This window comes from Mobilicoccus pelagius NBRC 104925, assembly GCF_000247995.1.
GTDB classification, from domain to species: Bacteria; Actinomycetota; Actinomycetes; order Actinomycetales; family Dermatophilaceae; genus Mobilicoccus; species Mobilicoccus pelagius.
Genome location: NZ_BAFE01000061.1, coordinates 1 through 57,671, shown reverse-complemented (window position 1 = coordinate 57,671; position 57,671 = coordinate 1). Strand labels below are relative to the sequence as shown.

The window sequence follows — 57,671 nt, the reverse complement described above, 5'->3', positions numbered from 1 at the left end:
TCGCCGGGGCTCCTGCCTCGCCCATCGCGACGATCTCCTCGACACTGCGGACCGAGAGTCCTTCGGCGACGATGCGCTGCGCGAGCCGCTCCATCGCCGCGGGGTCCTCCAGCCCGAGCAAGGCCCGGGCGTGACCCGCCGTAAGCACACCTGCCGCGACGCGGCGACCGACAAGGGGCGGCAGCCGGAGGAGGCGGAGAGTGTTCGTGATCTGCGGACGCGACCGGGCGAGCCTCGTGGCTAGCTCCTCGTGCGTACATTCGAAGTCCTCGAGGAGCTGCTGGTAGGCCGCAGCCTCCTCGAGGGGGTTGAGCTGGCTCCGATGCAGGTTCTCGAGGAGCGCATCGCGCAGCATGTCCGTGTCGTTCGTCGACCGGATGATCGCCGGGACGACGTCGAGACCGGCCTCGCGGCTCGCCCGCCAACGCCGCTCACCCATGACGAGTTCGTACTGCGGTTCGCTCGACGACGCGTCGTCGGTGGTGGGTCGCACGACGATCGGCTGGAGGACGCCGATCTCGCGGATGGAATCGACGAGTTCTGCGAGGTCGTCCTCGTCGAAGACCTCGCGGGGCTGCCGGGAGTTCGGGACGATCCGCTCGAGGGGCACGTGGGCGAACTGCGCCCCGGGCACCGGTGTGAGTCCCGTCGGGAGTGACAGCTCCTCGGTGACAGACGCCGCGCGGCGCGCCTCCCCGTCGGGCGAGCCGAACGTGGACCCCGATGATTCACGTGAAACAGTCTCCGCGAAGAACATGTCGTGCGGACGATCGGTGCGTGTCGGCCCGTCGGGGATGAGCGCACCCAGACCTCGGCCGAGTCCTCGCCTACGTTCCGTCATTCTGCGTTCCTCCCATGGGTTGCCTCCGAATGGCGGGTGGCGAGTTCCGCCGCCGCGCGACAGTAGGCGAGGGCTCCCGTACTCGCCGGGTCGTACGAGATCACCGTCTGGCCGTGACTGGGAGCCTCCGACACGCGCACCGAGCGCGGCACGGTCGCACGCAGCACCTCGTTCGGGAAGTGATTCCGCACCTCGTCGGCCACCTGGGACGACAGACGGGTCCGGCCGTCGTACATCGTCAGCAGGATCGTCGAGAGACGCAGCTCAGGGTTGAGGTGTCGACGGATCATGTCGATGTTGCGCAGCAGCATCGACAGCCCCTCGAGGGCGTAGTACTCGCACTGAATCGGAATGAGGACCTCATGGCCCGCGACGAACGCGTTGATGGTCAGCAGTCCGAGGCTCGGAGGGCAGTCGATGAGGATGTAGTCCGGAGGATCGTCGACATCCGCCAGGTACGCGTCGACGGCGCGCCGGAGGCGCATCTCCCGGGCGACGAACGAAACAAGTTCGATCTCCGCACCCGCGAGGTCGATCGTCGCGGGGACACAGGTGAGGCCCGGGATGTCCGGACACTGGTGCACCACCTCGGCGACGGGGGCGTCCTCGACGAGCACGTCGTAGACGCTCGCGACCCCGGCGCGGTGATCGACGCCGAGAGCGGTGCTCGCATTGCCCTGCGGGTCGGTGTCGATGACGAGGACCCTGGACCCGCCGGCAGCGAGGGCCGCGGCGAGGTTGACGGCAGTCGTCGTCTTTCCCACGCCCCCCTTCTGGTTGGCGATGGTGAAGACGCGCGTTTGCTCAGGTCGCGGGAAGGGCGCGCCGGGAGGTGTGGGGAGCCGGGGCGCACCGGTGTCCTTCACTTCGGCCTTTCGGGCCGTCTCGGCAGCGACGGCCGATCCTCCTGCCGGGTCGGACCGGGGAGTCTCGGTCTCACGCGACACCCCCGTGTCGTCGGCGGCGCCGGTCGAGCCGACGGACGTCCTTTCTCCCGTTCCGTCGTCGGAGTCCTGTTCCCGAGAGGTCGGCGCGATCGGGGTGGGGACGTCCTCCTCCGGCCCCGGTCGGTCCTGCCTGTCATCGGTCACCCGTCCCGACTCGGGCATCACCGCCGTGGCGCGTGCGGTGTCCTCGGTCGACGCCGTCACCGAGAGGGGCGACCCGGAGACCAGGGCCGAGGCATCGTCGGGGTCGCCTACACCGCCGTCGGGTCCACCCACGGCGTCCATGGCACGTGCATCACCAAGAGGGACGTCGTGTGATGTCGTTTCACGTGGAACATGGCGTACCGGAAGCGCATCCTCCGCACCGGCGACGGGCCACCCGAGGGCTGAGGTCGGACGCACGTGGTCACGTCCGGGCCATCCGAGGGCATTCATTCCGTGGGGCACCCGTCATCCTTTCGGCTCGTCGACTGACGTCCCACGGTAGTCGCTCGACCGTCCGTCCGAGACATCGGTCCACGAGCGGGGTGTTGCCCGTCTCGGCGCACGCGGGGCCACGCCCTGGCCGCTCCGGTGGCGCCGCTGCAGCCGGGGTCGGCATATCACCCGGTGGTGACGATCGCCCCGCACATGCCGCGCACGCACGGGCTCGCGGATGCACGGCAAGGGCAGGGGTCTTCGCAGGGCGTGCCGAGCAACGAGGCAATCCGCTCCCGAGAGCTCGGCCGACCAGCGCCCAGCAGCCGGAAGGCAGGAGAAGGGGCACTACGGATGCGTCCGATACTCCTGGGTGCGCAGGGGGGAGGGCATCACCCGGCCGTGAGATTCGCACACCGGGAGAGCTCCCTGCGGCGGGTAGAGGTCGTACCGCCGCACGTGAACGCTTCGGGCATCCTCATTCCTCCGGCGGTGGTCGGGAGCGGCATCGGACACCCGGCGCGGCCACGACCGCGATGGCCTACTCTCCAGCCACCGGATTCCCGCGTCGGGGAGGGCATCGCCGGCGAGATGGACACAGGCCTCGGACGGTCACGACGGTGACTCCTGCGGCACCGCGGTTCACCACCACACGATGGGATCACCCATGCCGCCGGGATGACCGGGGCGCGGTCCGCGTCACCCGTGAGGGAGGGGTGGCGTCTCGTTCTCCGCGCACGGTCCGTGGCACGTCGTCACCCATCACGGACGACCGCCGGGCGGCAGCCGCAGGTACACCCTGCACCGACGCCCTGTATCGGCGACGAACGTCTCGATCTCGCCGCCCAGGCCCATCTCGACGGGGTCGTCCGCGACGATGAGATGGCGAGCACCGTCAGTTCAGAAGAGCGCTGGACGAAACCCCGCCGATCCACGCACCAAGGACCGCGCCACACGCAGGAGAGCAAAGCGCGTCACCCCGACATCACACTGTGAGGAGCGGTACCGCGCTGACCTGGACGCCCCCCGATCACAGCCTCGCTCGCGAGGCGCGGACGGCGTCGCGTCTGCGCCGGGCGGGCGGGTCAGCGGCGGGACCGCTTGCCGCGGCCCCGTCGCGGCGAGGTACGGGTTCCGCGGATCACGGTCGTGGGGGTGTCGAGGAACTCGCCACCGACGTGGACGACCTCGAGGCCGCCCCAGCCGGCGTTACCGGCGGCGGCACGGTCACGCGCGAGCTCGTCCGCGGCGGACGAGCCCTTGAGAGCGAGCATGAGGCCACCTTCGTGGGCGAGGGGAGCCATCCATGGGGCGAGGGTGGCGAGTTTCGAGACGGCTCGTGCCGTGACGACGTCACCCACGACGTCGACCTCCTCCGCGCGGCCGCGGTGCACCTCGACACCGGTGAGGCCGAGTTCGTCGACCGCGACGGAGAGCCAGTCGCTCCGGCGCGCCATCGGCTCGACGAGATGGATCCGGAGGTCCGGCCTCGCGGCGGCGATGGCGAGACCGGGGAGTCCCGCACCGGACCCCACGTCGACGACCGTCGCCCCGGCGGGTACGAGTTCGGCGACGACGGCACAGTTGAGGACGTGCCTCTCCCAGAGCCTCGGCACCTCGCGCGGGCCGATGAGGCCGTGGGAGACGCCGGTGTGGGCGAGGAGCTCGACGTAGCGCGTCGCGACGTGGAGCCGGTCCCCGAAGACCGTTCGCGCGGAGGCCGGCGCCTCGGGGACATCCCTGGCGGAGCCGCCCCCGGCGGGCACGGCACGGTCGTCCTCGCGACCGTCCTGTTCCGCCGCGTGCCCGGTCGGCGGGGTTCCCGACGTCACCATCGACAAGTGCCTCAGGCCGGGTGGACGACGACGTGACGACGCGGCTCGACGCCGTCGGACTCCGAATGCAGACCGAGGCGGAGGACCTCGTCGTGGGCGACCTTGCGTTCGAACGCCGACATCGGCTCGAGGGGCTGCGGTTCGCCGGACTCCTTGCAGGCGGCGACGGCCTCGCGAGCGATCTCGACGACCGCGCGGCGGCGCTCGGCGCGGTGGCCGGCGACGTCGAGCATGAGGCGGGAGTGCTCCCCCGTCGCCGTCTGCACGGCGAGGCGGGTGACCTCCTGGAGCGCCTCGAGGACTCGGCCCTCGGGACCGACGAGCCGACGGGGCACGCGTCCCTCCTCGGAGTCGACGATGGCGACGACCGCGCGGTCACCGTCGATGTCGACGTCGAGGTCGCCGTCGAGGTCGGCGATGTCGAGCAGACGCTCGAGGAAGTCGGCGGCGACCTCGCCCTCACGCTCCAGCTGGGCGGTACGCGAGGGGCGGGCCTTGGCCGCGGGCGCGTTCTCGGTGGAGGCGTCCGCCTCGGCTCGGGACGTCTCGTCGGGGGTGGTCTCGGGGGCGACGGCGTCGTCGGTCATGTCGGGCTCCTGTGGGGGACGGGGAACGAGGCGGAGGGGCGCTCAGCGCTTGCGGCGGCGCTTCTGGGGCTGCTGTCGCTGGCCCGAGCGGCGGACCGGCGTGGTCGTGGGCGCGCCGTTCGTGCGGACGGGGCCGTCGCCGACCGCCGTGGCACCGGAACCGGTGGTCTCGGACGCGTCGGACTCACCGTCCGCGTGGTGCAGACCGGGAACGGTGAAGGCGCGGTGCTCCTTGCCGCGGCGGCGGCGGCGCTCCTCGAGGGCCTTCTCGGCGGGCGATCCCGGGGCGGGCATGCGGCTGATGACGTAGAACTGCTGCCCCATCGTCCAGAGGTTGGTGATGAGCCAGTAGATGAGGACACCGATCGGGAAGTTCACACCAGAGACGGCGAAGATGATCGGGAACATGTACAGCATGATCTTCTGCTGCTGCGCGAACGGGTTGTCCAGCGCGGACTCCGGCATGTTGCGCCGCATGAGCTGATGCTGCGTCGTGAACGTCGTCACCGACATGAGGGCGATGAGGACGATCGTGAGGATCTTCGTGTTCAGATCCCCCGAGGTCATGAACGTCGCCGACAGGGGGGCACCGAAGAGCGTGGAGCTGTTGGCCTGGTGGGCGATCTCCCGGCCGAGGGGGCCGGCGGGCTCGAGCTGACCGGAGGCGACCTTGCCGAGCCCGTTGAGCACCTTGAAGAGGGCGAAGAAGATCGGCATCTGGATGAGGATCGGCATGCACGAACTGAACGGGTTGGTGCCCGTCCGCTTGTACAGGTCCATCGTCTCGGCCGTCATGGCCTGCTGGGACTCGGGATCCTTCTTGCCCTTGTACTTCTTCTGGATCTTCTGCAGCTCCGGCTGGATGAGCTGCATCCGCCGGGAGGACTGGATCTGCTTGACGAACAGCGGGATGAGCAGGATCCGCACGACGACGACGAGACCCGCGATGGCGAGGGCCCAGTTCCAGCCGGAGGCCGCGGGCATCCCGAGGGCCGTGTTCAGGCTGTGGAATCCGACGAGGACCCACTCGACCGCCCATTCGAGCGGCCACAGCAGGGTGCCCCAGAAACCTCGTTCCATGTCTTCCTTCCTCAGGCGCGTGAGCGCCGCGGACGAACGGTCAGTGCCCGCTCGTGTCGTCGGTGCGCGGTTCGTGGCCGCTGCCGGTGGCCGGTGTGCTGCGGACGTACGTGTGCATCTCCGCATGGTCGGCGGCCCCATTGTTCCGCACGGGGCGACCGTCCTCGCCCCGCTGGGGAACGAGGTCGACGCCTCCGGGGTTCCAGGGGTGGCAGCGGAGCAGCCGTCGGCCGCCGAGCCAGATGCCGCGGATCGGGCCGAAGCGTTCGATGGCGGTGAAGGTGTAGGCCGAGCAGCTCGGGTAGAACCGGCAGCTCGGAGGAGTCAGCGGGGAGATGAACACCTGGTAGAACCGCACGGCGGCAAGGAACGGTGCTCTCACCCACCGTCGGCCGTCCTGGCCGTCATGGCCGTCACGGGCGGCGGGGCGGCCGGGGGTGTCCTGCTCAGTCATCTCGCCCCGCAGCGCCGCTCACGGCGGCGCCGACGGCCTTGTCCACGAGACGCGTGAGATCCCCCTCGAGGGCGGCATAGCTCGCATCGGCCGCCGCCGGGTTGGCGCGCACGACGAGGTCGTGGCCCTCCGGCAGGCGGGGGAGGAGGTCGGCGGTGATGGCGCGGAGCCGGCGCTTCACGCGGTTGCGCGTGACGGCGTTGCCGACGGCCTTGGACACGACGAAGCCCACCCTGCACTGGGGCACGGTGGGCTGCGAGGCGCGCACGTGGACGACGACGAGCCTGCTGCCGCTCCGGCGGCCGCGGACGGCGCGTGCGAACTCCTCGCGACGCCGAAGGCGGTGTGGGGCCGGCAGCATCGCCGACGTCAGGCCGTGAGCTTCTTGCGGCCCTTGAGACGACGCGAAGCGATGATGGAACGCCCGGCGCGCGTCGACATGCGCAGGCGGAAGCCGTGCGTCTTGGCGCGGCGACGGTTGTTCGGCTGGAAGGTGCGCTTGCTCACGATGCTCTCCGTTACTGCGCGAGGGCTCGCGCGGTGGGCGGGAAGGTCGACGCCCGGGACGCGCCCCGGATCGGATCCGGAACGGCGAGCGACGAGAAACGGACGGGACCCCCTCGCACAGCTCCGCGCGCACGCGGGGGCATGAGGAAGGGCCCGTGGACGGGCCAGAGGTCAACGGTACGCAGCGGCGGGCGCCGGGGTCAAACCGGGGTGCGCCCCGGACGAGGGCGCGCCGGCCGGACGACGTACCCGCGCAGCGGCGGTGGGGACCGGAAAGGGGCGAAGGCACGCCGCAGGGCAGGACGAACGGTTCGCGCCACTCGGATCGGTCGACCGGCGCCGTCCGTGGGGCGCATGGGTCCATGGGTCCCACGCGCCCCCTGGGTCCGTGGAGGGGAGCCGACGACGCCGCCGAGGTGCCTGCGTCGGTGGTCTCACGGCCGGGTTCACCCGTCGGACACCCGTCGGACACCCGTCGACGTGCTGGCCGGATCAGGCATGTCGGGACGGATCCCCCTATATCGCAACACTCTTCCCGACGCGCTTGCGGCGCGCCGAACGCGGTTGTTACGGTGTCGACATCTCCTCGTCGACTGTTCGTCCAGTGCGCTCGTCCCGGGCGCACGTGCAGGCAAGCCTCGACCGAGACGTATCGACAGAGGTTCGATCCCGGTTTCCACGGGCGTGAGACACGCCGCGTGACGTACCGGGATATGTCCACATCCTGTGCATATCTCTGTGGACAAGTATCGTCCCGGGCGGGTTCCTCATCCTGGCGAGTGCGTAGTCTGGGGCCCATGTCCGTCTCCGGAGAGTCCTCCACCACCCCCTCCGAACCGGGTCGCATCTGGGGTGCGACCCTCCGGGCGCTCGACCAGGCCGGCATCCCCGCGCCGCAGCGCGCGTTCCTCCGCCAGGCCACCCTCGTGGGGGTCCTTGACACCACGGCACTCATCGCCGTGCCCGACGACTTCACCAAGGAGATCGTCGAGTCCCGCGCCCGCGATCGACTCGTGCGGGCGCTCACCGACCAGGTGGGTCACGAGGTGCGTCTCGCGGTCACCGTCGATGCCTCGCTCCGCGAGCAGTTCGCGGCCGCCGAGCAGCCCGTTCTCGAGGGGTACCCGGACATCGACCGCGCCAAGGCCGATGAGGGGCACGGTGAGGCCGCGCCCGCCGCGGAGCCGGCACCGCCGGCCGCGGCGCCGGTGGGCGAGCGTCTGCCCCGGCCCGCTCCCACGGGTCGGCGCGAGGAGTCCTCCCAGCTCAACCCCAAATACACGTTCGACACGTTCGTCATCGGGGCGAGCAACCGGTTCGCGCACGCCGCGGCCGTCGCCGTCGCCGAGGCCCCCGCGAAGGCGTACAACCCGCTGTTCGTCTATGGCGACTCCGGCCTGGGCAAGACGCACCTGCTCCACGCGATCGGCCATTACGCCCGCAACCTGTATCCGCATGTCAAGGTCAAGTACGTGAACTCGGAAGAGTTCACGAACGACTTCATCAACAGCATCCGCGACGACAAGGCGGCGAGCTTCCAGCGTCGTTACCGCGAGATGGACGTCCTCCTCATCGACGACATCCAGTTCCTGCAGGGCAAGATGCAGACGCAGGAGGAGTTCTTCCACACGTTCAACACCCTGCACAACAGCAACAAGCAGGTCGTCATCACCTCCGACGTCCCGCCGAAGCAGTTGTCGGGCTTCGAGGAGCGGATGCGGAGCCGGTTCGAGTGGGGCCTTCTCACCGACGTGCAGCCGCCGGACCTCGAGACGCGCATCGCGATCCTCCGCAAGAAGGCCGTGCAGGAGCACCTCTCTCTCCCGGACGAGGTGATGGAGTTCATCGCGAGCCGCATCTCGACGAACATTCGCGAGCTCGAGGGTGCGCTCATCCGTGTCACGGCGTTCGCCAACCTCAACCGGCAGCCCGTCGAGTTGAGCCTCGCCGAGATCGTCCTCAAGGACCTCATCCCCGACAAGGAGAGCAGTCAGATCACGGCGAGCATGATCATGGGGCAGACGGCCGCGTACTTCGGACTGTCGATCGACGACCTCTGCGGGTCGTCGCGCTCTCGCGGACTCGTCACGGCACGTCAGATCGCGATGTACCTGTGTCGTGAGCTCACGGAGCTGTCGCTGCCGAAGATCGGGCAGCAGTTCGGCGGCCGCGACCACACGACGGTGATGCACGCCGACCGCAAGATCCGGCAGCTCATGGCCGAACGACGCTCCGTCTACAACCAGGTCACCGAGCTCACGACACGGATCCGCTCGCAGGCCTCCTGACCCGTCGGCGTCCACGCACGCCGCGCCGTCGTCTCTCGGTCACCGCACCGGCGAGGTGCTCGTCGGTGCGGTCGTCATGCCCTGCCCCCGGCGGTCGACGCCCAGGAACGGCACCACCTCGACGTCGCCTTCGGGGCGGCGGCTCGTCCCTCGTTCACGTGAGGCAGTGGGCGCCGTGCGACCGGGTCGTGGCGGGGGGACACGAGAAGAGCGACGGAATGTAGTGGGACGTCCACCCCGTCTCGCCCCCGTCTCGCCCCCGTCGACGTCTCCACCGGCGCCTCGTCCGGGCGTCTTTCCTGGGGAGAACTCTCGGCTCGACGGGGCCGCACGCGCCCTCTTCGCGTCCCCGCGGAGCGGCGTCCGCAGCGGCTCGCCCGCGTCTCGTCGGGGGTGCCTCCCCGGGGGCCCACACGGCTCCACCCGGGCGATCAGGAGTTCGGCTCGATCTCAAAGAGATTCAGGACATCTGTCCACATCGCCGTCCACAGCTGTGGAGAAAGGTCGTCCGACTCGGACGATGGACCAGGAACGAGCCACTGACGTGCAGCGATGCCTCCACAGCTGGGGATAACCCTGTGGAGAACCGTTGTCCACAGGCCCTTGTGGGTGACGGCGGGCCGTCCTGCGGAAACGTCCCGCTCGTTCCTGTGGACTACCGGTGGAGAACCCGGCCCTCATGTGGACGAGGGATCTCCGTCCACAGAGAGGTCGATTCGTCCACCGGCACCGTCCACGACGTCTCCACATCGAGAAAAGCCGTCTGACCAGCACGAACGAGGACAATCCACAGGATCCACACCACCGACGGCCACGACGAGAACATCTGTCCCGGTCCATTCCGCCCCACGTACGGTGTGGATCCACAAGGCAGGGATCCTCGCGCCCCTCATCGGCCGGGAGAGCCCCGACCTGAGTCGTTGACGGCATCAATCCCGTTGAGGCCCAAGAGAAGTCCTTGTCGGAAACCCGACATCGAGGAGGTTGCAGCGGTCTCGGCGCTCGAGGCTCCTCGGGACCCTCTGCCGATCGCTGCCGAAGCCCGTCGGGCGGGTTCACGCAACGAGGGCACGCCCCCACCGACGCTTTCCGGCCCGCCGGCCGCCCCTGCCTCGAAGGCCCCGTTCGGAAGACGTCGTCGGGTCGGCCCGCACGCCCCCCGGCGCGCCCTCACGCACCCGCGTGTCGACGGAGCGCGGATTGGCCCGTCGGTGCCGGGCGACTAGAGTCGGCCTCGACTGTCTGCGTGATCGACTCCGCCACCCGGGTGGGCTCCACGGCAGGGATGCACGACGTCCCGCGCGTGTCACGACCGACGGTCGTCGACAGACCACGAGGGTGCCCGCAGGGGTCCACCCCGACGACAAGGCGGTGGGGCGTTGAAGTTCCGAGTCGATCGCGACGTGCTGGCCGAGGCCGTGACGTGGACGGCCCGCGGTCTTCCCGCGCGTCCGCCCGTCCCGGTGCTCGCCGGTGTCCTCCTCGAGGCCGACGAGGCCGGCACCCTCACGCTGTCGGCCTTCGACTACGAGGTGTCCGCCCGCATCACCGTGGCGGCCGACGTCACCGAGGGGGGCCGTGTGCTCGTCCTCGGACGTCTCCTCGCGGACATCTCCCGCAACCTGCCCAACCGGCCCATCGACGTGACGACCGAGGGCAACAAGGTCCAGCTCACGTGCGGCTCCAGCCGGTTCAGCCTCCTGCAGATGCCCGGGGAGGAGTACCCGACGCTGCCGACGTCGCCGGAGCCGAGCGGCACGATCGCCGGGGACGTCTTCACCCAGGCCGTCGCGCAGGTGAGTGTCGCGGCCGATCGCAGCGACACCCTCCCGATCCTCACCGGTGTCCGCATGGAGGTCTCCGGCGAGAAGATCTCCCTCCTCGCCACCGACCGCTACCGGCTCGCCATGCGGGACCTCACGTGGAACCCGACGGATCCCTCCATCGAGACCGTCGTCCTCGTCCCGGCACGCACGCTCTCCGACACGGCGAGGGCGCTCGGCGCCTCCGCGTCCGTCGAGGTCGCCCTCGGCGGCGCCGCCGGCGGCGACGGCCTCATCGGCTTCGAGGCCGGTCAGCGCCGTACGACGACACGTCTCCTCGACGGGGAGTACCCCAAGGTCTCCTCGATTCCGCCGAGCTCGGTGGACTCCGAGGCGGTCGTCGACACGGCCGCGCTCGTCGAGGCCGTCAAGCGCGTCTCGCTCGTCGCCGAGCGCAACACGCCCGTGCGACTGCGGTTCATCGACGGTCAGGTCGCGATCGACGCCGGCACCGGTGACGACGCCCAGGCGAGCGAGGCCGTCGAGTGCCGCCTCACGGGCCCGGAGCTCGAGATCGCGTTCAACCCGCACTACCTCCTCGACGGCCTCCACGCGCTCGGGACGACGTTCGCGCGTCTCGCGTTCACGCAGAGCAGTCGCCCGGCGGTCATCTCGGGGCAGGCGGAGCTCGACGGCGAGGCCGACCTGTCCTACCGCTACGTGCTCATGCCGGTCCGGCTTCCCAGCTGATCCGGCGCCGAACGACGCGTCACGGCTCGCCCGTGGCGTGGGAGGTCCTGCGTGTACCTGCGTCATCTCAGCCTCGGTGACTTCCGCAGCTACCCCTCCGCGGAGGTGGCGCTGGAGCCGGGCGTGAGCACGCTCGTCGGCCTCAACGGGGTCGGCAAGACGAACCTCGTGGAGGCGGTGGGATACCTCGCCTCCCTCTCGTCCCACCGAGTCGCGCAGGACGCGCCGCTCGTGCGGCACGGGGCCGAGCGGGCGATCGTGCGCGGTGCCGTCGTCCGCGACGGCCGGGAGACCCTCGTCGAGCTCGAGATCGTGCCCGGTCGGGCGAACCGGGCACGACTCAACCGGACGGCCCTGCGCCCGCGTGAGGTGCTCGGCACGCTGCGCACGGTGCTCTTCGCGCCGGAGGACCTCGCCCTCGTCAAGGGCGATCCCGGTGACCGTCGGCGGTTCCTCGACGACCTCCTCGTCTCCCGGCAGCCGCGATGGGCGGGCGTCCGCAGCGACTACGACAAGATCCTCAGGCAGCGCAACGCCCTGCTCCGCGCGGCCTCGCCCGCCCGCGGGTCGAGGCGACGCGGTCACGAACCCGCACCCACCCCCGAGACGCTCGAGGTGTGGGACGACCACCTCGCGCTCGTCGGCGGGCAGCTCCTCTACGCCCGGCTCCGCCTGCTGCGCGACCTGCGTCCGCTCCTTCGGGAGGCGTACCAGGAGGTGAGCGCCGCGGTCGGTGAGGCCCGCACGACTTACCGCTCCTCCCTCGAGGGGGAGGCGGCCGCGGCCGTCGAGGACGGTGAGGTGTTCACCCCCGAGGAGCTGCGCGACCTCCTCCTCGCGGCGATGCACGCCCGCCGGGGCAACGAACTCGACCGCGGGGTGAGTCTCGTCGGCCCCCACCGCGACGACCTCGTCCTCTCCCTCGGCGACCTCCCGGCGAAGGGGTACGCCTCCCACGGGGAGTCGTGGTCGTTCGCGCTCGCGCTCAAGCTCGCCGCCTACCACCTCCTGCGGCACGACCTCGGCGACGACCCGGTGCTCATCCTCGACGACGTCTTCGCCGAGCTCGACGCCCGCCGTCGCACCCGCCTCGCCGGGCTCGTCGCCGACGGCGAACAGGTGCTCATCACGGCGGCCGTCGGCGACGACGTCCCCGAGGCCCTCCGCGGCGCCCGGTTCGGCGTCCGTCCCGGGCACGTCGAGGTCGGACTCTCCTCCGTGCCCGGCCTCGATGGCCACCCGTCCCTCGACCTCGACGCGTTCGACCGGGACGAGGAGAGGCCCGCGGCTCCCCCGGCCGACTCACTCGTCGGCCCACGGACCGAGGCGTCGACCGACGTGTCGACGGGCGAACCGACAGGCGAACCGGAGGATGTGACGGCGGGCGGTGGCGACCCGACGGTCGGCACCGGTGCGGTGGGACGGGACGTCGCGGACGATGCGTCGACCACGGGGGCCGCACATCGCGAAGGGCACGAGGACCACGAACACCGCCCAGACGACGAGGACGCGCGATGAGGCGCAGGCCGGGTTCGGGGAGGTCCACGCCGGCGTCGGACGTGCCCGCCGGGGAGGGGGCGGACACGGACGTCCCGGGCGTGGACGAGGCCGCCCCGTCGGCCGCGACGCGGCGTCCTGCGGGCCGCGCGCACCTGCGTGTCATGCCCGGCCGGACCGCCGAGGCCACGGATGAGGTGGCGGGTCGCGGGGCTTCTGCGGTCGACGCATCGGTCCGGGACTCGACACCCACCGCGGAGCACGGGGGCGACCCCGGGGCGGAGCTCGACGAGGACGTCCTCGCCCAGGCCGCCGCAGCGGCGCTGGCGCGGGCGCGGGAGGCGGCGCGGGCGAAGGGTCTGCGGCCCGGTTCCCGGCCGGCGCCTCGGCGCCGTCGACGTACGGGGGCCGTGTTCAGCGGCACCTCGAACGACGCGCGTGACCCGCAACCGCTCGGGGACCAGCTCGACCACCTGCTCCTCGACCGGGGCTGGAAGATCGACGTCGCCGCCGGGTCGGTCATGGGGCGGTGGGACGTCATCGTCGGTCTCGACATCGCCCGTCACTGCCGGCCGGTGACGTTCGAGGACGGGGTCCTCACCGTGCGGGCCGACTCGACCGCGTGGGCGACGCAGTTGCGACTCATGGTCCCGGCGATCCTCGCCCGCTGTGCGACGGAGGCGGGGCCGGGTGTCGTCTCCGAACTCCGTATCACCGGACCTGCGGCTCCGTCGTGGAGTCGGGGGCCGCGGCGGGCCCGTGGGCAGGGGCCTCGCGACACGTACGGGTGACACCGCCGGTGCCCGTTCCTCTCCGGCCCGCAGGCGTGTGGTCGGGTGCGGGCACGTACCCGGTCACCCGAACCAGGGGTTCGCGGCTCTCGCCGGCGCCTCGGTGGCCTACTGGGCGTGTCACACCCCACGAGACGGTAGACTGAACCGTCAATCCCACCAGTTCGCGCCGTGACGATCCCCACCTGCCCGGCATCACCGCCGGTTCGCCCCCGGGGGCAGTGCGGTCCGGCCGACCACCGGCGACGAGGAGAAGCGTGTCGACACCGCCTTCGAACGAGGATGCTCACGTGCCCGGGCAGGAGGCTCCCGACTCGACCTCCCCCGAGACGAGCGTGACGCCCAGCCCGGCGACGACAGAGGCACCGGTCTACGACGCCACCGCGATCCAGGTCCTCGAGGGCCTCGAGGCGGTGCGCAAGCGGCCGGGCATGTACATCGGCTCGACCGGTGAGCGCGGCCTGCATCACCTGGTGTGGGAGATCGTCGACAACTCCGTCGACGAGGCCCTCGCCGGCTACGCGACCCACGTCAAGGTGACCCTCCTCGCAGACGGCGGGGTGCGTGTCAGCGACAACGGCCGCGGCATCCCGACCGGCATGAACGAGCACTACGGCATGAGCACCGTCGAACTCGTCCTCACCCAGCTGCACGCGGGCGGCAAGTTCGGTGGCGGCGGCTACAAGGTGTCCGGCGGTCTCCACGGCGTCGGTTCGTCCGTCGTCAACGCCCTCTCGACGCGACTCGTCGCCGAGATCCGGCAGCTCGGCCACGCGTGGCGGATGGAGTTCGACCACGGCAACGCCGTCGCTCCCCTCGAGCGCATGGAGGAGGCCGACGAGACGGGCACGACGATCACGTTCTGGGCCGACCCGGAGATCTTCGAGTCGGTCACGTACGACTTCGAGACGATCCGCGCCCGGTTCCAGCAGATGGCGTTCCTCAACAAGGGACTGACGATCTCCCTCACGGACGAGCGCGAGCCGGCCGTCGCGCACGCCGAGGACGAGCTGGAGGACAACGCCGAGGCCGACGCCGCCAAGGCCGTCGGCACCGGTATCGGCGCCGAGACGGCCGGTGACGACGCGGCGGTCTCCGACGCCGAGGCCGCGGCCGACGAGGCCCGCATCGGCAAGGTCGCCACCGACGACGAGGGCAGGGCCAAGGGGCGCCAGGTCGTCTACCGCTACGACGGCGGCCTCGTCGACTACGTCGCGCACCTCAACGCGAGCAAGCGCAACGACACGGTGCACGAGGAGATCATCGACTTCGAGCTCGAGGACGCGAAGCGTGCGCTGTCGCTCGAGATCGCGATGCAGTGGACGACGGCGTACTCCGAGTCGGTCCACACGTACGCGAACACGATCAACACCCACGAGGGCGGCACCCACGAGGAGGGCTTCCGTGCGGCGCTCACCCGGTTGATCAACGAGTTCGCCCGCAAGCAGAACCTCCTCAAGGAGAAGGACGAGAACCTCACGGGCGACGACATCCGCGAGGGTCTCACCGCCGTCGTCTCGGTCAAGCTCGGCGAGCCCCAGTTCGAGGGGCAGACGAAGACGAAGCTCGGCAACTCCGAGGTCAAGGGGTTCGTGCAGGGCGCCGTCACCGAGGAGCTCGGCGACTGGTTCGACGCCCACCCGGTGCAGGGCAAGGAGATCGTCCGCAAGGCGATCAACGCCGCCGCCGCCCGCATGGCGGCCCGCAAGGCCCGTGAGGCGACGCGCCGCAAGGGCCTCATGGAGTCCGGTGGCCTGCCCGGCAAGCTTCGCGACTGCCAGTCCAAGGACCCGAGCGTCAGCGAGATCTACATCGTCGAGGGCGACTCGGCCGGTGGTTCCGCGAAGGACGGCCGCAACCCGTTCAACCAGGCGATCCTCCCGATCCGCGGCAAGATCCTCAACGTCGAGAAGGCCCGCATCGACAAGGTGCTCGCCAACCTCGAGGTCCAGGCCCTCATCAGCGGCTTCGGTACCGGCGTGGGCGAGGACTTCGACATCGACAAGGCCCGGTACCACAAGATCATCCTCATGGCCGACGCCGACGTCGACGGCATGCACATCCGCACGCTGCTGCTCACGCTGCTGTTCCGGTTCATGCGGCCGCTCATCGAGGCGGGATATGTCTATCTCGCCCAGCCGCCGCTCTACCGCATCAAGTGGAGCAACCACGACCACGAGTTCGTGTTCTCCGACCGGGAGCGGGACGAGAGGCTCGCGGCCGGTCAGGCGCAGGGCTGGCGACTGCCGAAGGACGGCGGCATCCAGCGGTACAAGGGTCTGGGCGAGATGAACGCCCACGAGCTGTGGGAGACGACGATGGACCCCGACCACCGGATCCTCCTCCAGGTCACCCTCGACGACGCCGCGGCCGCCGACGAGATCTTCTCCGTGCTCATGGGTGAGGACGTCGAGTCGCGACGGTCGTTCATCCAGCGGAACGCCCGGGATGTGCGCTTCCTCGATGCCTGATCGCCGCGCCCGCCTCCCGCACCCCCTCCTCCTCGACGAAGGACGCCTTTCGTGACCGACATGACCCCGATGACCGACCGGATCGAGCCGGTCGACCTCAACGCGGAGATGCAGCGCAGCTACATCGAGTACGCGATGAGCGTCATCGTGAGCCGGGCGCTGCCCGACGTGCGCGACGGCCTCAAGCCGGTGCACCGGCGCATCGTGTACGCGATGTACGACGGCGGCTTCCGCCCGGAGCGCGGCTACAACAAGTGCGCCCGCGTCGTCGGTGACGTCATGGCGCAGTACCACCCGCACGGCGACTCGGCGATCTACGACGCCCTCGTGCGTCTCGTCCAGCCGTGGAACATGCGGTACCCCCTCATCGACGGACAGGGCAACTTCGGCAACGCCGGCGACGACGGTGCGGCGGCGAGCCGGTACACCGAGTGCCGCATGATGCCGCTCGCCATGGAGATGGTGCGCGACATCCGCGAGGGCACCGTCGACATGAAGGACAACTACGACGGCAAGAACCTCGAGCCCGTCGTGCTGCCCTCCCGGTTCCCGAACCTCCTCGTCAACGGGTCGGCCGGTATCGCCGTCGGCATGGCGACGCAGATCCCGCCGCACAACCTGCGGGAGGTCGCCGAGGCGGCCCAGTGGATGCTCGCCAACCCGGACGCGTCCCGCGAGGAGCGTCTCGAGGCGTGCCTGCGGATCATCAAGGGCCCCGACTTCCCCACCGCCGGTCTCATCATGGGCCGCAAGGGCATCGAGGAGGCGTACCGCACCGGGCGTGGCTCGATCGTCATGCGGGCGCGGGTCGAGGTCGAGGAGCTCAAGGGCCGCACCTGTCTCGTCGTCACGGAGCTGCCCTACCAGGTCAACCCGGACACCCTCGCGCGCAAGATCGCCGAGCTCGCCAAGGAGGGGCGTCTCGCCGGCATCGCCGACATCAACGACGAGACCTCCGGCCGCACCGGCCAACGGCTCGTCATCGTCCTCAAGCGCGACGCCGTCGCGAAGGTCGTCCTCAACAACCTCTACAAGCACACGGCGCTCCAGACGAGCTACGGCGCGAACATGATCGCCCTCGTCGACGACGTGCCGCGCACCCTGCCGATCAGCGCGTTCGTGCGGTACTGGGTCGACCACCAGATCGAGGTCATCCGCCGCCGCACCGAGTTCCGTCTCGCGAAGGCCGAGAAGGAGATCCACATCCTGCGGGGTCTGCTCAAGGCCCTCGACGCGCTCGACGAGGTCATTGCTCTCATCCGCCGTAGCCCGTCGGCCGAGCAGGCACGCAGCGGCCTCATGGAGCTCCTCGGTGTCGACGAGATCCAGGCGACGGCGATCCTCGACATGCAGCTGCGTCGTCTCGCCGCGCTCGAGCGGCAGCGCATCATCGACGACCACGACGCCCTCGAGGCGCAGATCCTCGACTACCAGGACATCCTCGCCAAGCCCGAGCGTCAGCGCGCGATCGTCAGCGAGGAGCTCACCGACATCGTCGACCGGTACGGCGACGAGCGTCGTACCGAGGTCGTCCCCTACGACGGCGAGGTCGCGATGGAGGATCTCATCCCCAAGGAGCCCGTCGTCGTCACGATCACCCGTGGCGGATACGCCAAGCGCACCCGCGTGGAGGAGTATCGCTCCCAGCGTCGCGGCGGCAAGGGTGTGCGTGGGGCCTCGCTGCGCGGCGACGACATCGTCGAGCAGTTCTTCGTCACGACGACGCACCACTGGTTGTTGTTCTTCACCAACCTCGGTCGCGTCTACCGCGCGAAGGGATACGAGCTGCCCGAGGGCGGACGCGACAGCCGCGGCCAGCACGTCGCGAATCTCATGGCGTTCCAGCCCGACGAACACATCGCGGGCGTCCTCGCCATCGAGGACTACGACGCCGCGCCTTACCTCGTCCTCGGCACGCGTGGCGGTCTCGTCAAGAAGACCCGCCTCGCCGAGTTCGACTCCCCCCGCAGCGGCGGCCTCATCGCGATCAACCTCCGCGACGGTGACGAGCTCGTCGCCGCCCGCATCTGCTCGGCCGAGGACGACCTGCTCCTCGTCTCCCGCAAGGGGCAGTCGGCCCGGTTCCACGCGAGCGACGACATCCTCCGCCCGATGGGGCGCGCCACGAGCGGTGTCACCGGCATGAAGTTCCGTGACGGCGACGACCTGTTGTCGATGTGCCTCGTCCGCGACGGACACGACCCCGACATCTTCGTCGTCTTCGAGAACGGCCTCGCCAAGCGCACGCCCGCCTCGGACTACCCCGTCAAGGGTCGTGCCGGTCTCGGTGTGCGGGTCGCCGCCCTGAGCGACCGCGGCGGCGATCTCGTCGGCGCGCTCGCCGTCGAGGAGAACGACGAGGTCATGGTCGTCATGGAGAAGGGCAAGGTCGTCCGCTCCCGCGTCGACGAGGTGCGTCGTACCGGCCGCAACACGATGGGCGTGCAGTTCGCCAAGCCCGACCGCGGCGACGCCATCGTGCGGGTTGCCCGCAACCCCGAGCCGGCCGACGAGGAGGAGATCGACCCGGAGATGGACGCCGAGGCGGTGGCCTCCGTCGCCGACGCGACCGACGGCGCCCCCCTCGAGGCGCCGGACGGCACGACCTCGACCCAGGTGTCCGACGCGGCGGACACCCGCGACGCCGGCGCCGTCGAGGCCGCTCCGGCCGGGGACGATGAAGTACCGTCGTCCACGCAGGGTTCCGGTGACCGGGACGGGTCGAACGAGGAGGGTCAGCAGTGAGCACCTCAGGAGGTCGCCCCATAGGGTCGGGCGCATCGCGTCCGTCGTCCTCGGGGCAGACGCCCGCCTCCTTCGCCGGCCGCACCCGGCCCTCCACCCCCTCGACCGCGCGGTCCGCGGACTCGTCGAAGGGGACGCCGCCCACGAAGGGCACGCCGGCTTCGAGGGGCACGTCGGCGAAGACGTCGGTGCCGGCGGGCGGTACGGCGGCGCGTCCGGCCGGGGCCACAGCCCCGAGCGGCACCGCCACGGCGACGCAGACACGTCCCGCCTCACATCCCACCGTCACCCGCGGCGACGAACCGCGCAAGGTGCGGCTCACCCTGTCGCGCATCGACCCGTTCTCGGTCATGAAGATCTCGTTCCTGCTCTCCGTGGCGGTCGCGATCGCCGGGGTCGTCGTCGTCGCGGCGCTGTGGATGATGCTGCAGGGCATGGGCGTGTTCTCGACGATCAACACGACGCTCAACGAGCTTGCCCAGTCGGCCAACCAGGGCAGCTCGATCAACGTCCTCGAGATCCTCAGCTTCGGCCGGGTGCTCTCCCTCGCGATCGTGCTCGGCGTCGCGAACGTCATCCTCATGACGGCGATCGCCACCCTCTCGGCCGTCATCTACAACATCTGTGCGGCGCTCGTCGGGGGCTTCTCCTCGACCTTCACCGACATCTGAGACGCTCACCGGCGGTCGTGTCGACGTCGTTTTGTCGGCGCCCGCCCGGTGCGCTAATGTGGGGAGCCGCCACACCGATCCGTTCGACGGGGCGACGCCCAGCGGGCCTATAGCTCAGACGGTTAGAGCGCTTCCCTGATAAGGAAGAGGCCACAGGTTCAAGTCCTGTTAGGCCCACTGCGACGCAAGGCCGGTCCTCCTCGGAGGGCCGGCCTTCTGCGCGTCCGGGGCGCCCCGTCGAGGGTGAGCGGCGCGAGTGTCGTGGTGGCTCAGGGTGGTTCGGCCCGCTCCGGGCAGCCGCTATCATCGAAGATGTCGCCGTCCGGTGACGCAGTCGGTCGTTGGGAGTCCGGTCATGAAGCGGGTCGTCGCTTTCGTCGTCGCCGCGGCAGGTGCCGCGGTGGCCGGTCGACGGTGGCAGGCACGTCGGGCCGAGCAGGCGTTGTGGTCGCAGATCACCGACCCGGCACCGCCCGACACCGACGAGCGACGCACCGTCGGAGTGTTCTGACGACGTTCCGGCGGCACCGCGGGTGGTCCTCACCCGCACGGGGCCTTGGCGCAATTGGTAGCGCACCTGCTTTGCAAGCAGGGGGTTAGGGGTTCGAGTCCCCTAGGCTCCACCGACCATCTGGGGTCGATCCTCCTCGCGAGGGTCGGCCCCTGAGTCGTGTCCGCACCGGAACGACCCCGGGTGGAGTGTGTGCGAGGTGTCCTCCCGCCCGTGGTGTCCGCGACGTGGCATCGTCGTGAGGGCTCGTAGCGAGGAAGAGGGGTGCGGCGGTGGGAAGCACGGCGAACACGTGGCCGGCGACGGGGCCGTGGGCGGCGTCCTACCGGATACTCTTCACTCTCCTCGCGGTGTGGGCGGCGATCGTCGTCCCCGCCTGGTACGTCTTCGGACTCGCCGGCACCACCCTGGGGTGGCACGTCCACGAGATGGTGTTCGGTATCGGAGGTGGCGCCCTCGCCGGGTACCTGCCCACGGCCTGCACGAGCTGGACGGGCCGGGCGCCGGTGTCGGGCCGACCCGTCGTCGTCCTCGCCGCCCTGTGGGTCCTCGCCCGGGTCCTCATGGTGCTTCCGGCGGGCACGGTGCCCGTGTGGCTCCTCGCGTCCGGCGTCGGTGCGGTGTTCTGGTGGATCGCGTTCCTCACCGGCCGTGAGATGCACCTCTCCGGTCGGGCGCGCTCGCAGGTCGGGGGTTATCCGCCCTCGCTCGTCGTGTTCTGCGTCGTCGCGGGCGTTGCCTCGGGATGGCTCGCGGCCGCGGCCGCGGTCGCGACGCGGGAGCCGTTCGTAGCGCTCTCCGATGCGGTCGTCCTCCTCTTCACGATGCTCCTCACGGGGGTCGGGGGACGGATGGTCCCGGCGTTCCTCAACACCGCCGCCGACCGGGCGGGGCGGCCGCAGGTGCACGTGTCCGCGGTCCTGCGGCGGGTCGTCCTCGTCCTCGTCGGTGTCGCGATCGTCACCACGCCGTGGCGGGAGGTCTCGGCGGTCGCCGCACTCGCCGCCGCGGTCGTGCTCCTCGCCCACATGGCGCGGTGGCCGCTGCGCGCGATCCGTCTGGACGCGCTCGCGACGATGACCCTCGTCGCGTTCTCGTGGATCCCCGTCGGGCTGATCTGCTGGAGCCTCTCGCGCCTGCGCGTGATCGAGCTGTCCGCCGCGACCGTGTCGCACACCCTGACGATCGGTGCGCTCTCGGGGCTCGTCGTCGCCGTCGCGTCCCGGGCGCCGGCGCGGCGGGGGCAGGGACGCCTCCACGTGCGGCTCGCGGCGCTCGCGGGGTTCTGCGCCCTCATGGTGAGCGCCGTGTTGCGCCTCGTCGACCTCACGACGGCCTCCGCGTGGTGCTGGTCGCTCGGATGGCTGCTCTACCTCGTCGGTCATCTCCACGCGTTCGCCGACCCCATGCCCCGGCCGATCTTCAGTGCCCGGCGGCTCCCGCGGGCGTGAGGGGCGAAGTGGCACGGAAGACCCGCTAGGAAAAATGTAAGGACAATATATTGACAGGAGGCCATCCTCCTGGTGGGATGGCTGTGACGTGGACCGACCCCTCGACGTGGAGGATCCGATGACCGACAGCCGCCCGCTCAACACGATGGTCGAGAACACTCCGACCGTGCTCTGGAACGACTCCAGCGACCCCGAGGAGCTCAGGGAGTCCATCTCCTACGGTGCGGTGGGGGCGACGTGCAACCCCGTCATCGCCCTCGCCGCGATCAAGGCCGATCTTCCCCGCTGGAGCGCCCGCATCGCCGAACTCGCGCAGGAGATGCCCACCGCCGGCGAGTCCGAGATCGGCTGGAAGGTCGTCGAGGAGGTCTCCATCGACGCCGCCAAGCTCCTCATGCCCGCCTTCGAGAAGTACAAGGGCGTCAACGGTCGCCTCTCGATGCAGACCGACCCGCGCTTCCACCGCGACGCCAAGGCCCTCGCCGACCAGGCCGAGCACTTCTCCGGCCTCGCGCCGAACATCATCGTCAAGATCCCCGCGACCGCCACCGGCATCGAGGCGATCGAGGACGCGACCTACCGCGGCGTGAGCATCAACGTCACGGTCTCCTTCACCGTCGCCCAGGCCGTCGCCGCGGGCGAGGCCATCGAGCGTGGCCTCAAGCGTCGGGAGGCCGAGGGCCTGCCCATCGACGAGATGGGCCCCGTCGTCACCATCATGTGCGGACGCCTCGACGACTGGATGAAGGTCTGCTACAACGCCGGTGGCTTCTGCTTCGACCCCGGCTACCTCGAGTGGGCCGGCGTCGCCGCGTTCAAGGAGGCCTACCGCATCTTCGGTGAGCGTGGCCTGCGTGCGCGTCTCCTCTCCGCCGCCTACCGCAACGCCCTCCAGTGGACCGAGTTCGTCGGTGGCAAGGTCGTCCTCTCCCCGCCGTTCGCGTGGCAGAAGCGCTTCCAGGACAGCGGCATCGAGCCGACCCCGCGCATGGACGTCCCCGTCGACCCGGAGATCCTCGAGGCCCTCGAGACGATCCCCGAGTTCCATCAGGCCTACGACGTCGACGGCATGACGCCGGAGGAGTTCATCGACTTCGGCGCCACCCGCAAGACCCTGCGCCAGTTCCTCCAGGCGGATGCCGACCTCGACGCCCTCGTGCGTGACACTCTCGTCCCGGCTCCCTGACGCGCGGCACCAGTACACGGAGGCGATCATGAATTCGCAGACGTCCGAACGTGCGACGGTGCGTCTCACCGTCGGGCAGGCCCTCGTGGCCTTCCTCTCCCGCCAGTTCTCCGAGCGTGACGGCGTCGAGCGCCGTCTCGTCCCCGGCATGTACGGCATCTTCGGGCACGGCAACGTGGCCGGCGTGGGTCAGGCCCTGCTCCAGTCGGAGCTCGGGGAGCTGGCCGTGCCGGACACCTCCGGTGCGGCGGACGGGGGCACCTCGGCCTCACACGTCGACATGCCGTACTACCTCGTCCGCAACGAGCAGGGTGGGGCCAACGCGGCCGCGGCCTTCGCGCGGACGACGGAGCGGCTCCAGACGATGGCCGTGACGACGTCGATCGGGCCGGGAGCGACGAACCTCGTCACCGGCGCCGCGCTCGCGACGACCAACCGGGTGCCGGTGCTCCTCCTCCCCTCCGACGTGTTCGCGACGCGGGCGCCCGACCCGGTGCTCCAACAGCTGGAGGACCCCCGCAGCCTCGACGTGTCCGTCAACGACGCGTTGCGGCCCGTGTCCCGGTTCTGGGACCGCATCAACCGGCCAGAGCAGCTCATCCCCTCGGCGCTGGCGGCGATGCGGGTCCTCACCGACCCGGCCGAGACGGGTGCCGTGACGATCTGCCTGCCGCAGGACGTCCAGGCCGAGGCCTTCGACTGGCCGGCCGAGTTCTTCCGCAAGCGGGTGTGGCACGTCGCCCGCCCGGAGCCCGAGGGTGCCGTCCTCGACCGCGCCGTCGAGGTGATCAGGTCCGCGAAGGCGCCGCTCGTCGTCGCCGGTGGTGGAGTCGTCTACTCCGGCGCGAGCGCGGCGCTCCGCGCGTTCGCCACGGCGACGGGCATCCCCGTCGCCGACACCCAGGCAGGCAAGGGCGCCATCGACGCGGACCACCCGTCCTCGGTCGGCGGCGTCGGTTCCACGGGAAACACCGCGGCCAACACCCTCGCCCGCGAGGCCGACCTCGTCATCGGCATCGGCACCCGTTACTCCGACTTCACGACGGCGAGCCATACGATCTTCGCCAACCCGGACGTGCGGTTCGTCAACGTCAACGTGCTCGCGATGGATGCGGCCAAGCATTCGGCGATCTCCGTGGTCGCCGACGCGCGTGCGGCGCTCACCGCGCTCACCGCGCGCCTGGAGGGCTGGAGCATGCCGGACTCCTACCGGCAGCGCGTCGCCGACCTCGACGCCGAATGGCAGAAGGTCACCGAGGAGTGCTACCACCGCGACCATGGACCCCTGCCCGCCCAGACCGAGGTGTTCGGTGCCCTCAACGAACTCATGGGCGAGAAGGACGTCGTCATCAACGCCGCGGGATCGATGCCGGGCGACCTCCAGGCGCTGTGGCGTGCGCAGACCCCGGAGCAGTACCACGTCGAGTACGCCTACTCATGCATGGGATACGAGATCCCTGCGGCGATGGGCGTGCGCATGGCTCTCGCCGAGCAGGGCCACGACGACCGCGCCGTCGTCGCGATCGTCGGGGACGGCACCTACCAGATGATGCCGATGGAGATCGCGACGATGGTCTCCGAGGGCATGCGGGTCGTCATCGTGCTCCTGCAGAACCACGGGTTCGCCTCGATCGGGGCGCTCTCGGAGTCCCGCGGCTCCCAGCGGTTCGGCACGAAGTACCGGATGCGCAACTCGCAGACGGGGATGCTCGACGGTGACGAGGTGCCGTTCGACCTCGCCGCCAACGCCGAGAGCTGGGGCGCGAGGCTCCTGCGTTGCGACGGCATCGCCGCGTTCCGCGAGAACTACGCGAAGGCCGTCGAGAACGAGGGCGTCACCGTCCTCTACATCGAGACCGACCTCTTGGGTCCCAACCCGCCGGCGTCGGCGTGGTGGGACGTGCCCGTCGGGCAGGTCTCCGAACTGGAGAGCACGCAGAAGGCCTACGAGGAGTACACGGCCGAGAAGGCCGCGCAGCGTCACTATCTCTGAGTCGTCCGGCGCGGGAGCCTCCTCGCGCATCGCATCGGGGTCCGTCGTCCGCGACGGGCCCCGATGCCGTCTCCTCATCGTCTGCCCGCCGTCACCGTCACCGTCGTCCGTCACCGCTCGGGACCCGGCCGTGCCGCACCGGCGTCCCGTCTGTGTCCCACCCCGTCGTGCAGGAGGCCCAGTGGACGTCGATCTCGCCGGTTGGCTCGTCCTCGCGGTGGGGGCTCTGCTCGTCGGGTTCGGCAAGACGGCGATCGGTGGGGCGGTCACCGTGTCGGTCGTCGCCTTCGCCGCGGTGCTGCCCACGCGGGAGTCGACGGGGGTGCTGCTGCTCCTCCTGCTGCTCGGCGACGCGATCGCGGTGTGGACCTACCGTCGCGACGCCGACCTGCCCCTGCTCACCCGGCTCATCGCGCCGGTGCTCGTCGGGGTGCTCGCCGGCGCGGCGTTCCTGCAGTGGGCGCCGAGCAGGTGGATCGCTCCGCTCATCGGCGGCATCGTCGTCGTCATGTCGCTCATGGAGATCGGGCAGCGACTCGCGCGGGTCCTGGCCCGACGGGGTCGCGCTCGCTCTGCCGGCGACTCGGAGGGTCCCGCCGCCGTTCCCGGCTCGACCGACGCGCACTCGCGCACCGCCGGTCGCGCGTTCGGGAGCCTCGCCGGGTTCACGACGATGGTCGCCAACGCCGGCGGCCCGGTGATGAGCCTCTACCTCGTGCGGGCGGGTCTGCCGGTCCGCGGTTTCGTCGGGACGTTCGCGTGGTTCTTCGCCGCGGTCAACCTCGTCAAGCTGCCGTTCTCCGTCGGTCTGGGTCTCGTGCGTCCGGAGCGGGCCCCGCTCGTGCTCTCGCTCGTGCCGTGCGTCGTCCTCGGGGCGGTCGTGGGGCGGTGGATGATCACCCGGATCCGGCGGGACGTCTTCGAACGGGTCGTCCTCGCCGTCGCGCTCGCCTCGGGGATCGCCCTGCTCCTGCGGTAGCGGCCGCGACCGGTCGGGGACACGGATGCTGCGACCGGGATCCGTGTACGTCACCCCATGCCCGGGGGAAGCGGACGGCTCGGGACCTTCCCCCGAACCGAAAGAACATGTCAGAATGTCAGTACACATTTGCCGCCGCATGACACGCATCGTGCGCGGCCAACAGCGACGTCGAGGAGCGAACATGAGGATCGGGATCGCCGGCACCGGCCGGATCGGGGCCTACCACGCGAACACCCTGAGGAATCTGGATGTGGTCGACGAGGTCGTCCTCGCCGACGCGTTCCCCGAGACCGCCCAGCGCGTCGCCGGCGAGCTCGGCCTCCAGGCGGTCGAGAGCGTCGACGCCCTGTTGGACTCCGGCCTCGACGGCCTCGTCGTCGCCAGCCCCACGACGACCCACGAGTCGCTCATCCGCGCCGGCGTCGCCGCGGGCATCCCCACGTTCTGCGAGAAGCCCGTCGCCGCGAGTCTCGACTCCGCGCTCGCGCTCGCGGAGGTCGAGCGGGCGAGCACCGTGCCGATCCACATCGGCTTCCAGCGCCGTTTCGACGCCGGGTACATGCGGGCGCACGAGGCCGTCGCGAACGGTGAGCTCGGCTTCGTCCACACCGTGCGGGCCATGACCCTCGACACCGCGCCCCCGCCGAAGGAGTACGTCGAGGTGTCCGGCGGCATCTTCCGCGACTGCTCCATCCACGACTTCGACATCATCCGGTTCGTCACCGGCCGGGAGGTCAGCTCGGTGTGCGCGTTCGGCGCGAACAAGGGTGCCCCGTACATCAAGACCGCGGGCGACGTCGACACCGGCTCGGGCGTGTTCATGCTCGACGACGACACGATCGTGTCGTTCTCGTGCAGCCGTCACAACGCGTTCGGCCACGACGTCCGCATGGAGGTCCACGGCTCCACCGGCGACATCGCCGTCGGACTCGACGACACCCTCGCCCTCACCTCGGCCGAACCCGATGCGACGTTCCCCGCCGGACCCCGGGTCATGAGCTTCATGGACCGGTTCCTGCCGGCGTACGTCCGTGAGCTCACGGCCTTCGTCGAGGTCGTGCAGGGCACCCGCCCGAGCCCGTGCACCGTCCACGACGGCGTGCAGGCCCAGCGCATGGCCGAGGCCTGCGACCTCTCCCGCCGCGAGGGTCGCGTGGTGCAGATGTCGGAGATCCCCGACGTCGCCGACGACGTCCAGGCCGAGGCCAGCGGCTCCGCCGTGTGACGTCCCCGCGGTGGTGCCGACGGCCCACCGCGCCCCGTTCGAGGCCCACCTCCGCACGGAGGTGGGCCTCGACGTGTGTCGCGCGCAATGGTCGCTGTGGGCCCCGCCCACCCTGTCCGGTCCTGCCTCGCCCCGAGACCCATCGGCACCGACCTGATGATCGAGACCTCGGACCCCCGTCCACGGCCCCATGGCCCGTGCCGGCCGAGAGCGCTCGGCGAACGCCCCGGTCGGCGGTCGCCACGGGTGGCCGGACGCCGCGTCACCTCGATGTGCCGTTCGTCGGCGGTGGCGTCGAGGCGCCGCGTCGGGCGCTGGGTCGGGGGTGGGCGAGGAGACGCGACGAGGAGGGGCCTCCGTCTCCGTGCGGGAACGTGCGAACGGCTCCTCGGCGCGCGAACGGCCCCCCGGCGGGTGCCGAGGGGCCGTTCGCGACGTGGAGGCGGGTCAGCGCATCTCGCCCCGGGAGAAGGCCTCCTCGAGGTCCTCGAGGGACCGGCCGGAGGTGTTGGGGAGGAACTTGAGGAGGACGAGGACCACGACGATGCCGAGGACGAAGAACAGTCCGAACATCGCCTGAAGCCCGGCCATCTCGGTGATGACGGGGAAGAGGAACGTGAGGGTGGCGTTCATGAGCCACATGCACAGGATGCTGATGCCCATGCCGAGTCCACGGACGTGGAGCGGGAACAGCTCCGACAGGCACACCCACACGGGGGCGTTGAGGGCCATCTGCATGAAGAACACGAACGTCACGCAGAGGATGAGGACGATGTAGGCGCGGGTCTGCCCGGCGGGGAGGATCGCGGCGGCCGCCATGATGAGGCCGTGGCAGATCGTCGTCGCGCAGAACCCGAAGATGATGAGGGACCGGCGGGGGAAGCGGTCGATGACCCAGAAGAGACAGATGACGGTGCCGACGACGGCGAGCACGCCGTTGGCGACGTTCGCGACGATGGCGGCGTCGGCGGAGAAGCCGGCCTCGGTGAGCAGCTGGGTGCCGTAGTACATGACGGAGTTGATGCCGGTGACCTGCTGGGCCATCGCGAGGAAACAGCCGATGAGGATGAGGCGGCGGATCCACGGCACGGCGAGGTCGGCGAGGCTGCCGGAGTGGGTGGCCTTCTCCTCCTGGGCGAGGAGTTCGACCTCGCGCATCTCGGCGCGGGCACGGTCCTCGGAGCGGACCTGCATGAGGACCTCGAGGGCGTCGTCGTAGCGGTTGCGGGCGATGAGCCAGCGGGGCGACTCGGGCATCTGCAGCATGCCGACGAAGAGGCAGACGGCGGGGACGGCGGCGACGGCGAGCATGTACCGCCACACGCCGTCGTGGTCGCCCCAGAGGTTGGCGATGATCGCGTTGATGATGAACGCGAGCATCTGCCCGATGACGATCGCGAGTTCGTTGCGACCCGAGAGGGTGCCGCGACGCTCGGTGGGGGCGAGTTCGGCGAGGTAGACCGGGACGGTGACGGAGGCGGCACCGACCGCCCAGCCGAGGACGAACCGGGAGACGAGGAGGACGACGAGCTCGGGGGCGAAGACGCAGCCCAGCGTGCCGACGAAGAAGACGACGGCGATGTCGGTGAGGGCCTTCTTGCGGCCGACGCGGTCGTTGAGTCCTCCGCCGGTGAGTCCGCCGAGTGCGGCGCCGACGAGGAGGGTGGCGGTGACGAGCCCCTCGGTGACGGCGGTGAGGCCGAAGTCGGCCTTGAGGGGTTCGAGGGCGCCGTTGATGACGCCGGTGTCGTACCCGAAGAGCAGGCCGCCGAACGTCGCGACCACGGCGATGAGGTCGAGGCGTCGGGTGTGGGGTCCAGGGGTGTCGGGCGGAAGTGTCACCGACGCGGGAGAGGATGGGCTACCACCGTGTGTCACCGGGTGCTCCTTTGCACGGGCTTCTGATGTGGTGACAGTCAACCCTCCGTGCCTCCGACAGTCAATAGATTGTCAGAACAAAGTTGAGCGGGTGTCGAGGTGGCCCGTGTGCGAGCCGGGTTGAGACCGATGGGTGACTTGTCCTATACTGGATATGTCCGAACAAAGGGGTGTGGGTTCCACACCCCTCACGTATGCACGACGGCCGTGCGGGGCGCGCCGTCGTGGTTCGCCTCGTCGGTCGCAACACGAGGAGAACCCATGAGCCTGCTCACCGTCCTGCCCCCCACCGTCGACGACCGCAAGCCCGTCTTCGACCACGCGTCCACCGACCGCTCGCCCGCCGCCCTCGCGCTCGCCGTCGCGTTCGTCACCCTGCTGTGCGTCGTCGCATCGATGGTCGCCACGACCACCGTGCCGCTGATGATCGCCGCGTTCGCCGTCGTCGCCGGCCTCGCCGTGGGCCTCGTCCGCCCGACCCGTCGCTGATCGGGGAGGCGCTCGATGAGGAGCGAGCCTCACCACGAACCCAGAAGGCCCCTACCGTGAACGGCAGGGGCCTTCCTCGTGTCCGGGGGCGTGTACGTGCGGGTCAGGCGCCGAGTTCCGCCTCGATGCGCTCACGCATGCGGACGTGGATCGCGTCGGCGTCCTCCTCCCACCCGAAGACGCAGACACTCACCGGCCCGTCGTAGTCCGTCTCGCGCAGGTACCCGAAGACGTCGTCCCAGGGGATCTCGCCGTTGCCGATCTCGTTGTGCTGATGGATGCGGGCGTCGACGCCGGGCGGGTTGACGATGTACCGGTTGCCGACGTTGGCGGTGTGGTCGAACACGTCGGCGATGTGGACGTGCCGCAGGCGGGGCCCCGCGTAGGCCATCATGGCGTGCACGTCGCGGTCGCCCTGGCCGAGGTGGAACGCGTGGGGGCAGCAGAACTCGTAGTTGAGCCAGTCCTTGTCGACGCCGCGGACGATCTGGACCGCGCGGGAGTTCTCCTCGACGAAGTCGTAGGGGTGGGCCTCGATCGTGCACTCGATGCCGTACCGCTCGAAGTCGGGGACGAGCTCCTCCATCGACCGGTAGAACGCGGCCTCGCTCTCGAGCGGCCGGTTGGGGTCGCCGGAGAACTCCGTCGCGATGAGCGGCACCTCGAGTTCGTTCGCGATCTGCAGGAGCCGCCGCAGGCACCGCACCGCGTGCTCACGCATGAGGGGATCGGGCGAGGACCAGTTGTAGACGGGGTTGAAGCTCCAGATCTTCACGCCGGAGTCGGACATGCCCGCCTTCGTCTCGGCGAGGAGCGCCCGGTCGACCTTGGGGTAGTGGTGCCACTCGTGGAAGTCGGCACGCGGGGACAGCTCGAGGTAGGAGTAGCCGAGGTCGGCGGCCTTGCGGCACTCGTCGGCGACCGACAGGTGCGGGTGGTACATCGAGGGGTCGAGCAGGATCTTCACGGCCATGGGGGTCTCCGGGGCGTAAGGGCGGATGGGGTCCGGGGAATCAGTCGCCGGGGAGGGCGGCGCCACCGACGGAGGAGCCGATCGTCGTCGGCCCCTCGACGGCGGGCACGTCGTGCCAGACACCGTCGGCGGCGGAGGCGACGCAGGCCTCGTCGCACTCGGCGGCGGCCCACGCGTCGGCGGCCGACGGGACGAGTTGCTCACCGGTGAGGACGGACTCGACGAAGAGGGCGGCCTCGATGGACTTCATGTCGTCGAAGCTCATGAGCTGCCCCGGCCCGGGCTGGTACCGGCCGAAGTGGCCGTGCGTCGCATCCGACATCACGCGCGTGTAGCCGTGGTGGTGGGCGTTGTCGGCGTCGATGAGGACGTCGAGGTGCATCTGGTTCTCGTAGTTCCACCGCAGGCTGCCCTCGGTGCCGTACACCTCGACGACGTACTCGGCGCGGGGGCCGTGGGCGACACGGCTCGACTCGAACGTCGCGAGCGCACCTCCGTCGAAGCGGGCGAGGACGGCGGCGTAGTCCTCGTTGCCGACGGGGTACTTCTCCTCGGTGACGGCGACGGCGCCGTGGCCGATGGCCTGGCCGAGCGCCTTGGGGCGTTCGGTGACGAACGTGCCCGACATCGCGCAGACGGCGTCGATGCGGTCGGAAAGGACGTACTGGGCGAGGTCGAACCCGTGGCTGAGGAGGTCGCCGAAGACGCCGGAGCCGGCCTGTTCCTTGGAGTAGCGCCAGGTGAGGGGCCCGTCGGGGGAGCTCGCGTAGTCGGCGATGAACCAGCAGCGGACGTTGGTGATGCGGCCGAGGCGGCCCGCCGCGACGAGGGATCGGGCGTGCTCGATCGCGGGGGTGTGCCGGTAGTTGAACCCGACGGCCGTCATGAGGCCGGCCTCCTGCGCGGCGCGGGCGATCTGCTCACTCTGCGCGGCGCTCACGCCCATCGGCTTCTCGATCCAGAACGGCTTGCCGGCGCGGACCGCGGCGAGCGCCATGTCGCGGTGAAGGTAGTTGGGACCGCAGATGGAGACGACGTCGACCTCGGGGTCGTCGAGGAGCTCCTGGTAGTCCGCGTAGGCGCGCTCGAACCCGAGCGTCCCCACCGCCTCCTCCCGGAACGACTCGACGGGGTCGGCCGCCGCGACGAGTCGCGGGGTGACGTCGAGCTCGGGGTAGCGCTCGCGGAGCTGCTTGTAGGCGCGCGTGTGGAGGCGGCCCATCCAGCCCAGGCTGATGACGCCGATGCCGATCTCACGTGTCATGTCGTCCTCGAATCGTCGAAGGGTGGGATGTGCCGCGGGCGTAGAAGTCGGATGGCAGGGACGCCCGCGTGCGTCAGGCGTAGAAGTCGGGCTTGTCGATCATCTCGACGGGCACCCACGTGTCGGACTCGAGGGCGCGGACGCCGGCGTCGCACACACACGCGGCGGCGTAGCCGTCCCACGAGGTCGAGCCGGTGTGCTCGCCGCAGGCGACGGCGCTGATCCACTGCTGCACCTCGGTGACGAACGCACCACCGAACCGCTGGTTGTGGTCCATCGTGAGGACGTTGTGGCGGCCGAGGACGCCCGTGCGCTCGACGGCGTGCTGGTCGGAGAGCCGGATCGTGCCGAGCTCGGCGACTGCTTCGCACTGGATGTCGTAGGAATGCTGGTTGTTGACGAAGATCTCGTCGTCCATCCAGATGCCCGAGGTGGTCTCCATGATGAGGATGAGCGGGTCCTGGAGGTGCTCGAAGCGGCGCGTCGTCTTCTTCGGCTTGTCGACGCGCACCCGCACGATCTCCTCGCCGGTGAGCCACCGCATCGTGTCGATCTCGTGGATGCCGGTGTCGTTGATCGCCATGTCCCACGTGTACCGCTCGGGGACACCCGGGTTGCGGTGCCGGTTGTGGATGACGAGGGTCTCGCCGACCTCGCCGGAGTCGAGGATCGCCTTCATCTCGCTGTAGGAACGGTCGAAGCGGCGCATGAACCCGACGGTGACGAGCCGGCGTCCGGCCTTCTGCTCGGCCTCCATGATCCGCAGGGAACCGGCGGCGTCGGGCGTGAGGGGCTTCTCGCAGAACACGGGCTTGCCGGCCTCGATGCAGGCGATGACATCGGCCTCGTGGGCGGGGCCGTAGCTGCAGATCATCACCGCGTCGACGTCCGGGGAGGCGATGAGCTCGGCGCTGCTGTCGAACCCGCGCACCCCGTACTTCTCGCAGACGGTGCGGACGTTGTCGGGCGCGATGTCGGAGACGCCGGTGATCTCGGCGCCCGCGATGACGGTGCGGATGCGGTCGAGGTGGGCCTGCCCCATGCCGCCGGGGCCGATCATGCCGATGCGGACGGTCATGTCAGTTCTCCTGTTCGTGTGCGTGCGGGGCGGTGGTCATGCGACGCCGAGGCCGCAGGAGGCGAGGTACTCGCGTGTCCTGATGGCGTTGGGCAGGGGGAAGCTCGGGTCGCAGGGGTACATGTCCTGCTCGCAGATGACGTAGAGCTCCTTGTCGAGGTCGGCGAGCGCCTCGATGAGCCCGGGCATCTGGGGTTCGCCCGCGGGCGGGGCGACGGAACAGCCCTTGGCGACGGCCTGGCCGAACGGCCAGTCGTCCTCGTGCGCCTGGGCGACGAGGTCGGGGTCCATCGCCTTGATGTGGACGTAGTCGATGCGCTCGGGGTAGGCCCGGATGATGTCGACGGGGTCGGACTGGCCGTAGACGATGTGGCCGGTGTCGAGGCAGAAACCGACGTACTCGGGGTCGGTGGCCGAGAAGATCCGGTCGATGTCCTCGCGGGTCTCGATGTGGCTGTCGCCGTGGGGGTGGAGGACCATCTTGAGTCCGTAGTCGTCCTTCATCATGCGGCCGAGACGGTCGGCGTTGGCGATGTAGAGATCCCACGCCTCCGGGGAGAGCACGCGGTCGTCGGTGAACTCCCACGTCTTGTCGTCGCGGAACAGCGGGGGCAGGTGCACGACGTACTCGGCGCCGACCGCGGCGTGGGTCTCGCCGATCGCGCGGAAGGTCTTCTCGGTCTCGGCCCAGGCCTCCTCCTTGTGGAGGATGCCCCAGCCGGTGCCGGCGACGACCTGGAAGCCGTGGTCGTCCATGACCCGCTTCAGCTCCGCCGGGTCGGTGGGGAAGTACCCGAAGGGCCCGGTCTCCATGATCGAGAAGCCGGCCTGCTGCATCTCGGCGAGGGCCGTCTGCCAGGGGATCTGCTTGGGGTCGGAGGGGAACCACACCCCCCACTGGTCGGGGCAGACCCCGATCGCGAGCTTGGCGTAGCGGGGGTCGGGGTTGCGGGACCTGTCCTGCGGCGAGGTGGACATCGTCGTCCTTTCGTGGCCTCCGGAGGAGCCGATACGGCGACCGTAGCGGGGGTGATATGTACTGTCAATAGGTCATTTTCTCGTTGCCGACCCTTCCCCACTCCTCGTCGCCGTGCCATGATGACCGCAGCGCATGTCAGGACATGAAGACATCACACCCCGAGGTCGTTCGACGAAGGAGTCCGATCGATGAAGATCGCCACCGCCCCCTGCAACTGGAACAACGGGGACATCCCCGACTTCCGCCCGTACACCGAGGCCGGGCAGATGATGGACGAGATGGTCGAGGCCGGGTACTCCGCCACCGAGTGGGGCCCGGGCATGCCGGACGACCCCGACGTCGTCCGCGCCGAGATGAGCAAGCGCGACCTCGACATGGTCGGCGCGTTCGTCCGTCTCGGCTACCGCGACCGCGAGGCGTGGGACGAGGCCGACGAGGCCGCGCTCTCCGTCGCCCGCCGCGTCAAGGCCGCCGGCGGCGACATCCTCGTCGCGGCCGAGCTCGGTGACGACCGCCGCGACGCCGAGGGCGGCCACGTCGACGAATCCCGCGGACTCACCGACGAGCAGTGGACCAACCTCGCCGAGGGTCTCTCCCACCTCGCCGACCTGCTCGAGCCCATGGGGATGCGCGTCGTCCTCCACAACCACGTCGGCACCTACGTCGAGACGGCCGCCGAGACGAAGCGGTTCCTCGACGAGACCGACCCGGCCAAGGTGGGCTGGTGTCTCGACGTGGGCCACCTCAAGTACGGCGGCGGCGACGCGATGGACTTCCTCCCCACCTACGGCGACCGCGTCGAGCACGTCCACCTCAAGGACGTCGACCCCCAGGTGCTCCAGCGGGCGAAGGACGAGAACTGGTCGTTCTCCAAGGCCCTCTACGAGATCATCTTCCCCGAGCTCGGCCAGGGCCTCGTCGACATCCCCGAGATCGTCCGCTGGCTCGAGAAGAACGGGTACGACGGCTGGTACGTCCTCGAGCAGGACACCACCCACAAGCACCCCAAGGACGCCGCCCGCATCAACCGCGAGTACATCGAGAGCATCGACCTCACCTGACGCCTGACCCGGCACGATGAACGGGACAGCACCGTCGAGGTGGCCGCCCCGTTCGTCGTGCCGTCGAGGGGGAGGGGTGGGTGGGACGCGTCAGCCGACGCGCTCGGCGGCGGAGAGGAGCGTCCGTGCGGCGTGGCCGAGACCGTCGAGGGTGCTCATCGCGGCGTCCTCGTGCTCGATGTTGACGACCATGTCGGCGCCCACCTCCCGCAGGGCGCTGAGCACCTCGACCCAGTAGTCCTCGTCGTGACCGACGCCGACGGCGACGAACCGCCACGCCGGATCCTCCGGCCACGCGTTGCACCAGTAGCCGTAGGCGACCGGGGTCTTGCCCTCCGCGTCCGCGGGAACCTTCGTGAAGTCGACGTCGAGGACGCCCTTGGTCTTCACCCCGTCGAAGAGGGCGACGTCCTTGGCCGCGGCGAAGAACACCTTGTCGCCGAGGGCGCGGATCACCGCGGGGACGTCCATCTGTTGCCACATGAGGTGGCTCGTGTCCATCTCGACGCCGATGTGGGTCGCGCCCGTCTCCGCGAGGAGCCGCTGGAACGTCGGCACGTTGAAGACGAGGTTGCGCGGGTGGAGCTCGATCGCCACCCGGATGTCCCAGCGGCGGGCGAGTTCGTCGATCTCCTTCCAGAACGGCACGGCGACGCTCCACTGGTGGTCGAGGATCTCCATGTCGATCCCGTTCCACGCGTTGACGACCCACGTCGGGTACTTCGCCGTGGGGTCGGTGCCGGGCAGGCCGGACATCGTGATGACGTGACGCACCCCGAGCCTTCCCGCCGCCTCGATGGAGCGCCGCAGGTCGTCGGCGTGCTTGAGGCCCTCGTTCGGCAACGGTGACAGCGGGTTGCCGTTGCAGTTGAGTGCGGTGAGCTCGACCCCGGCCTCCTCGAAGATCCGCAGGTAGTCGCGCCGCGCGGACTCCGACGCGAGGATCGCGTCGACGGGGCAGTGCGGTGCGGGGATGAAGCCGCCGGAGTTCACCTCCGCCGACGTGAGGCCGAGTCCGGCGAGGATCTCCAGCGCCTCGGGAAGGGAACGGTCGGACAGGCAGGCGGTATAGGCGCCGAACTTCATCGGGACTCCTCGGGGCGGGGCGGGGCGGGGTGCAGGTGCTGGTGGGTGGGGGCGGTGAGGGTTGCCGCGGCGGGCCGTCAGGCGGCCACGTCGACGGCGTCGCCCCCGGCGGCGTGGGAGTGGACGACGGCATCGACGACCTCGAGGGTGTGGAGTCCGTCGGCGAACGTCGCGCACGGCTCGACCTCGCCTCTGATCCCGGCGACCTGGTCGAGGAACGCCCGGGCCTGGTAGGCGAAGGACTCGGCATTGCCCGCCCCGTTGCCCGGGGCCTGCATCGGGTAGCCGCCGGCGAAGTACGGGTCGGCCGGGCCGACGACGACCTGCCGCCGACCGGCGGGAGCGTCACCGGAGGGGCCGTCGTAGATGTACTCGGCCGGCCGGTGCCAGTCGAACGCCGCGCTGCCGCCGGTGCCGTGGAGCGCGAACGAGAGGCCGTTCGGCATCCCGAACGCGGTGCGCGAGCAGGAGAGGGTCGCGGCCGTGCCGTCGTCGAACCGGGCGACGAAGGAGGCGGTGTCCTCATTCGTCACCTCCCCGCGTTCCTCGCTCACCGCGGCCCGGCCGTGACCGACGACCGTGCCGAGCGGCAGGGGCCGCGTCGGGACGGCGGTGACGAGACTGCCGCCGCTCACGGAGACGATCCGCGAGCCGGTGACGTGCTCGACGAGGTCGATGAGGTGGATGCCGAGATCGGCGAGGGCGCCCGAACCGGGTGCACCGAGGTATCGCCAGGTGAGCGGACCCTCGGGGTCGCACGAGTAGTCGCACCAGTAGCGGCCGTCGACGACGGAGAGTGGGCCGAGCGAACCCGATGCGAGGCGTGCGCGGATCGCGGCGACGGCGGCGACGCGACGGTACGTGTACCCGATCGCCGTGACCCGGTCGGTGTGGCGCTCGAGCTCGGCCATCGCCCGGGCGTCCTCGAGGCTGCCCGCGAGGGGCTTCTCGCAGAGAACGTGCTTGCCGGCGGCGACGAGCGCCTCGGCGAACGGCCGGTGGAGGTCGTTGCCGACGACGATGCTCACGGCGTCGATGCTCGGGTCGTCACAGAGCTCCTCGACGCTGCTCAGGTGTCTCTCGAATCCGTAACGGCGGGCGGTGTCACGGCCGAGGTCGGGGTTGCTGTCGACGATGGCCGCGCGGCGGATCGGGGGCAGGTCGGGGCCCCACAGGGTTCCCGCGTTGAGGTAGGCGGCCGCGTGCGACCGCCCGGCCAGTCCGGCGCCGATGACGGCGACGCTGATGGGACTGGTCATGGTGACTCTCTCGTCTGACGTCAAAACCCGTGACCGGAACGTTCCGGTAATCCGACACTAGAACGTTCCGGTAGCCTGCGGCAAGGGTTTCGAGGCACGAATGTCCTCGGGGACGATCGAGGAGGACGCATGGCGAGGGTGACGATCGTCGACGTCGCGAAGGCGGCCGGGGTCTCGACCTCGACGGCCTCCGTCGCGCTACGGGGCGAGCCGGGGGTCTCCGACGCGACGCGTGAACGCGTCGTCGTCCACGCTACCCGCCTCAACTACCGGGTCGACCACCGGGCCCGTCTGCTGCGCGACCGTCGCTCCCGGGCCGTCGGCGTCACGTTCCGTCCGGCGCAGTCGTTCCACGCCGACCTCGTCGAGGCCCTCCACGCCGAGGCCGCCACGCAGGGGATCGACCTCGTCCTCTCGGCGGTCACCGACACCCGCGACGCCGACACCGCGGTGGAGTCGCTCCTCCGCGACCGGTGTTCCGCGCTGGTCCTCCTCTCCCCAGAGGTCGAGGCCGCGGACCTCGACATGTGGGGTCGGCAGGTGCCCACGGTCGTCCTCGGCTCACCGCTGCGGGCCGAACGCGTCGACGTCGTCGCCACCGACGAGACCGCGGGCGTCTCGCTCGCCGTCGACCACCTCGTCGGCCTCGGCCACCACGACATCCTCCACGTCGACGGCGGGGGCGGCGTCATGTCCGCCGTGCGCGCCGACGCCTACCGCCACGGCGTCAAGGCCCACGGACTACGCCCCTACGTCTCCCCGGGCGGCACCACCGAGGACGCCGGGATCACGGCCGCCGAACGGATCCTCTCGACGCACGTCCGGCCCACCGCCGTGCTCGCCTACAACGACATGGTCGCCCTCGGGCTCCTCCTCACCCTCCGCGCCGCCCACGTCGACGTACCCGGCGACGTCGCCGTCGTCGGCTACGACGACACGCGCACCGCCCGCCTCTCCACCATCGGCCTCACGAGCGTCTCCCAGGACCCCCGCGCCCTCGCAGCCGCCGCGCTCTCCGCCGTCGCGCACCGCCTCGACCACCCCCACGCCGACGCGCAGCACGTCACCACCCGCCCCCATCTCGCGATCCGCACGACCACCGTCCCCGCCGCCCCACCCCCGCACACGACTGAGCCGCCGCCCGGACGGGATCCCTCCTCGTCCGGACGACGGCTCGCTCCCACTCGTGCCGAGCGGCGACGTCAGGCGGGAGCCCCGGTCGCTGCGCTCCCGGGGGCTCCCGCTACTTCCTCAGCCGTCAGTCGTTCTGCGGAAAGCCCAGGTTGAGCCCCCCGTGGCTCGGGTCGAGCCACCGCTGCGTCACGGCCTTCGTCTTCGTGAAGAAGTGCACACCCTCCATGCCGTGGGCGTGGGTGTCGCCGAACAGGCTGTCCTTCCAACCGCCGAACGAGTAGTACGCCATCGGCGTCGGGATCGGCACGTTGATGCCGACCATGCCGACCTGCACCTCGTGCTGGAACCGGCGGGCGGCGCCACCGTCGTTGGTGAAGATCGTCGTGCCGTTGCCGAACTGGTTGTCGTTGATGAGCTGCAGGCCCTCGTCGAAGCTGTGGACCCGCACGACCGACAGCACCGGGCCGAAGATCTCGTCGGTGTAGATCGACATCTCGGGCGTGACGTTGTCGAAGAGCGTCGGCAGGACGAAGAAGCCCTCCTTCGAGCCGCCTTCCCACTCGCCCTCGCGGCCGTCGATGACGAGGTCGGCACCCTCGGCGACACCCGCGTCGATGTAACCCTTGACCTTGTCGCGGTGTGCACCCGTGATGAGCGGGCCCATGTCGACGCCCTCGCCCATGCCCTGACCGATCTTGAGGGTGGCGGTGCGCTCCTTGATCTTCTCGATGAGCTCGTCGGCGATCGTGTCGACGGCGAGCAACACCGAGATCGCCATGCACCGCTCACCGGCGGCGCCGTACCCGGCGTTCACGGCCGCATCGGCGGCGAGATCGAGGTCGGCGTCGGGCAGGACGAGCATGTGGTTCTTCGCGCCGCCGAGCGCCTGGACGCGCTTGCCGTTCTTCACACCGGTCTCGTAGACGTACTTCGCGATCGGGGTGGACCCGACGAAGCTGATCGCCTTGACCGTGGGGTTCTCGAGCAGTGCGTCGACGGCCTCCTTGTCGCCGTGGACGACGTTGATCACCCGGTCGGGCAGCCCGGCCTCGCGCCACAGGTCGGCGATGAGGTTGACCGCGCTCGGGTCCTTCTCGCTCGGCTTGATGACGACGGCGTTGCCGCACGCGATCGCGACGGGCGTGAACCAGAGCGGCACCATCGCGGGGAAGTTGAACGGGGAGATGACGCCGACGACGCCGAGGGGTTGGAGGAGGGAATGGGCGTCGATGTTCGTCGACACGTTCTCGTTGTGGCCGCCCTTGAGGATCGTGCCGATCCCGCACGCGAACTCGACGACCTCGAGACCGCGATTGATCTCGCCGATCGCGTCGGGGTAGGTCTTGCCGTGCTCGGCGACGATCGTCTTGGCGATCTCCCCCTTGCGCTCGTCGAGGAGCTGACGGAACGCGAAGAGCACCCGGGTGCGCTTGGCGATGGACATGCTTCCCCAGACCTTCGCGGCCTCGGCAGCGCCGGCGACGACCTCGTCGACGAGTTCGCGGCTCGCGAGGTCGAGGGCGCCGGTGACCTCACCGGTGGCGGGGTCGTACACGTCGCTCGTGCGCTCCGCGGTGCCCTCCCAGAGGGAGTGGCCGATCAGGTGGGTGATGCGGGTGGGGGTCATGGGACTTCCTTCGGTTCGACGGGTCTCGGGGTCGGGGGACGCGCGGCGCGTCAGTGCTTCTCGTGGAGCGGGAGGCGGGGGTCGACGTCCTGGCTCGCCCAGGCGTCGCGCACCCAGCCGTGGGCGGGGTCGTCGCAGATGAGCCAGACGCGCTCCTCGCCCGGCCCGGCCATGACGTTGAGGTAGTACATGTCGTAGCCGGTGGGGGCCATCGCGGGCCCGTGCCAGCCGTGGGGGACGAGGACGGTGTCGCCGCTGCGGACCTCGGCGAGGACGTCGATCGGCCGGTCGTCGGTGCCGTAGACCCGCTGGTAGCCCATCGGGTCGGCGCCTTCGGGCGCGCCGTCCTCGGCGCGCATCTCGAAGTAGTAGATCTCCTCGAGGCTCGACTCCTGCCCCGGGCGCTCCTCGTCGTGCTTGTGCGGCGGGTAGGAGCTCCAGTTGCCGGCGGGGGTGATGACCTCGCACGCGATGATCGAATCGGCCTCGACGGTGCCGGGGGTGCCGAAGTTCTGCACCTGACGGCTCGCCTGGCCGGCGCCGCGGAGCTCGACGGGCACGTCGGCGGCGGCGACGTGGGCGACGGGGAACGCCCGACGGGCCGTCGCGAACGGCCACGCGTACCGACCCCCACCGGCGGATGTGACGGTGACCTCCGCGTCCCGCGGCACGTAGACGAGGTCGGACGGGCCGCTGAAGACGTCGGCGCGCCCCGCGAGGTCGAACTCGTGGGTCTCCGCGCCCGCCGTGACGGTGACATGAGCCGCGCCCGAGAGGGGCAGGACGATGTACTCGCACTCGCCTGTGCTCACCGTGCGGGACTCGCCGTCGGCGAGGTCGGCGACGAGGAGGCCGGTGTGGGACCACTCCTCACCGCCGGGACGGATCGCGACGACGCCGAAGCCGTCGGAGGTGGTCGTGCCGGAGGGCTTGAACCAGTCGGTCATGGGAATCCTCACGTGTGGTGGACGAGGGCGGCGGCCGCGTCGACCGCGTCGGCGACGCGACCGTCGGGCGGGTAGAGGAGGGTGCGGCCGACGACGAGACCACGGGCGACGGGGTGGGCGAGGGCCTCTCCCCACCGTGCGTACACGGCGTCGGGGGCGTCCGTGGGGTCGCCGCCGAGCAAGAGCGTCGGCAGCGTCGTCGCGTCGAGCACGCGCGTCATGTCGTCGACGACGGGAAGCTTGAGCCACGTGTAGGCGCTCGTCGTGCCGAGGCCGGCGGCGACGTGGACGGAGTGGATCACCGACTCGGTGTCGAGGAGGTTGCCCACGCGTCCCTGCCGGTCGTGTCCCGACAGGAACGGTTCGACCATTGCCATGAGGCGGTGGGCGGCGAGGTCGGAGACGGCGTGGGCGCACGCCTGCATGGTCGGGGCAGTCGCGGGGTCGTCGAGAGCGATGCGGAGCAGCATCTTGCCGCCGTCGATCCCCGCCGCGGCGAGCGCAGGGGCGTCGTAGCCGGTGAACCGATCGTCGAGTTCGAACGAGGCGCCCGCGATGCCGCCCCGGTTCATCGACCCGACGACGATCTTGTCGTCGAGGAGGCCGAGGAGGAGCAGGTCCTCGAGGACGTCCGGGGTGCCGAGGACCCCGTCCACGCCGGGGCGGGAGAGCGCGGCCGCGAGCCGCCGCAGCAGGTCGCCGCGCGAGGCCATCGCCATCGGCTCGTCGCGGACGCCGAGGGCGCCCCGGGCGGGGTGGTCGGCGGCGACGAGGAGCATCCGGCCGTCGTTCGTGCCGAGGTGGCGGCGACGACGCGCCGCCCACCGCTCGGCGAGGAGCTCGGGGTGCGTCTGACGCAGTCGCGTGAGGGCGGCGACGTCGAGGTCCGGCAGGTCGACGGCCGGGGGCACGGTGCTCATGACTGTGCCTCCGACCGTGAGACGAGCTCCTCGACCTCGTCCTCCGTCGGCATCGCCGACGAGCACTCGAGGCGGGAGGCGACGAGGGCGCCCGCGGCGTTGGCGAAGCGCAGCATCCGACGGAGATCCCAGCCGGAGAGGAGACCGTGGCAGAGGGCGCCGCCGAACGCGTCCCCGGCGCCGAGTCCGTTGACCACGTCGACGAGGATCGGGGGGACCTCGACGCGCTCGTCGGCCGTGGCCGCGAGCACACCCTTGGGGCCCTGCTTGACGATGGCGATCTCGATGCCGCGTTCGAGGAGGGCGTCCGCCGCCCGCTGGGGGTCCTCCTCGCCGACGGCGATGCGGCACTCCTCCCTGTTGCCCACGGCGACGGTGCAGTGCGGCAGTGCCGCCTCGACCGCGGCGGTCGCCTCCTCCTCCGTCTCCCAGAACATCGGCCGGTAGTCGAGGTCGATGACGGTGTGGGTGCGGCGTCCGCGCAGCTCCCAGGCCCGGTGGTGGGCGGAACGGCTCGGCTCCTCCGAGAGGCCGGTCACCGTCGTCCAGAAGACGCGGGCGTCGCGCACGAGATCCTCGGGGATCTCCTCGGGGTGGATGACGAGGTCGGGCGCCGTCGGGTTGCGGTAGAAGTACAGCGGGAAGTCGTCCGGCGGGAAGATCTCGCAGAAGGTCACCGGGGTCGGCAGCTCGGGGACGCTGCGGACGTGGCTGTCGTCGACCCCGAAGTCCCGCAGTGCGCGGTGGATGAACCGACCGAAGGGGTCGTCCCCGGTGCGGGAGACGATCGCCGCCGAGTGCCCGAGTCGGGAAGCGGCGACGGTGACGTTGGTCGCGCTCCCGCCGAGGAACTTGCCGAACGTCTCGACGTCCTCGAGACCCACCCCCGATTGGAGGGGGTAGATGTCGATGCCGATCCGCCCGATGGCGGCGAGGTCGGTGGACATGGCGCTCCTTCGCGTGGGTCCGTGGTGACGGAACCCACCCTGGTACATGCGGAGACGAGCTGTCAACAGTTTGTCAGAACAAATTGCCACGGTGCTGTCATGCCCACCTGTATGACAGGTTGGGTTAACCTCTTGACATGCCTGTGGAACTGCCCGTCGTCATCGACCGCACGAGCCCCGTGCCGCTGTACCACCAGCTTGCCGAGCAGCTCACCCGGATGGTCGAGGACGGCACCCTCAAGCCCGGGGACCACTTCGAGAACGAGCTCGCCCTCGCCGAACGGCTCCAGCTCTCCCGGCCCACGGTGCGGCGGGCCATCTCCGAGCTCGTCTCCCGGGGACTGCTCATCCGCCGTCGCGGCATCGGCACGACGGTGGCCAACCAGGTCGTCCACCGCCGCGACGAACTCACGAGCCTCTACGAGGACCTCGTCCGCAGCGGCCGCACCCCCTCGACGGAGGTCCTCGAGCTGCGCACCGACGCCGTCGACGAGCGCGCCGCAGGTGCCCTCGGACTCGCCCCGGACACCCCGCTCGTCTACCTCGAACGCCTCCGCTCCGCCGAGAACGGCCCCCTCGCGATCCTCCGCAACTGGCTCCCGCCCGAGTACGGGGACCTCACCTCCGAGCGGCTCGCCGGCGGGGGCCTCTACGCGATCCTCCGCGCCCGGGGGCGCCACCCCGTCGTCGCCCACCAGACCATCGGTGCCCGAGGCGCGACCGCCCGCGAACGCCGCCACCTCGGCCTCGCCAAGGGGGACCCCGTCCTCACGATGACGCGTCGCGCCTACGACGCCGCCGGCGTCGCCGTCGAGTTCGGCGACCACTGCTATCGGGCCGACCAGTACGCCTTCGACATCACCGTCCACGAACGCTGACGCGCCTGCTCATCGCCGACGCACCGGCGCCGACAGCCGCGGACACACGGCGGCCCCGCCCTCCGAGGAGGACGGGGCCGCCGTCGTGTCGCGGGGAGCGGGGCTCCGCTGGACTCAGTTCTTGTGGTCCGTCGTGGGCACCTGGCCCTCGACGGGGGTGATCTCGGCCTCGCCGGGGGCGGCGTCGACGTCGGAGACCTGGCGGATCTCCTTGTCGCCCGCGGGGGCGTCGTCGACCTTGACGCCCGTGGCGGGCGTGCCGGTCGCCTTGACGTCGGTCACCTTGACGCCCGTGCCACCGGCGGTGGAGGAGTCACGGCCCGCGGCGGGGGCGACGTAGGGGTCGGTGAGCGGACGCGCCCACGGGTCGTCCTTCGGCTGACGGAGCTTCTGCGCGACGACGGCGGCGAGGGCGCCGACGACGGTGAGGACACCGAGGTTGACGACGACCTTGGCGAAGCCACCCTTCTTCACCGGCTCGGCCTTCGCCTCGCCCTTGAGGACGAGGGCGGCGTCACGGGTGCGCTGCGAGGCGATCTCGCGGGCAGCGGCGCCGGAGGCGAGGAACTCGGTGAGACCGTCGTGGTTCTCCACCTGCTTCTTCGCCTGCTCGGCCTGCTTCTTGGCCTGCTCGGCCTGCTTCTCGGCGAGCTCACGGCCCTGCTCGATGTAGGGCTTGACCTGGTCGATGTACTCGCCGGCCTGGTGCGCGGCCTCCTGCGTGTACTCCTTCGCGGCGGTGACGGCCGGGGTGATCATGCTCTTCAGGCCCTGCGCCGTCGGCACGGTCACGGTGCGCGTCTCGATGGTGGGAACCTCGATCTTCTTCTTCTTGCGCTCGAACACTGATCCTCCTTGGCGTGACTACCGGTCCGTACCCCATCCTGCCCCGTCACGCCGGTTCGTGCCCAACGTGGGGGGGAGAAGAGGACGAACGGCGCACCCCGGACGTTCCCACGCCCCGTGCCGGCCGGACGTGTACGGACGGTGTCCCCGCAGGCCGCACGGGCGGTCCGCGCGGGATCTGCGAGGATGTCCCCATGAACGTGACGCTGCACACGAACAAGGGCGACATCAACATCACCCTCTTCCCCGACCAGGCTCCCAAGACCGTCGAGAGCTTCGTCGGCCTCGCCACGGGCGAGAAGGAGTACAAGGACGACGCGGGCCGCACCGACCCGACCCCGTTCTACGACGGGCTCGTCTTCCACCGCGTCATCTCCGGCTTCATGATCCAGGGCGGCTGCCCGCTCGGCCGCGGCACCGGTGGCCCGGGCTACATGTTCGACGACGAGATCTCCCCCGACCTCACCTACTCCAAGCCGTACCTGCTCGCCATGGCGAACGCCGGCAAGCGCGGCGGCCGCGGCACCAACGGGTCGCAGTTCTTCATCACGGTCGCGCCGACGCCGCACCTGCAGGGCAAGCACACGATCTTCGGCGAGGTCGCCGACGCTCCGAGCCGTGAGGTCGTCGACGCCATCGCCGCCGTCCCCACCGACCGCATGGACCGTCCGGTCGAGGACGTCGTCATCGAGAAGGTCAGCGTCGAGAAGTGACCTCCCACCCCTGACCTCTCCCAGGAGGGCAGGAAGAACCGACCTCTGCTCGAGGGGCCCGGCCGGACACATCCGGCCGGGCCCCTCGTCGTTCCCGCGAACGTCCCTGCGGACGCCGCGGCGGGGGGGCCGTGCATCGCGGCCGCATCGTGCCGGCGTCGCGCCTGCGGCGTGGGGGCCGTTCATCGCCGACACTGGGAGGCGTGGACGACAAGCCCGTGGACCCGACCCGGCCCGCCGACCCCGACGCCCCCGTGTGCCCGCGCCACCCCGAGCGCGTGAGTCACCTGCGCTGCCGGGGCTGTGGACGACCGGCCTGCCCCGACTGCCAACGCCCGAGCGGCGGCGGTTTCGACTGCGTCGACTGCGTCGGCGCGGGCCGCCCCGGTGGGACCGACGCCGTCGAGCCGGTCGACGCCCCCGGCGCGCCCGGACCGTCCGGGCCGCCACCCGGGGTCAACCCGCCGTGGCAGGGCGGGCGGGACGTCGGTGCGTGGGAGACGACGGCCGGTACCGGCGCGTCCTCCCTCGCGTCCTCGCCGGCGGGAGCCGCCGTCCCCGTGCGGCCGCCGCGTCCCGTCGTCACGTACACGATCGCCACGCTCTGCGTCGTCGTCTACCTCTGGCAGCGATTCGACCCCCGCGTCATCACCGCCGGTGACTTCGCCCCCGTCGCGGGGTTCGTCGAGCCGTGGCGGTTCCTCACCGCCGCGTTCCTCCACAGCCCCGACAGCATCTCCCACCTGCTCTTCAACATGATGTCGCTGTACGCGATGGGCCAGTTCCTCGAACCCGCCCTCGGACGCGCCCGCTACACCGCGTTGTACCTGCTCAGCGCCCTCGGCGGCTCGGTCGGCTGCCTGCTCCTCGCCCCGCATCTCGACGCCGTCGACCAGGCGTCGGTCATGGCGTGGTTCCAGGGGATGGTCGGCGCCTCCGGCGCGGTGTTCGGCCTCTTCACCGCCGCGTTCCTCGTCCTCCGCCGGTCGGGCGCATCCGTCACCGGCATGGTCGTCCTGCTCGCGATCAACGCCGCGCTGCCGCTCGTCTACCGCAACATCGCTTGGCAGGCCCACCTCGGTGGGGCGGTCGTCGGGCTCGTCGTGGCCGCGGTCGTCCTCGCGACCGCTCCGCCGACACGTCGCCGATGGACGTGGCCCGCCCTCGCGGGGATCGGGCTCGTCCTGCTCGCGCTCGCCGCCGCCAAGTACGTCGCCAACCTCGAGGCGATCCACTACGTGCTCTCCATGACGGCCGTCGTCGGGTGACGACCCGTGGCCGATCGACCAGGCTGACACCGGGTGATTACACCGTTGTCATTCATCCCCAAGTGGGGATAACCCTGTGGATAACCATGGGGACATGTTGGGGACACCCTGGGGACAAGCCCCCGGACATGTGAACGGCCGCCACTCCCCACGGGGAGGGCGACCGTTCGACCGGTGGATAACTCCGGTCAGCGCCAGTTCGTCGTCATGAGGAAGCCCGCGATGATGAGTCCGAACCCGGCGGCGAGGTTCCAGTTCCCCCAGGGTTGCACCGGGAACGTGCCGGCGGTGAGGTAGAACACGACGATCCACAACAGTCCGAGCACCATGAGCCCGACCATCACCGGCACGTACCAGGACGGGTTGGGCTTCGGGCCCACGTCGACGGGGACGGTCGTCGCGCCGTCGGTGGACTTCTTCGGCATCTTGCTGGAAGGCACGTGCGTCTCCTGGCGTCTCGACATCCGGTGCGGCGGAGGCGGCCACGCCCCGCCCGTCGATCCAGGGTAGGGCCTCATACTGTGCGGACGAGGCATCGCCATGCCGCCCCACGGGTCGCCGCCGCCCGACCGACCGATCCACGCGGCGGACCCACGACCCGCCCTCGACCGACCGCCCACCCCACGCGCGCCCCGGCGCCGGAGAGGACATCGATGACCCCGTGCCCCCGTTCGGTGTGGACCTGGATCGTGCCCCTCGTCACCGGTGCGGCCGGTCTCCTCTTCGCGACGAGCGCCACCACGGCGCGCGGCACCGACCTGCGTGGTGACCGCCCCGACCTGCCGGCCCTCATCCACGCCCGGGAGGCCGAGGTCGCCCGTGACGCCCACCGCAACGACGTCCTCCGCCGCGAGATCGCCGCTCAGGAGCAGGCACTGCCCGGCGGTGCGACGCTGCGGACGTTGCGGGAGCAGGAGGAGGAGCTCGAGGAGCGGGCCGGTCTCACGCCTGTGCACGGGCCCGCCGTGCGGGTCACCCTCGACGACGCCGGCCTCGACGCCGCCTCGCTCCCCGAGGGCGTGAGCGTCGACGACGTCGTCGTCCACCAGCAGGACGTCCAGGCCGTCGTCAACGCCCTGTGGGCCGCGGGCGCGGAAGCGATGACGATCCAGGACCAGCGCGTCCTCTCCACGAGCGCCGTGCGGTGCGTCGGCAACACCCTCATCCTCGGCGGGCGCGTGTACTCGCCACCGTTCGTCGTCACCGCCATCGGCGACCAGAAGGCGCTCCGGGCCGGACTCGACGCCGACCCCGCCGTGGCCGTCTACCGCGACTACGTCAACCGGCTCGGCCTGGGCTACCGCGTCGAGACCCTCGAGGTGACGTTCGGGCCCTCGACCGGTACCGTCCGCCCCGTCCACGCCCGGCCGGTCACGGGTGGCACGGCGTCCCCGACGGCCGTCCGCACCCCGTCCGGTCGGCCCTGACCACCCCGCCGACACCACCGTCGACGTCCCCCGCCCGCCCCTCCCGTGAGGACCCCATGAGCCGCATCCTCGTCGTCGACAACTACGACAGCTTCGTGTTCACGATCGTCGGCTACCTCCGCAGCCTCGGCGCGGAGTGCGACGTGCACCGCAACGACGCCGTCGACGTCTCCGTCGTGGCGGAGTACGACGGGGTCCTCGTCTCCCCTGGTCCGGGGGCACCCGAGGAGGCGGGCGCGTCCATGGACGTCGTACGCGCCTGCGGCGAGCAGGAGGTGCCGATGCTCGGCGTGTGCCTCGGCCACCAGGCGCTCGCGGCCGTGTACGGAGCCGTCGTCGGGCGTGCGCCCGAACTCCTCCACGGCAAGACGTCACCGATCTCCCACGACGGCACGGGGATCCTCGCCGGGCTGCCCGATCCGTTCGTCGCGACCCGATACCACTCGCTCGCGATCGAGGACGGCACGTTGCCGCCCGAACTCGTCGCGAACGCCTGGGTCGAGTCACCGAGCGGCCGGATCGTCCAGGGGATCCGGCACCGCGACCTTCCGCTGCACGGCGTCCAGTTCCATCCCGAGAGCGTCCTCACCGAGGGCGGTCACCGGATGCTCGCGACGTGGCTCGAGATGTGCGGGGACGAGGACGCGGTGCCCGCATCGGTAGGCCTCGGCCCCCTCCTCACCCACCGGGAGTGACGACGGCGCCGTGCGGTGACCGTGGCGGGGGGTCACCCCCCCTGCGGGGAAACCTCCTCCCCCGAAGGGGTGGTCGTCTCCGGGTCGGCGGGGGTCTCCTCGTCCGTCGTGGTGGCCGTGTCGGAAGGCTTCGGTTCCTCCGTCGACCGCGTCGGACGCGGTTCGTCCGGGGTGGCCGTCACCGTCGTCGTCGACGCGGACGGACGGGGCATCGGCGCGGCGACGGAGATCTGCACGACCGAGCCCACCGGCACCTTCATCCCCTTCGGGTAGGCCTGCGACACGACCGTTCCCGTACGGCGGGTGCTCTGCACCTGGACCGGCTCGCCCCGCAGACCCGCCCGGGCGAGTTTCTCGATCGCGTTCGAGCGGGACATGCCGACGATGCCGGGCATCGTGATCTTGCCGGAGCTCACCTTGAGCGCGACGGCCGAGCCGAGGGTGACCTTCTTGCCTGCCTCGGGGTCGGTGGACACGACCTTGCCCTGATCGACGGACGCGCTGTCGACGGTGACGATGTCGCCGGGGGCGAGTCCCAGACCGGTGAGCTTGGTGAACGCCGACTGCGGGTCGTAGTTGGCGAGGTTGGGTACGGTCACGGCGCCCGGACCGCTCGACACGTGGAGCGTCACCGTGGAGCCGGGCGGCTGCATGCTCTGCGCCCCGGGCCGCTGCTCGACGACGAGGCCCGCCTTGGCCTTGTTGCGCACCGACTGGCTCTGGACGGTGAACCCGGCCTGCTGGAGCGCCGCCGTCGCCTTCTTCTGCGTCTCGCCCACGACGGCGGGGACGGCGACCGGCGCGGGTTCGCGATCGAACACGCCCTGGCTCCACAGGAGGCCGAGGACGAGAGCGAGCACGCCGAGCGTGGCCGTGACGATCGCCCACAGGGGCGGACGTCTCCGTCCGGAGGGTTCCTCCTCGACGATCTCCTCCACGGCGGCAGACTCCTCCACCGGGGCCGCAGCCGGGTCGACGACGACGGCGGTCGACCCGGTCGCCTGCGGGTCCCAGGGTTCGCTCCGTCCGGCGAGGCGGCCGTCGGCGACGGCCTCCCGGGCGGCGAGGGTGGGGCCGCCGGTGATGACGGCGTCGAGGTCGTCGGCGAAGGCGCCACCGCTCTGGTACCGCGCCGCCGGGTCCTTCGCGAGGGCGTGGAGAGCGACGACGTCGAGGGAGATGGGGATTGCCGCAGCGTGGACCGAGGGCGGCTGCGGGGGCTCCCCGACGTGCTGGTAGGCGATGGCGACAGGGCTGTCACCGACGAACGGCGGCCGACCCGTGATCAGCTCGTAGAGCAGGCACCCGGCAGAGTAGAGGTCGGAGCGGGCGTCGACCTCCTGCCCCTGCGCCTGTTCGGGGGAGAGGTACTGGGCCGTCCCGACGACCACGCTCGTGTTCGTCATCGTCGCGGCGGTGTCGGCGATGGCCCGTGCGATCCCGAAGTCCATCACCTTGGGCTGGCCGTTCTGGCCCATCATCACGTTCGCGGGCTTGATGTCGCGGTGGATGATGCCGTGGTCGTGGCTGTAGTCGAGGGCGCGGAGGACCTGCGCCATGACCCGGCCGGCCTCGAAGGGGTCGAACGGGCCGTCCTCGGCGAGGACGTCGCGCAGCGTGCGGCCGCGGACGTACTCCATGACGATGAACGGCACCGAGACGGGCGCCCCGCCGAAGTCGCTCACCGACTCCTCGCCGGAGTCGAAGACCGCGACGATGTTCGGGTGGTTGAGGCTCGCGGCCGACTGGGCCTCGCGGCGGAACCGCATGAGGAAGGAGCGGTCACGGGCGAGCTCGGAGCGGAGGATCTTGATGGCGACCTCCCGCCCGAGGCGGGTGTCGTAACCGAGGTGGACGTCTGCCATGCCCCCGCGGCCGATGAGTTCACCCATCTCGTACCGCCCGGCCAGCAGGCGCGTTTGGTCGTTCACGCTCACTCCTCGACGGTGTCGGACTGGTGGGAGGATCCCGCGTCGGCGACCTGGGTGGCGGCGGGCGCGGGGTCACGAGGAACACCGGCCCCCGCACCGGCCGGGCCGCGTCGGCCTTCGGCGCCCGTCACCGGCGGCGCCTCGGGGGTCGCGGTCTCCGCAGGAGGCTGCTCGGGGGGTTCGGACGTCTTCTCCGGCTGCTGCTGCTCGGGCGCCTCCGTCGTCGTCCTCTCCGAGGGGGCCGACGTCGGCTGCTTCTGCGGTTCCTCGGTCATCGCCGGGCCGGTGGAGACGCGGAGCGCGATCGTCGCGCCCTGGGCGACGCGGCCGGACGGGGAGAGGCCGACGACCTGGCCGCGGGGGGCGGCGTCCTCGACGTCCTCACGGGTCACCGAGAGGCCGAGGCCCTTGAGTCGGACCTGCGCGTCGTCGTAGGTGAGACCGACGTAGTCGGAGGCCGTGACCTGCACGGACGTGTCGGCTCTCGGCTCGGAGGCCGTCTCCTCCGAGGTGGAGGTCTCCGACGGTGTCGCCGTGGAGGTGGCCGTCGTCGGTGCCGGCTTCGGTGCGTCGTCGTCGCCACCGCCGAGTGCCCGCGCGGCGAAGAACGCGAGGGCCGCGAGGAGGACGATGAGGGGGATCGCCCACAGCATCGGGTTGACGTGGCGGCGTTCCTCGTCCTCGGCGGGCACGGATGCGCCGGCACGGGTCCGCGGGTCCTGCCGCGGGCCGCGAGGCGGTGTCGCCCGCGGCGCCACGCGGGTGGAGGAGGGGTCGAGACGTTCGGTGACGGCCGCCATCGGCGACGTCACGGGGAACCCGCTGGTGGGGGCACCCCGGAGGGTGTCGGCGAGGGCCCGGGCGCTCGCCGGCCGGTTCGCGGGGTCCTTCGCGAGGCACGACATGACGACGTGCGCGAGCGCGGGGGGCACCGTGTCGGGCAGTGGCGGTGGCGGGGTCGTCACGTGCGCCATCGCGGTCGCGACGGGGGATCCCTCGTCGAACGGGCGCCGACCCGTGAGCATCTCGTAGGCGACGCAGCCGAGGGCGTAGATGTCGCTCGCGGGCGAGACGGCCTGCCCGGTGGCCTGCTCGGGCGAGATGTACTGGGCCGTGCCCATGACCTCGCCGGTGCGGGTGATGGGGGCGGCGTCGGTCGCGCGAGAGATGCCGAAGTCGGTGAGCTTCACCTCACCGCTCGGCTTGACGAGGATGTTCGCGGGCTTGACGTCGCGGTGGATGACACCGCGGTCGTGCGCCGCCTGGAGGGCGTGCGCGGCCTGGGAGATCACCGAGATCGTGCGCTCGGGGCCGAGGGGCCCCTGGTCGGAGATGAGCTGGGAGAGGGGCTCGCCCTTGACGAGCTCCATGACGAGCCAGTTCGCCCCCGCGTCCTCGCCGTAGTCGTAGACCGCGGCGATGTTGGGGTGGGAGAGCGCGGCGGTGTTGCGCGCCTCCTCCCGGAACCGTTGCTCGAAGCCCGACTGGTCGGCGAGGGCCGGGCTGAGGAGCTTGATCGCGACGATGCGGCCGAGCACCTGGTCGGTGGCCTCCCACACCTCGCCCATCCCTCCGACCGCGATGCGCTCGCCGAGGGTGTAGCGGTTGCCGAAGACGGCGCCGGTCTGGAACTTCATGGGGCGATCACAGCTTTCATCACGTCGCGGGCGATCGGCGCGGAGACCCGTCCTCCGGCCGCTTCACTACCGGCATTGCCGCCGTCCTCCACGACGACGGCGACGGCGATCTTCGGATCGTCCGCGGGCGCGAACGACATGAACCAGGCGTGGGGCGGGCGGCCCTCGCCGTGTTCGGCGGTGCCCGACTTGCCGGCGACCCGCACCCCGTCGATGCGGGCGCGGGTGCCGGTGCCCTCGGTGACGACGGCGGTCATCATCCGGGTGAGGGCGGCGGCGGTGTCGGTCGAGACGGCGCGCCCGAGCTCGGTGGGGCGGGTCTGGTCGACGACGGCGAGGTCGGAGCCTCGCGTCTGTCGCACGAGGTAGGGCTGCATGACCTTGCCCTCGTTGCCGACGGCGGCGGCGACCATCGCGACCTGCAGGGGGGTGACGCGGACGTCGTACTGGCCGATGGCGGAGAGCGCCTCCTGCGGCTCGTTCATGTCCTCGGGGACGCGGGAGGGGGTGACGGCCATGGGGATGGAGAGCGAGGCACCGAACCCGAACTTGGCGGCCTGGTCGCGGAGCGACTGGGCGCCGAGATCCATGCCGAGGCCCGCGAAGGCGGTGTTGCACGACTTGGCGAGGGCGCGGGTGAGGGTGACGGTGCCGCCGTCGCAGGGGCCACCGCCGGCGTTGGGCAGGTCGATCGTCGTCTGCGGCAGGCGGAGGCGTGCGGGCCCGGCGAGGCGGGACTGCTCGGAGTAGCGGCCCGACTCGAGGGCGGCGGCGGCCGTGACGACCTTGAACACCGATCCGGGCGGGTAGGTGTCGCCGGCGATGGCGCGGTCGACGAGAGGACGTCCCGGGTCGTCGCCCAGGCGCTTCCACGCCTGCTGGACCTCGCTGCTGTCATGACCGGCGAGGGCGTTGGGGTCGTACTCGGGGTGGCTCACGAGGGCGAGGATCGCGCCGGTGCGGGGGTCGAGCGCGACGACGGCGCCACGCTGGTCGCCGAGGCCCTCCTCGGCGGCCTTCTGGGCACGCGGGTCGATGGTGAGTTCGAGGTTGATGCCGCTCGGCTGACGGCCGGTGAGGACGTCGCCGAGGCGGCGGAAGAACAGACGGGGGTCGTCGCCGGTGAGGAGCTTGTCTGCGGCGCTCTCCAGGCCGCCACCTGCGCCGTACACGAACGAGTGGTAGCCCGTGACGTGGCTGTAGGTGGAGCCCTGGGGGTAGCTGCGCTGGTAGACGAACTCGTCGTCGGTCTTCTCGCTGCGGGCGACGGCCTGGTTGCCGACGAGGATCTGGCCCCGTTCGCGGCTGTACGTCGCGAGGAGGGTGCGACGGTTGCCGGGTTTGTCGCGGAGGTCGTCGGCGGTGAAGAACTGGATCCACGTCGAGGCCAGGAGCAACGACGTGAACATGAGCGCGATGACGAGCGCGAGGCGACGGATCGGGTTGTTCACGGCGTCACCGTCTGCTGTCCTGCGGCGGGCGTCGCCGGGGCCACGGGCCGCGCCGGGGGGACGGGGCGTCGGGCGTGGTCGCTGATGCGCAGGAGGATCGCGACGATGGCCCAGTTGGCGAGGAGGGACGAGCCGCCCTGGGAGAGGAACGGCGTCGTGAGGCCGGTGAGGGGGATGACGCGGGTGACGCCGCCGACGACGACGAACACCTGCAACGCGATGGAGAACGACAGGCCGGTGGCGAGGAGCTTGCCGAACCCGTCGCGGGTGCCGAGCGCGGTGCGCAGGCCCCGTTCGACGAGGAGGCCGTAGAGGACGAGGATCGCGAAGAGGCCGACGAGGCCGAGCTCCTCGGCGAAGCTGGGGACGATGAAGTCGGACTCGGCGAAGTACGTGAGGTACGGGTGGCCGCGCCCGAGACCGGTGCCGAGGAGTCCGCCTGCGCCCATGCCCATGAGTCCGCGGACGAGCTGGTCGCTCTGCGCGAGGGCCTCCTGCGACCAGGGGTCGAGCCAGAACATGACGCGCTGCTGCACGTGGTCGAAGAGGAGGTAGGCGAGCCAGCAGCCGCCCGCGAAGAGGGTGAGGCCGATGGCGATCCAGCTGAGTCGTTCGGTGGCGACGTAGAGCATCGCGACGAAGAGCCCGAAGAACAGCAGCGAGGAGCCGAGGTCACGCTCGAGGACGAGGACGAGGAGGCTCGCGATCCACGCGATGAGGATGGGGCCGAGGTCGCGGGCGCGTGGCAGGGAGAGGCCGAGGACCTTGCGGCCGACGAGGGCCAGGGCGTCTCGGGTCTGGACGAGGTATCCGGCGAAGAAGATCGTGAGGAGGATCTTCGCGACCTCGCCCGGCTGGAACGAGAACGGGCCGATGCCGATCCAGATGCGCGCGCCGTAGACGGAGCGGCCGAGGAACGGCACGAGGGGCAGCAGGAGGAACAGCAGGCCCGCAGCCATGATCGTGTACGTGTACCGGCGGAGGCGGCGGTGGTCGCGCAGGAGGACGAGGACCGCGATCGCGCCGGCCACGGCGAGGGCGCTCCACATGACCTGGCGGGAGGCCATGCCGCTGTCGGGGCCCTTGGCGAGGTCGAGGCGGTGGATCATCACGAGGCCGAGCCCGTTGAGGAGCACGGCGATCGGGAGCATGAGGGGGTCGGCGTAGGACGCCCGCCACCGGAGCACGAGGTGGAGGCTCACCGCGATGGCGAGGAGGGTGCCGGCGTGCGTGGCGAGGTCGAGGGGGACGGTCCCGTCGACGCCGAGACCGACCGCCACGTACGCGAGGAGGACGATCGCGACGGCCAAGACGAGGAGCGCGAGCTCGACGTTGCGGCGGGTGCGGGGCACGAACTGGCTGACGGTCGTCACGAGGCCCCCGATCCGCAAGCGGTGCCGAGGCTCCGCTGGAGGCGGCAGGCCTGCGCGGTCTGACGGAGGCTCTCGACGCGTGAGCGGGCCTCGGCCTCGTCGGCGACGGAGATCGTCGAGTCGACGGCGCTCCGCTCGAACGATGGCAGGTCGGTGAGGGGGATGGTCGTCACCTCGGTGAGCGTGGACAGGTGGATCGGCCCGAGGTCCTGGGGGATGCCGCGGTAGACGGCGACGTAGGCACCGTTGTCGCCGATGAAGTACTGGCTGCGGGTCCAGTCGTAGGCGGCGTAGAGGGCGGCCCCGGCGGCGAGGACGACGAGGGAGGCGACGGCGATCCACCGCAGCCAGGGGCGTGCGGGGGTGCCGGGGTCGTCATCGAGCTCCTCGTCGGGGGTGCCGAGTGCCTCGCGGCGGAGCGCTGCGGCCTTGGCGGCCGGGGAGAGGGTGGCCGGTGCGGCGATCTCGCGGCGCCGGTCGGCGACGGCGCCGACGATGATCGGCTGGCTCGCAGGGGTGCTCGTCGCGTCGACGATGTCGCCGATGACGACGGTGACGTTGTCGGGGGCGCCGGCCCGGAGCGCGAGGTCGACGAGCTTGGCGGTCGTGCCGTCGGGGGGGAGCCCGGAGCCGAGCACCTCGGCGATGGTGTCACGGCCGACGTAGTCCGAGAGGCCGTCGGAGCAGATGAGGTATCGATCGCCGAGGCGGGCCTGCCGGATGGACAGGTCGGGCTCGTCCTCGGGGGCACCGGTGAGGACACGGGTGACGAGCGACCGTTGCGGGTGGTGCTCGGCCTCCTCCTCGGTGATGCGGCCCGTGTCGACGAGGCTCTGGACGAACGAGTGGTCGCGGGTGATCTGCGTGACGGCGCCGTCGCGGAGGAGGAACGCGCGGGAATCGCCGATGTGGACGAGGGCGAGTCCGGTGGAGCCGCACCGCATGAGCGCCGAGAGGGTCGTGCCCATGCCCTTGAGTTCGGGTTCCTTCTGCATCGCGCTCGCGAGGGAGGCGTTGGCCTTCGCGAGGGTGCGGGCGAGGATCTCGAGCGCGTCGTCGGCGCCGTGGCTGTCGCCGTCGAGGGGGGCGAGGCGCGCGATGACGAGGGACGACGCGATGTCGCCGCCGGCGTGACCGCCCATGCCGTCGGCGACGGCGAGGAGGTGCGGGCCGGCGTATCCGGAGTCCTCGTTGCGGCTGCGCACGAGCCCGACGTCGGTGCGTGCCGCGTAGTCGATCGCGAGCGTCATCGTCACCGGCCCAGTTCGAGGACGGTGGTGCCGATGCGCAGCTGGGTGCCCTCCTTGAGGGGGGTGGGCTCGGTGATGCGGCGGCCGTCGACGAACGTGCCGTTGGTGGAGCCGAGGTCCTCGACGTACCAGGAGGCGTCGTCGGCGTAGACGCGGGCGTGGCGACCGGAGGCGTAGTCGTCGTCGATGACGAGGGTGCACTCGGGGTTGCGACCGAGGAGGACGCCGGACTCCTTGAGGGGGGCGGTGGAGCCGCGGAGGGCGCCCTCGACGACGACGAGGACGGAGAACGGACGACGGCCGCGGAGGCGGGGCGCGTTCTCGGTGGGGCGGACGCGACGGCGCCCACCTTCGCCCTTCTGGACGATGCGGGTGCCGTAGAGGTCGCTCCGGATGACGCCGACGATGCTGAAGACGAACAGCCACATGATGGCGAGGAGCCCGAGTCGTACGACGGCGAGGGTCAGTTCGCTCATCGGCGTCCTCCGAGGCGGACGACCAGGCTCGTGCGGCCGAGGGTGATGCGGTCGCCCTCGGCGAGGCGTGCCGTGGTGAGACGTTCGCCGTTGAGGTAGGTGCCGTTGGTGGAGCCGAGGTCGCGGATGCTCGCGAGGAGGTGGGGGCCGTCGTGGGTGACGCGGATCTCGCAGTGGCGGCGGCTCACGCCGGTGTCGTCGAGCGTGATGTCGGCGGAGGGGTCCCGGCCGACGATCGTGATGGCGGAGAGGAGCGGGTAGGAGTCCGTGCCGAGTTCGAGCCACGGTCGGCGTCCGATGGGGGCGGGCCCGGCGGGGACGGTGTCATGGCGCGCGGTGGCCGGGGCGGGATGGCGGGGGGCCTGGCCGGCCCAGGGGTCGTCGGCCGCCTCGTCGTACCCGGCGCGGGGGTCGTCGTCCTCGTCGTCGCCCCAGGCGGCGAGGTCGCGGGCGCGCTGGGCCTCGCGGGCTCGGCGGGCCTCCTCGTCCTCCTCGCGTCGGGGGGTCGACGCTGCTCCGGGTGCGGACCCGGGAGCGGGGGCCCCGACGGGGAGGCCTCCCGCGCGTGCGGCGGCGGCGGTGCCCGCGGCTGCGGCCGTGGCGGCCGCAGCGGCACTGCCGGCGAGGCCGACGTCGCCCTGAGCGGGGGAGCTGGCCTGCGGGAGGATCATCTCGTTGCGCGGCGCGTGGGGGCCCGCGTGGGTGCGTGGTGCGGGCTGCGGGGCACGCGAACTCGTGGGGACGACGCGGAAGACGCCCGTGTCGAGGTCGTCGCGGTCGACGAAGTCGACGAAGAGGGGACCGCCGGGGGTGTACCCCTGCGACTCGGCGTGCTCCTCGACGGAGGCGAGGAGTTCGGTGTGGAGCACGTCCTCGTAGTCGTGGAGGCGCTCGTAGTCGGTGGGGGCGAGCTCGATGGTGAACGAGTTGGGGACGACGGTGCGTCCGTGACCGACGACGGCGGCACGGTCGTCCATCGCGCGCCGCATCGCGGAGGCGATCTCGACGGGTTGCACCTCCGCCTTGAACGCGCGCGCGAAAGCGCCGTTGACGACGCGTTCGAGCTTCTGCTCGACCCGATCGAACAGGCCC

At 70.9% G+C, this 57,671-nt stretch carries 49 protein-coding genes and 2 tRNA genes (1 of these 51 running past the window's edge); 23 read left to right on the top strand and 28 right to left on the bottom strand.

Annotated elements, in window-relative coordinates; genetic code table 11:
- The 8 genes from MOPEL_RS09805 to rpmH all read right to left on the bottom strand — a co-directional run.
- Positions 1-841 carry the 5' portion of a ParB/RepB/Spo0J family partition protein gene (locus tag MOPEL_RS09805; RefSeq protein WP_009482742.1) on the bottom strand. It extends 200 nt beyond the left edge of the window, so the window shows 841 of its 1,041 coding nt (coding positions 1-841); its start codon is at positions 839-841; its stop codon lies beyond the left edge, outside the window.
- Entirely contained in the window at positions 838-1,707 is an 870-nt protein-coding gene (locus MOPEL_RS09800; protein WP_281023915.1) for a ParA family protein, read from the bottom strand. The genes MOPEL_RS09805 and MOPEL_RS09800 overlap by 4 nt, the downstream gene beginning before the upstream one ends.
- A gap of 1,583 nt (positions 1,708-3,290) precedes the next feature.
- The gene (gene rsmG, locus MOPEL_RS09795; RefSeq protein WP_141631282.1) at positions 3,291-4,040 is read right to left on the bottom strand and encodes a 16S rRNA (guanine(527)-N(7))-methyltransferase RsmG; all 750 of its coding nucleotides are present in this window, start codon (positions 4,038-4,040) and stop codon (positions 3,291-3,293) included.
- A gap of 11 nt (positions 4,041-4,051) precedes the next feature.
- Entirely contained in the window at positions 4,052-4,627 is a 576-nt protein-coding gene (locus tag MOPEL_RS09790) for a Jag family protein (RefSeq protein WP_009482739.1), read from the bottom strand.
- A gap of 42 nt (positions 4,628-4,669) precedes the next feature.
- On the bottom strand, positions 4,670-5,707 hold the full coding sequence (gene yidC, locus MOPEL_RS09785; RefSeq protein ID WP_009482738.1) for a membrane protein insertase YidC: 1,038 nt from the start codon (positions 5,705-5,707) through the stop codon (positions 4,670-4,672).
- Positions 5,708-5,747: 40 nt separating this feature from the next.
- The gene (gene yidD, locus MOPEL_RS16700) at positions 5,748-6,161 is read right to left on the bottom strand and encodes a membrane protein insertion efficiency factor YidD (RefSeq protein WP_009482737.1); all 414 of its coding nucleotides are present in this window, start codon (positions 6,159-6,161) and stop codon (positions 5,748-5,750) included.
- Entirely contained in the window at positions 6,154-6,522 is a 369-nt protein-coding gene (gene rnpA / locus MOPEL_RS09775; protein ID WP_009482736.1) for a ribonuclease P protein component, read from the bottom strand. Before rnpA ends, yidD begins: the two co-directional genes overlap by 8 nt.
- Before the next feature lie 8 nt (positions 6,523-6,530).
- Entirely contained in the window at positions 6,531-6,668 is a 138-nt protein-coding gene (gene rpmH, locus MOPEL_RS09770) for a 50S ribosomal protein L34 (RefSeq protein ID WP_009482735.1), read from the bottom strand.
- A 797-nt stretch (positions 6,669-7,465) separates the two neighbouring features.
- Here rpmH and dnaA point away from each other — a divergent pair.
- The 15 genes from dnaA to MOPEL_RS09700 all read left to right on the top strand — a co-directional run bounded on the left by dnaA (position 7,466) and on the right by MOPEL_RS09700 (position 26,992).
- Positions 7,466-8,956: a chromosomal replication initiator protein DnaA gene (gene dnaA / locus MOPEL_RS09765; RefSeq protein ID WP_009482734.1), complete on the top strand. Its 1,491-nt coding sequence runs from the start codon at positions 7,466-7,468 to the stop codon at positions 8,954-8,956.
- A gap of 1,379 nt (positions 8,957-10,335) precedes the next feature.
- Positions 10,336-11,469: a DNA polymerase III subunit beta gene (dnaN, locus tag MOPEL_RS09760; RefSeq protein WP_009482733.1), complete on the top strand. Its 1,134-nt coding sequence runs from the start codon at positions 10,336-10,338 to the stop codon at positions 11,467-11,469.
- Between the two features lie 51 nt (positions 11,470-11,520).
- Positions 11,521-12,987: a DNA replication/repair protein RecF gene (recF, locus tag MOPEL_RS09755; protein ID WP_009482732.1), complete on the top strand. Its 1,467-nt coding sequence runs from the start codon at positions 11,521-11,523 to the stop codon at positions 12,985-12,987.
- Between the two features lie 80 nt (positions 12,988-13,067).
- Positions 13,068-13,757 carry a DciA family protein gene (locus tag MOPEL_RS09750; RefSeq protein WP_306305772.1) on the top strand — a complete coding sequence of 230 codons (690 nt, stop codon included), beginning with the start codon at positions 13,068-13,070 and terminating at the stop codon, positions 13,755-13,757.
- 290 nt (positions 13,758-14,047) lie between these two features.
- Positions 14,048-16,228, top strand: coding sequence for a DNA topoisomerase (ATP-hydrolyzing) subunit B (gene gyrB / locus MOPEL_RS09745; RefSeq protein ID WP_009482730.1), 2,181 nt, complete (start codon positions 14,048-14,050; stop codon positions 16,226-16,228).
- Positions 16,229-16,288: 60 nt separating this feature from the next.
- Positions 16,289-18,973 (top strand): DNA gyrase subunit A, encoded by a 2,685-nt coding sequence (gene gyrA / locus MOPEL_RS09740; protein ID WP_083841821.1) that lies wholly within the window; start codon positions 16,289-16,291, stop codon positions 18,971-18,973.
- Between the two features lie 311 nt (positions 18,974-19,284).
- A complete protein-coding gene (locus tag MOPEL_RS09735) occupies positions 19,285-19,644 on the top strand; it encodes a DUF3566 domain-containing protein (protein ID WP_245544756.1) in 360 nt (119 codons plus the stop codon).
- A gap of 103 nt (positions 19,645-19,747) precedes the next feature.
- A tRNA-Ile gene (locus MOPEL_RS09730) sits at positions 19,748-19,821 on the top strand.
- Positions 19,822-19,999: 178 nt separating this feature from the next.
- The gene (locus tag MOPEL_RS17715) at positions 20,000-20,155 is read left to right on the top strand and encodes a DLW-39 family protein (RefSeq protein ID WP_169316299.1); all 156 of its coding nucleotides are present in this window, start codon (positions 20,000-20,002) and stop codon (positions 20,153-20,155) included.
- A gap of 39 nt (positions 20,156-20,194) precedes the next feature.
- Positions 20,195-20,267, top strand: a tRNA-Ala gene (locus MOPEL_RS09725).
- Between the two features lie 160 nt (positions 20,268-20,427).
- A complete protein-coding gene (locus MOPEL_RS09720; protein ID WP_009482726.1) occupies positions 20,428-21,606 on the top strand; it encodes an NnrS family protein in 1,179 nt (392 codons plus the stop codon).
- A gap of 118 nt (positions 21,607-21,724) precedes the next feature.
- The gene (locus MOPEL_RS09715; protein WP_009482725.1) at positions 21,725-22,792 is read left to right on the top strand and encodes a transaldolase family protein; all 1,068 of its coding nucleotides are present in this window, start codon (positions 21,725-21,727) and stop codon (positions 22,790-22,792) included.
- A 28-nt stretch (positions 22,793-22,820) separates the two neighbouring features.
- Complete coding sequence (iolD, locus tag MOPEL_RS09710) at positions 22,821-24,785, top strand: 3D-(3,5/4)-trihydroxycyclohexane-1,2-dione acylhydrolase (decyclizing) (RefSeq protein ID WP_009482724.1); 1,965 nt, start codon at positions 22,821-22,823, stop codon at positions 24,783-24,785.
- Positions 24,786-24,966: 181 nt separating this feature from the next.
- Positions 24,967-25,764, top strand: a complete 798-nt coding sequence (locus tag MOPEL_RS09705; protein ID WP_009482723.1) for a sulfite exporter TauE/SafE family protein — start codon at positions 24,967-24,969, stop codon at positions 25,762-25,764.
- Positions 25,765-25,948: 184 nt separating this feature from the next.
- Positions 25,949-26,992 (top strand): Gfo/Idh/MocA family protein, encoded by a 1,044-nt coding sequence (locus MOPEL_RS09700; protein ID WP_009482722.1) that lies wholly within the window; start codon positions 25,949-25,951, stop codon positions 26,990-26,992.
- 447 nt (positions 26,993-27,439) lie between these two features.
- Here MOPEL_RS09700 and MOPEL_RS09695 read toward each other — a convergent pair whose 3' ends face one another.
- A complete protein-coding gene (locus tag MOPEL_RS09695) occupies positions 27,440-28,834 on the bottom strand; it encodes a sugar porter family MFS transporter (protein WP_009482721.1) in 1,395 nt (464 codons plus the stop codon).
- A gap of 297 nt (positions 28,835-29,131) precedes the next feature.
- On the opposite strand from MOPEL_RS09695, the gene MOPEL_RS09690 reads away from it, so the two are divergent.
- Positions 29,132-29,359 (top strand): hypothetical protein, encoded by a 228-nt coding sequence (locus MOPEL_RS09690; protein ID WP_009482720.1) that lies wholly within the window; start codon positions 29,132-29,134, stop codon positions 29,357-29,359.
- A 103-nt stretch (positions 29,360-29,462) separates the two neighbouring features.
- Here the strand turns inward: MOPEL_RS09690 and MOPEL_RS09685 are convergent, their stop codons facing one another.
- From MOPEL_RS09685 to MOPEL_RS09670, 4 genes are all read right to left on the bottom strand, one after another.
- Entirely contained in the window at positions 29,463-30,332 is an 870-nt protein-coding gene (locus tag MOPEL_RS09685) for a sugar phosphate isomerase/epimerase family protein (protein WP_009482719.1), read from the bottom strand.
- Positions 30,333-30,372: 40 nt separating this feature from the next.
- On the bottom strand, positions 30,373-31,596 hold the full coding sequence (locus MOPEL_RS09680) for a Gfo/Idh/MocA family protein (RefSeq protein ID WP_009482718.1): 1,224 nt from the start codon (positions 31,594-31,596) through the stop codon (positions 30,373-30,375).
- A 73-nt stretch (positions 31,597-31,669) separates the two neighbouring features.
- Positions 31,670-32,674 carry a Gfo/Idh/MocA family protein gene (locus MOPEL_RS09675; protein ID WP_009482717.1) on the bottom strand — a complete coding sequence of 335 codons (1,005 nt, stop codon included), beginning with the start codon at positions 32,672-32,674 and terminating at the stop codon, positions 31,670-31,672.
- 36 nt (positions 32,675-32,710) lie between these two features.
- A complete protein-coding gene (locus MOPEL_RS09670) occupies positions 32,711-33,652 on the bottom strand; it encodes a TIM barrel protein (RefSeq protein ID WP_009482716.1) in 942 nt (313 codons plus the stop codon).
- A gap of 189 nt (positions 33,653-33,841) precedes the next feature.
- Between MOPEL_RS09670 and MOPEL_RS09665 the strand changes: the two genes are divergently transcribed.
- Positions 33,842-34,714 carry a sugar phosphate isomerase/epimerase family protein gene (locus tag MOPEL_RS09665; RefSeq protein ID WP_009482715.1) on the top strand — a complete coding sequence of 291 codons (873 nt, stop codon included), beginning with the start codon at positions 33,842-33,844 and terminating at the stop codon, positions 34,712-34,714.
- Between the two features lie 90 nt (positions 34,715-34,804).
- On the opposite strand, the gene MOPEL_RS09660 is transcribed toward MOPEL_RS09665, so the two are convergent.
- Positions 34,805-35,800: a sugar phosphate isomerase/epimerase family protein gene (locus MOPEL_RS09660; RefSeq protein WP_009482714.1), complete on the bottom strand. Its 996-nt coding sequence runs from the start codon at positions 35,798-35,800 to the stop codon at positions 34,805-34,807.
- 77 nt (positions 35,801-35,877) lie between these two features.
- On the bottom strand, positions 35,878-37,059 hold the full coding sequence (locus MOPEL_RS09655) for a Gfo/Idh/MocA family protein (protein WP_009482713.1): 1,182 nt from the start codon (positions 37,057-37,059) through the stop codon (positions 35,878-35,880).
- A gap of 129 nt (positions 37,060-37,188) precedes the next feature.
- Between MOPEL_RS09655 and MOPEL_RS09650 the strand changes: the two genes are divergently transcribed.
- Entirely contained in the window at positions 37,189-38,346 is a 1,158-nt protein-coding gene (locus tag MOPEL_RS09650) for a LacI family DNA-binding transcriptional regulator (RefSeq protein WP_009482712.1), read from the top strand.
- Here the strand turns inward: MOPEL_RS09650 and MOPEL_RS09645 are convergent.
- The 4 genes from MOPEL_RS09645 to iolC are packed head-to-tail and all read right to left on the bottom strand — an operon-like array spanning position 38,318 to position 42,634.
- Positions 38,318-39,820, bottom strand: a complete 1,503-nt coding sequence (locus MOPEL_RS09645) for a CoA-acylating methylmalonate-semialdehyde dehydrogenase (protein ID WP_009482711.1) — start codon at positions 39,818-39,820, stop codon at positions 38,318-38,320. The two genes, MOPEL_RS09650 and MOPEL_RS09645, sit on opposite strands and share 29 nt — an antisense overlap.
- Positions 39,821-39,870: 50 nt before the next feature.
- A complete protein-coding gene (gene iolB, locus MOPEL_RS09640; protein ID WP_009482710.1) occupies positions 39,871-40,767 on the bottom strand; it encodes a 5-deoxy-glucuronate isomerase in 897 nt (298 codons plus the stop codon).
- A gap of 8 nt (positions 40,768-40,775) precedes the next feature.
- Entirely contained in the window at positions 40,776-41,687 is a 912-nt protein-coding gene (locus MOPEL_RS09635; RefSeq protein WP_009482709.1) for a Cgl0159 family (beta/alpha)8-fold protein, read from the bottom strand.
- On the bottom strand, positions 41,684-42,634 hold the full coding sequence (gene iolC / locus MOPEL_RS09630) for a 5-dehydro-2-deoxygluconokinase (protein ID WP_009482708.1): 951 nt from the start codon (positions 42,632-42,634) through the stop codon (positions 41,684-41,686). Before iolC ends, MOPEL_RS09635 begins: the two co-directional genes overlap by 4 nt.
- 137 nt (positions 42,635-42,771) lie before the next feature.
- On the opposite strand from iolC, the gene MOPEL_RS09625 reads away from it, so the two are divergent.
- Positions 42,772-43,512 carry a GntR family transcriptional regulator gene (locus tag MOPEL_RS09625; protein ID WP_009482707.1) on the top strand — a complete coding sequence of 247 codons (741 nt, stop codon included), beginning with the start codon at positions 42,772-42,774 and terminating at the stop codon, positions 43,510-43,512.
- 114 nt (positions 43,513-43,626) lie between these two features.
- On the opposite strand, the gene MOPEL_RS09620 is transcribed toward MOPEL_RS09625, so the two are convergent.
- Positions 43,627-44,358 (bottom strand): hypothetical protein, encoded by a 732-nt coding sequence (locus MOPEL_RS09620; RefSeq protein ID WP_009482706.1) that lies wholly within the window; start codon positions 44,356-44,358, stop codon positions 43,627-43,629.
- Between the two features lie 194 nt (positions 44,359-44,552).
- Between MOPEL_RS09620 and MOPEL_RS09615 the strand changes: the two genes are divergently transcribed.
- The gene (locus MOPEL_RS09615; protein WP_009482705.1) at positions 44,553-45,071 is read left to right on the top strand and encodes a peptidylprolyl isomerase; all 519 of its coding nucleotides are present in this window, start codon (positions 44,553-44,555) and stop codon (positions 45,069-45,071) included.
- Positions 45,072-45,274: 203 nt separating this feature from the next.
- Entirely contained in the window at positions 45,275-46,339 is a 1,065-nt protein-coding gene (locus MOPEL_RS09610) for a rhomboid family intramembrane serine protease (RefSeq protein ID WP_009482704.1), read from the top strand.
- A gap of 188 nt (positions 46,340-46,527) precedes the next feature.
- Here the strand turns inward: MOPEL_RS09610 and MOPEL_RS09605 are convergent, their stop codons facing one another.
- The gene (locus MOPEL_RS09605; RefSeq protein WP_009482703.1) at positions 46,528-46,779 is read right to left on the bottom strand and encodes a cell division protein CrgA; all 252 of its coding nucleotides are present in this window, start codon (positions 46,777-46,779) and stop codon (positions 46,528-46,530) included.
- A gap of 213 nt (positions 46,780-46,992) precedes the next feature.
- Here MOPEL_RS09605 and MOPEL_RS09600 point away from each other — a divergent pair, with 213 nt between their 5' ends.
- Complete coding sequence (locus MOPEL_RS09600) at positions 46,993-47,766, top strand: DUF881 domain-containing protein (protein WP_009482702.1); 774 nt, start codon at positions 46,993-46,995, stop codon at positions 47,764-47,766.
- Between the two features lie 56 nt (positions 47,767-47,822).
- A complete protein-coding gene (locus MOPEL_RS09595; protein WP_009482701.1) occupies positions 47,823-48,461 on the top strand; it encodes an aminodeoxychorismate/anthranilate synthase component II in 639 nt (212 codons plus the stop codon).
- Between the two features lie 32 nt (positions 48,462-48,493).
- On the opposite strand, the gene pknB is transcribed toward MOPEL_RS09595, so the two are convergent.
- From pknB to MOPEL_RS18530, 7 genes are all read right to left on the bottom strand, one after another.
- On the bottom strand, positions 48,494-50,392 hold the full coding sequence (gene pknB / locus MOPEL_RS09590) for a Stk1 family PASTA domain-containing Ser/Thr kinase (protein WP_009482700.1): 1,899 nt from the start codon (positions 50,390-50,392) through the stop codon (positions 48,494-48,496).
- Between the two features lie 2 nt (positions 50,393-50,394).
- Positions 50,395-52,029 carry a protein kinase domain-containing protein gene (locus MOPEL_RS09585; protein ID WP_009482699.1) on the bottom strand — a complete coding sequence of 545 codons (1,635 nt, stop codon included), beginning with the start codon at positions 52,027-52,029 and terminating at the stop codon, positions 50,395-50,397.
- A complete protein-coding gene (locus MOPEL_RS09580; protein ID WP_009482698.1) occupies positions 52,026-53,480 on the bottom strand; it encodes a peptidoglycan D,D-transpeptidase FtsI family protein in 1,455 nt (484 codons plus the stop codon). The genes MOPEL_RS09585 and MOPEL_RS09580 overlap by 4 nt, the downstream gene beginning before the upstream one ends.
- Entirely contained in the window at positions 53,477-54,853 is a 1,377-nt protein-coding gene (locus MOPEL_RS09575) for an FtsW/RodA/SpoVE family cell cycle protein (RefSeq protein ID WP_040633876.1), read from the bottom strand. The genes MOPEL_RS09580 and MOPEL_RS09575 overlap by 4 nt, the downstream gene beginning before the upstream one ends.
- On the bottom strand, positions 54,850-56,103 hold the full coding sequence (locus MOPEL_RS09570; RefSeq protein WP_009482696.1) for a PP2C family protein-serine/threonine phosphatase: 1,254 nt from the start codon (positions 56,101-56,103) through the stop codon (positions 54,850-54,852). Before MOPEL_RS09570 ends, MOPEL_RS09575 begins: the two co-directional genes overlap by 4 nt.
- A gap of 2 nt (positions 56,104-56,105) precedes the next feature.
- Positions 56,106-56,579, bottom strand: a complete 474-nt coding sequence (locus MOPEL_RS09565; protein WP_009482695.1) for an FHA domain-containing protein FhaB/FipA — start codon at positions 56,577-56,579, stop codon at positions 56,106-56,108.
- On the bottom strand, positions 56,576-57,671 hold a 1,096-nt coding region (locus tag MOPEL_RS18530; RefSeq protein WP_009482694.1), incomplete at its 5' end, for an FHA domain-containing protein. The genes MOPEL_RS09565 and MOPEL_RS18530, both read right to left, overlap by 4 nt.

What these genes read in the sequence shown, in the direction of transcription:
- gyrA (WP_083841821.1), top strand. Translation starts at nt 16,289, where the DNA reads ATGACCCCGATGACCGACCGGATCGAGCCGGTCGACCTCAACGCGGAG.
- MOPEL_RS09715 (WP_009482725.1), top strand. Translation starts at nt 21,725, where the DNA reads ATGACCGACAGCCGCCCGCTCAACACGATGGTCGAGAACACTCCGACC.
- MOPEL_RS09670 (WP_009482716.1), bottom strand. Translation starts at nt 33,652, where the DNA reads ATGTCCACCTCGCCGCAGGACAGGTCCCGCAACCCCGACCCCCGCTAC.
- iolD (WP_009482724.1), top strand. Translation starts at nt 22,821, where the DNA reads ATGAATTCGCAGACGTCCGAACGTGCGACGGTGCGTCTCACCGTCGGG.
- MOPEL_RS09570 (WP_009482696.1), bottom strand. Translation starts at nt 56,103, where the DNA reads ATGACGCTCGCGATCGACTACGCGGCACGCACCGACGTCGGGCTCGTG.
- MOPEL_RS09625 (WP_009482707.1), top strand. Translation starts at nt 42,772, where the DNA reads ATGCCTGTGGAACTGCCCGTCGTCATCGACCGCACGAGCCCCGTGCCG.
- MOPEL_RS09690 (WP_009482720.1), top strand. Translation starts at nt 29,132, where the DNA reads ATGAGCCTGCTCACCGTCCTGCCCCCCACCGTCGACGACCGCAAGCCC.
- MOPEL_RS09655 (WP_009482713.1), bottom strand. Translation starts at nt 37,059, where the DNA reads ATGACCAGTCCCATCAGCGTCGCCGTCATCGGCGCCGGACTGGCCGGG.
- dnaA (WP_009482734.1), top strand. Translation starts at nt 7,466, where the DNA reads ATGTCCGTCTCCGGAGAGTCCTCCACCACCCCCTCCGAACCGGGTCGC.
- MOPEL_RS17715 (WP_169316299.1), top strand. Translation starts at nt 20,000, where the DNA reads ATGAAGCGGGTCGTCGCTTTCGTCGTCGCCGCGGCAGGTGCCGCGGTG.
- iolC (WP_009482708.1), bottom strand. Translation starts at nt 42,634, where the DNA reads ATGTCCACCGACCTCGCCGCCATCGGGCGGATCGGCATCGACATCTAC.
- MOPEL_RS09595 (WP_009482701.1), top strand. Translation starts at nt 47,823, where the DNA reads ATGAGCCGCATCCTCGTCGTCGACAACTACGACAGCTTCGTGTTCACG.
- MOPEL_RS09675 (WP_009482717.1), bottom strand. Translation starts at nt 32,674, where the DNA reads ATGACCGTCCGCATCGGCATGATCGGCCCCGGCGGCATGGGGCAGGCC.
- MOPEL_RS09635 (WP_009482709.1), bottom strand. Translation starts at nt 41,687, where the DNA reads ATGAGCACCGTGCCCCCGGCCGTCGACCTGCCGGACCTCGACGTCGCC.
- yidC (WP_009482738.1), bottom strand. Translation starts at nt 5,707, where the DNA reads ATGGAACGAGGTTTCTGGGGCACCCTGCTGTGGCCGCTCGAATGGGCG.
- iolB (WP_009482710.1), bottom strand. Translation starts at nt 40,767, where the DNA reads ATGACCGACTGGTTCAAGCCCTCCGGCACGACCACCTCCGACGGCTTC.
- MOPEL_RS09615 (WP_009482705.1), top strand. Translation starts at nt 44,553, where the DNA reads ATGAACGTGACGCTGCACACGAACAAGGGCGACATCAACATCACCCTC.
- yidD (WP_009482737.1), bottom strand. Translation starts at nt 6,161, where the DNA reads ATGACTGAGCAGGACACCCCCGGCCGCCCCGCCGCCCGTGACGGCCAT.
- MOPEL_RS09790 (WP_009482739.1), bottom strand. Translation starts at nt 4,627, where the DNA reads ATGACCGACGACGCCGTCGCCCCCGAGACCACCCCCGACGAGACGTCC.
- MOPEL_RS09680 (WP_009482718.1), bottom strand. Translation starts at nt 31,596, where the DNA reads ATGACACGTGAGATCGGCATCGGCGTCATCAGCCTGGGCTGGATGGGC.
- MOPEL_RS09665 (WP_009482715.1), top strand. Translation starts at nt 33,842, where the DNA reads ATGAAGATCGCCACCGCCCCCTGCAACTGGAACAACGGGGACATCCCC.
- MOPEL_RS09645 (WP_009482711.1), bottom strand. Translation starts at nt 39,820, where the DNA reads ATGACCCCCACCCGCATCACCCACCTGATCGGCCACTCCCTCTGGGAG.
- MOPEL_RS09660 (WP_009482714.1), bottom strand. Translation starts at nt 35,800, where the DNA reads ATGAAGTTCGGCGCCTATACCGCCTGCCTGTCCGACCGTTCCCTTCCC.
- MOPEL_RS09650 (WP_009482712.1), top strand. Translation starts at nt 37,189, where the DNA reads ATGGCGAGGGTGACGATCGTCGACGTCGCGAAGGCGGCCGGGGTCTCG.
- MOPEL_RS09600 (WP_009482702.1), top strand. Translation starts at nt 46,993, where the DNA reads ATGACCCCGTGCCCCCGTTCGGTGTGGACCTGGATCGTGCCCCTCGTC.
- MOPEL_RS09565 (WP_009482695.1), bottom strand. Translation starts at nt 56,579, where the DNA reads ATGAGCGAACTGACCCTCGCCGTCGTACGACTCGGGCTCCTCGCCATC.
- MOPEL_RS09700 (WP_009482722.1), top strand. Translation starts at nt 25,949, where the DNA reads ATGAGGATCGGGATCGCCGGCACCGGCCGGATCGGGGCCTACCACGCG.
- rsmG (WP_141631282.1), bottom strand. Translation starts at nt 4,040, where the DNA reads ATGGTGACGTCGGGAACCCCGCCGACCGGGCACGCGGCGGAACAGGAC.
- MOPEL_RS09685 (WP_009482719.1), bottom strand. Translation starts at nt 30,332, where the DNA reads ATGGCCGTGAAGATCCTGCTCGACCCCTCGATGTACCACCCGCACCTG.
- rnpA (WP_009482736.1), bottom strand. Translation starts at nt 6,522, where the DNA reads ATGCTGCCGGCCCCACACCGCCTTCGGCGTCGCGAGGAGTTCGCACGC.
- MOPEL_RS09585 (WP_009482699.1), bottom strand. Translation starts at nt 52,029, where the DNA reads ATGAAGTTCCAGACCGGCGCCGTCTTCGGCAACCGCTACACCCTCGGC.